This window comes from Rhodoblastus sp. 17X3, from assembly GCF_030056575.1.
In the GTDB taxonomy this organism is placed as follows: domain Bacteria; phylum Pseudomonadota; class Alphaproteobacteria; order Rhizobiales; family Beijerinckiaceae; genus Rhodoblastus.
Genome location: NZ_JASHHX010000004.1, coordinates 56,071 through 113,741 on the forward strand (window position 1 = coordinate 56,071; position 57,671 = coordinate 113,741).

The 57,671-nt window shown below is 62.1% G+C and carries 46 protein-coding genes, 2 pseudogenes and 1 riboswitch (2 of these 49 only partly in view); of the genes and pseudogenes, 37 read left to right on the forward strand and 11 right to left on the reverse strand.

Annotation, left to right across the window (positions count from 1 at the left end; translation table 11 throughout):
* Window positions 1-270 carry the beginning of a histone deacetylase family protein gene (locus QM467_RS05935; protein WP_283365389.1) on the reverse strand. Its footprint begins 660 nt before the window's first position, so the window shows 270 of its 930 coding nt (coding positions 1-270); its start codon is at window positions 268-270; its stop codon lies beyond the left edge, outside the window.
* A 391-nt stretch (window positions 271-661) separates the two neighbouring features.
* On the opposite strand from QM467_RS05935, the gene QM467_RS05940 reads away from it, so the two are divergent.
* The 7 genes from QM467_RS05940 to cobJ all read left to right on the forward strand — a co-directional run bounded on the left by QM467_RS05940 (window position 662) and on the right by cobJ (window position 9,471).
* Window positions 662-1,279, forward strand: coding sequence for a L,D-transpeptidase (locus tag QM467_RS05940; RefSeq protein ID WP_283365390.1), 618 nt, complete (start codon window positions 662-664; stop codon window positions 1,277-1,279).
* Window positions 1,280-1,453: 174 nt separating this feature from the next.
* Window positions 1,454-1,652: riboswitch (cobalamin riboswitch) on the forward strand.
* Between the two features lie 82 nt (window positions 1,653-1,734).
* Window positions 1,735-2,766 carry a cobalamin biosynthesis protein CobW gene (gene cobW, locus QM467_RS05945; RefSeq protein ID WP_283365391.1) on the forward strand — a complete coding sequence of 344 codons (1,032 nt, stop codon included), beginning with the start codon at window positions 1,735-1,737 and terminating at the stop codon, window positions 2,764-2,766.
* 4 nt (window positions 2,767-2,770) lie between these two features.
* A complete protein-coding gene (cobN, locus tag QM467_RS05950; RefSeq protein ID WP_283365392.1) occupies window positions 2,771-6,085 on the forward strand; it encodes a cobaltochelatase subunit CobN in 3,315 nt (1,104 codons plus the stop codon).
* The gene (gene cobG / locus QM467_RS05955) at window positions 6,082-7,332 is read left to right on the forward strand and encodes a precorrin-3B synthase (protein WP_283365393.1); all 1,251 of its coding nucleotides are present in this window, start codon (window positions 6,082-6,084) and stop codon (window positions 7,330-7,332) included. The genes cobN and cobG overlap by 4 nt, the downstream gene beginning before the upstream one ends.
* Window positions 7,329-7,958, forward strand: a complete 630-nt coding sequence (locus QM467_RS05960; RefSeq protein ID WP_283365394.1) for a precorrin-8X methylmutase — start codon at window positions 7,329-7,331, stop codon at window positions 7,956-7,958. Before cobG ends, QM467_RS05960 begins: the two co-directional genes overlap by 4 nt.
* Window positions 7,955-8,683: a precorrin-2 C(20)-methyltransferase gene (locus QM467_RS05965; RefSeq protein WP_283365395.1), complete on the forward strand. Its 729-nt coding sequence runs from the start codon at window positions 7,955-7,957 to the stop codon at window positions 8,681-8,683. Before QM467_RS05960 ends, QM467_RS05965 begins: the two co-directional genes overlap by 4 nt.
* A 20-nt stretch (window positions 8,684-8,703) precedes the next feature.
* A complete protein-coding gene (gene cobJ, locus QM467_RS05970; protein WP_283365396.1) occupies window positions 8,704-9,471 on the forward strand; it encodes a precorrin-3B C(17)-methyltransferase in 768 nt (255 codons plus the stop codon).
* On the opposite strand, the gene QM467_RS05975 is transcribed toward cobJ, so the two are convergent.
* Window positions 9,453-10,211 carry a cobalt-precorrin-6A reductase gene (locus tag QM467_RS05975; RefSeq protein ID WP_283365397.1) on the reverse strand — a complete coding sequence of 253 codons (759 nt, stop codon included), beginning with the start codon at window positions 10,209-10,211 and terminating at the stop codon, window positions 9,453-9,455. The genes cobJ and QM467_RS05975 overlap by 19 nt on opposite strands.
* A gap of 53 nt (window positions 10,212-10,264) precedes the next feature.
* Between QM467_RS05975 and cbiE the strand changes: the two genes are divergently transcribed.
* Genes cbiE through cobM form a run of 3 tightly spaced genes read left to right on the forward strand, consistent with a single transcriptional unit; the run spans window position 10,265 to window position 12,677 of the window.
* The gene (gene cbiE / locus QM467_RS05980) at window positions 10,265-11,491 is read left to right on the forward strand and encodes a precorrin-6y C5,15-methyltransferase (decarboxylating) subunit CbiE (RefSeq protein WP_283365398.1); all 1,227 of its coding nucleotides are present in this window, start codon (window positions 10,265-10,267) and stop codon (window positions 11,489-11,491) included.
* Entirely contained in the window at window positions 11,485-11,892 is a 408-nt protein-coding gene (locus QM467_RS05985) for a cobalamin biosynthesis protein (protein ID WP_283365399.1), read from the forward strand. Before cbiE ends, QM467_RS05985 begins: the two co-directional genes overlap by 7 nt.
* Window positions 11,889-12,677: a precorrin-4 C(11)-methyltransferase gene (cobM, locus tag QM467_RS05990; RefSeq protein ID WP_283365400.1), complete on the forward strand. Its 789-nt coding sequence runs from the start codon at window positions 11,889-11,891 to the stop codon at window positions 12,675-12,677. Before QM467_RS05985 ends, cobM begins: the two co-directional genes overlap by 4 nt.
* Window positions 12,678-12,688: 11 nt before the next feature.
* Here the strand turns inward: cobM and QM467_RS05995 are convergent, their stop codons facing one another.
* The gene (locus tag QM467_RS05995; RefSeq protein ID WP_283365401.1) at window positions 12,689-13,783 is read right to left on the reverse strand and encodes a cobalt-precorrin-5B (C(1))-methyltransferase; all 1,095 of its coding nucleotides are present in this window, start codon (window positions 13,781-13,783) and stop codon (window positions 12,689-12,691) included.
* A 59-nt stretch (window positions 13,784-13,842) separates the two neighbouring features.
* Here QM467_RS05995 and QM467_RS06000 point away from each other — a divergent pair, with 59 nt between their 5' ends.
* The 9 genes from QM467_RS06000 to QM467_RS06040 all read left to right on the forward strand — a co-directional run bounded on the left by QM467_RS06000 (window position 13,843) and on the right by QM467_RS06040 (window position 22,727).
* A complete protein-coding gene (locus QM467_RS06000; protein WP_283365532.1) occupies window positions 13,843-15,153 on the forward strand; it encodes a cobyrinate a,c-diamide synthase in 1,311 nt (436 codons plus the stop codon).
* Window positions 15,153-15,794: a 5,6-dimethylbenzimidazole synthase gene (bluB, locus tag QM467_RS06005; protein WP_283365402.1), complete on the forward strand. Its 642-nt coding sequence runs from the start codon at window positions 15,153-15,155 to the stop codon at window positions 15,792-15,794. Before QM467_RS06000 ends, bluB begins: the two co-directional genes overlap by 1 nt.
* A gap of 225 nt (window positions 15,795-16,019) precedes the next feature.
* Window positions 16,020-16,211, forward strand: a complete 192-nt coding sequence (locus tag QM467_RS06010) for a hypothetical protein (RefSeq protein ID WP_283365403.1) — start codon at window positions 16,020-16,022, stop codon at window positions 16,209-16,211.
* 139 nt (window positions 16,212-16,350) lie between these two features.
* On the forward strand, window positions 16,351-17,484 hold the full coding sequence (locus QM467_RS06015; protein ID WP_283365404.1) for a cysteine desulfurase family protein: 1,134 nt from the start codon (window positions 16,351-16,353) through the stop codon (window positions 17,482-17,484).
* 62 nt (window positions 17,485-17,546) lie between these two features.
* Window positions 17,547-19,028 carry a Fe-S cluster assembly protein SufB gene (sufB, locus tag QM467_RS06020; RefSeq protein WP_283365405.1) on the forward strand — a complete coding sequence of 494 codons (1,482 nt, stop codon included), beginning with the start codon at window positions 17,547-17,549 and terminating at the stop codon, window positions 19,026-19,028.
* Window positions 19,029-19,065: 37 nt separating this feature from the next.
* Window positions 19,066-19,815 (forward strand): Fe-S cluster assembly ATPase SufC, encoded by a 750-nt coding sequence (gene sufC / locus QM467_RS06025; RefSeq protein ID WP_283365406.1) that lies wholly within the window; start codon window positions 19,066-19,068, stop codon window positions 19,813-19,815.
* Complete coding sequence (locus QM467_RS06030; protein WP_283365407.1) at window positions 19,812-21,086, forward strand: SufB/SufD family protein; 1,275 nt, start codon at window positions 19,812-19,814, stop codon at window positions 21,084-21,086. The genes sufC and QM467_RS06030 overlap by 4 nt, the downstream gene beginning before the upstream one ends.
* Complete coding sequence (locus tag QM467_RS06035) at window positions 21,083-22,324, forward strand: cysteine desulfurase (RefSeq protein WP_283365408.1); 1,242 nt, start codon at window positions 21,083-21,085, stop codon at window positions 22,322-22,324. Before QM467_RS06030 ends, QM467_RS06035 begins: the two co-directional genes overlap by 4 nt.
* 13 nt (window positions 22,325-22,337) lie before the next feature.
* Window positions 22,338-22,727 carry an SUF system Fe-S cluster assembly protein gene (locus QM467_RS06040; RefSeq protein ID WP_283365409.1) on the forward strand — a complete coding sequence of 130 codons (390 nt, stop codon included), beginning with the start codon at window positions 22,338-22,340 and terminating at the stop codon, window positions 22,725-22,727.
* A gap of 2 nt (window positions 22,728-22,729) precedes the next feature.
* Here QM467_RS06040 and QM467_RS06045 read toward each other — a convergent pair whose 3' ends face one another.
* The 4 genes from QM467_RS06045 to QM467_RS06060 form a co-directional block, all read right to left on the reverse strand.
* Window positions 22,730-23,698 carry a beta-propeller fold lactonase family protein gene (locus QM467_RS06045; protein WP_283365410.1) on the reverse strand — a complete coding sequence of 323 codons (969 nt, stop codon included), beginning with the start codon at window positions 23,696-23,698 and terminating at the stop codon, window positions 22,730-22,732.
* On the reverse strand, window positions 23,695-24,234 hold the full coding sequence (locus QM467_RS06050; protein ID WP_283365411.1) for an SRPBCC family protein: 540 nt from the start codon (window positions 24,232-24,234) through the stop codon (window positions 23,695-23,697). Before QM467_RS06050 ends, QM467_RS06045 begins: the two co-directional genes overlap by 4 nt.
* Window positions 24,235-24,387: 153 nt before the next feature.
* Window positions 24,388-25,092, reverse strand: a complete 705-nt coding sequence (locus tag QM467_RS06055; protein WP_283365412.1) for a hypothetical protein — start codon at window positions 25,090-25,092, stop codon at window positions 24,388-24,390.
* A 5-nt stretch (window positions 25,093-25,097) separates the two neighbouring features.
* Entirely contained in the window at window positions 25,098-25,805 is a 708-nt protein-coding gene (locus QM467_RS06060) for an orotate phosphoribosyltransferase (protein WP_283365413.1), read from the reverse strand.
* A 108-nt stretch (window positions 25,806-25,913) separates the two neighbouring features.
* Between QM467_RS06060 and QM467_RS06065 the strand changes: the two are divergent.
* Window positions 25,914-26,705, forward strand: a pseudogene (locus QM467_RS06065) (AAA family ATPase); the annotation flags it as partial.
* A 183-nt stretch (window positions 26,706-26,888) separates the two neighbouring features.
* Complete coding sequence (locus QM467_RS06070; RefSeq protein ID WP_283365414.1) at window positions 26,889-28,187, forward strand: replication-associated recombination protein A; 1,299 nt, start codon at window positions 26,889-26,891, stop codon at window positions 28,185-28,187.
* 353 nt (window positions 28,188-28,540) lie between these two features.
* Here QM467_RS06070 and QM467_RS06075 read toward each other — a convergent pair whose 3' ends face one another.
* Window positions 28,541-29,017 (reverse strand): helix-turn-helix transcriptional regulator, encoded by a 477-nt coding sequence (locus tag QM467_RS06075; RefSeq protein ID WP_283365415.1) that lies wholly within the window; start codon window positions 29,015-29,017, stop codon window positions 28,541-28,543.
* A 134-nt stretch (window positions 29,018-29,151) separates the two neighbouring features.
* Here QM467_RS06075 and QM467_RS06080 point away from each other — a divergent pair, with 134 nt between their 5' ends.
* From QM467_RS06080 to QM467_RS06145, 14 genes are all read left to right on the forward strand, one after another.
* Window positions 29,152-30,660, forward strand: a complete 1,509-nt coding sequence (locus QM467_RS06080; RefSeq protein ID WP_283365416.1) for a tyrosine-type recombinase/integrase — start codon at window positions 29,152-29,154, stop codon at window positions 30,658-30,660.
* A complete protein-coding gene (locus QM467_RS06085; protein WP_283365417.1) occupies window positions 30,657-32,555 on the forward strand; it encodes a hypothetical protein in 1,899 nt (632 codons plus the stop codon). The genes QM467_RS06080 and QM467_RS06085 overlap by 4 nt, the downstream gene beginning before the upstream one ends.
* 3 nt (window positions 32,556-32,558) lie before the next feature.
* The gene (locus tag QM467_RS06090) at window positions 32,559-34,658 is read left to right on the forward strand and encodes a hypothetical protein (protein WP_283365418.1); all 2,100 of its coding nucleotides are present in this window, start codon (window positions 32,559-32,561) and stop codon (window positions 34,656-34,658) included.
* 31 nt (window positions 34,659-34,689) lie between these two features.
* The gene (locus QM467_RS06095) at window positions 34,690-35,064 is read left to right on the forward strand and encodes a hypothetical protein (protein WP_283365419.1); all 375 of its coding nucleotides are present in this window, start codon (window positions 34,690-34,692) and stop codon (window positions 35,062-35,064) included.
* Between the two features lie 310 nt (window positions 35,065-35,374).
* Window positions 35,375-35,611: a hypothetical protein gene (locus QM467_RS06100; protein ID WP_283365536.1), complete on the forward strand. Its 237-nt coding sequence runs from the start codon at window positions 35,375-35,377 to the stop codon at window positions 35,609-35,611.
* 68 nt (window positions 35,612-35,679) lie between these two features.
* Complete coding sequence (locus QM467_RS06105) at window positions 35,680-35,874, forward strand: transposase (RefSeq protein WP_283365420.1); 195 nt, start codon at window positions 35,680-35,682, stop codon at window positions 35,872-35,874.
* A gap of 172 nt (window positions 35,875-36,046) precedes the next feature.
* On the forward strand, window positions 36,047-37,117 hold the full coding sequence (locus tag QM467_RS06110; protein WP_283365421.1) for a hypothetical protein: 1,071 nt from the start codon (window positions 36,047-36,049) through the stop codon (window positions 37,115-37,117).
* Window positions 37,118-37,602: 485 nt separating this feature from the next.
* Complete coding sequence (locus QM467_RS06115; protein ID WP_283365422.1) at window positions 37,603-42,765, forward strand: DEAD/DEAH box helicase; 5,163 nt, start codon at window positions 37,603-37,605, stop codon at window positions 42,763-42,765.
* A gap of 4 nt (window positions 42,766-42,769) precedes the next feature.
* Window positions 42,770-45,535: a DEAD/DEAH box helicase gene (locus tag QM467_RS06120; RefSeq protein WP_283365423.1), complete on the forward strand. Its 2,766-nt coding sequence runs from the start codon at window positions 42,770-42,772 to the stop codon at window positions 45,533-45,535.
* Between the two features lie 3 nt (window positions 45,536-45,538).
* Window positions 45,539-49,456, forward strand: a complete 3,918-nt coding sequence (locus QM467_RS06125) for an Eco57I restriction-modification methylase domain-containing protein (RefSeq protein WP_283365424.1) — start codon at window positions 45,539-45,541, stop codon at window positions 49,454-49,456.
* A complete protein-coding gene (locus QM467_RS06130; RefSeq protein ID WP_283365425.1) occupies window positions 49,456-50,238 on the forward strand; it encodes an HNH endonuclease in 783 nt (260 codons plus the stop codon). The genes QM467_RS06125 and QM467_RS06130 overlap by 1 nt, the downstream gene beginning before the upstream one ends.
* On the forward strand, window positions 50,235-50,510 hold the full coding sequence (locus QM467_RS06135) for a hypothetical protein (protein WP_283365426.1): 276 nt from the start codon (window positions 50,235-50,237) through the stop codon (window positions 50,508-50,510). The genes QM467_RS06130 and QM467_RS06135 overlap by 4 nt, the downstream gene beginning before the upstream one ends.
* Window positions 50,511-50,530: 20 nt before the next feature.
* Window positions 50,531-51,595 carry a competence protein ComEC gene (locus QM467_RS06140; RefSeq protein WP_283365427.1) on the forward strand — a complete coding sequence of 355 codons (1,065 nt, stop codon included), beginning with the start codon at window positions 50,531-50,533 and terminating at the stop codon, window positions 51,593-51,595.
* A gap of 2 nt (window positions 51,596-51,597) precedes the next feature.
* A complete protein-coding gene (locus tag QM467_RS06145; RefSeq protein WP_283365428.1) occupies window positions 51,598-52,395 on the forward strand; it encodes a hypothetical protein in 798 nt (265 codons plus the stop codon).
* A 97-nt stretch (window positions 52,396-52,492) separates the two neighbouring features.
* Here QM467_RS06145 and QM467_RS06150 read toward each other — a convergent pair whose 3' ends face one another.
* The 3 genes from QM467_RS06150 to QM467_RS06160 form a co-directional block, all read right to left on the reverse strand.
* Window positions 52,493-54,712: a thiamine biosynthesis protein ThiF gene (locus QM467_RS06150; RefSeq protein ID WP_283365429.1), complete on the reverse strand. Its 2,220-nt coding sequence runs from the start codon at window positions 54,710-54,712 to the stop codon at window positions 52,493-52,495.
* A gap of 8 nt (window positions 54,713-54,720) precedes the next feature.
* Window positions 54,721-55,881, reverse strand: a complete 1,161-nt coding sequence (locus QM467_RS06155) for a metallohydrolase (RefSeq protein WP_283365533.1) — start codon at window positions 55,879-55,881, stop codon at window positions 54,721-54,723.
* A gap of 381 nt (window positions 55,882-56,262) precedes the next feature.
* A complete protein-coding gene (locus tag QM467_RS06160; RefSeq protein WP_283365430.1) occupies window positions 56,263-56,928 on the reverse strand; it encodes a hypothetical protein in 666 nt (221 codons plus the stop codon).
* Between the two features lie 81 nt (window positions 56,929-57,009).
* Here QM467_RS06160 and QM467_RS06165 point away from each other — a divergent pair, with 81 nt between their 5' ends.
* Together QM467_RS06165 and QM467_RS06170 are read left to right on the forward strand one after the other, a co-directional pair.
* Window positions 57,010-57,237, forward strand: coding sequence for a helix-turn-helix domain-containing protein (locus QM467_RS06165; RefSeq protein WP_283365431.1), 228 nt, complete (start codon window positions 57,010-57,012; stop codon window positions 57,235-57,237).
* 373 nt (window positions 57,238-57,610) lie between these two features.
* Window positions 57,611-57,671 (forward strand): annotated as a pseudogene (locus QM467_RS06170) (AAA family ATPase) (its annotated part continues 464 nt past the right edge of the window); the annotation flags it as partial.

Genomic DNA, 57,671 nt, shown 5'->3' on the forward strand with positions numbered 1-57,671 from the left:
CAGCGTGCCGCGGCTCATGGTCGTGTCGCTGTCGAGCCGGGCGAAGCCGTCGCGCGGCGAAGTCTGCTCGAGGGCCTGGACATAGGATTCAGGATGGACCCGCAGCGCCTGCTCGCGCGTGCCGTTGTCCGCCTGCGCCCGGATCAGCGTCATGAATTTTTCATGTTCGAGAATGCGTTCGATGACGCGGACCCGATCGGGCCTTTCCGGATGTCCGGGTCCATTGTCGTGATCGAGGCCCGCGGGATGGGTCAGCAGAAGCGTGTTCAATTCAGGCTCACAAACTAAAATCCACAAGCGTTCCCGGATCGCGCCTCGACGCCAAGGGAGCAAAGGGAGCGGACACTTCAAAAAGCGCTGGGGCGACGCCATTTAGCGCTGATTAGCGCTGAACATCGCCCTATTCCTTCCGCCTGTCCAACGAAGTTTAGGTCTTAGACCAAAAGTACGAGGCCATTTTCGCCGATGCCGAAAATGGAACGGAATGGCGTTTTCAATCGTTAGGGAAATTAAGCGCATTGTGACCATACTGTGGCCAAATCGCCACAAAGCGAGTTAATTCACGCCGTTGACGGCGCGCGGACGTGACCGGCGGGCTCTTTATGGTAATTAACTTATGAAGTGACAGCGCTGGGGCGGCGCGTTGAATTGGGGCGGACCGATGAACCTGCGGACGATTGCTTGCATTGGCTTGATTTCAGCAGCCCTGGCTGGCTGCAACATGGCCGGCACGCCCGATCCGACCCTCACGACACGGGATCGTGAATTCCTGTCGCTGGCTCCGAAGGGCAATCCGCCGGCCGAATATGGCCGCTATATCGTGGACGATCCGACCGGCCAGCCCGAGGGCACCGTCACGGTCGATACCTTCAAGAACTTTCTTTATTACTCGCTGCCCAACAAGAAGGCGATCCGCTACGGCGTCGCGACCGGCAGCGAAGCGGCCGGCTGGACGGGCGAAGCCACCATCGGCCGGCTCGCCGAATGGCCGCGCTGGATGCCCCCGGCCGACATGCTCGAGCGCTGGCCGCATCTGCGCCCGACGGCAGAAGCCGGCGGCCTGCCCGGCGGTCCCGACAATCCGCTCGGCGCCCGTGCGATGTATCTTTTCCAGGGCAACAAGGACACGATGTATCGCATCCACGGCACCAATGAGCCGGACAAGATCGGCCAGCACGTGTCTTCGGGCTGTATCCGCATGCGCGACATCGACGCCATCGACCTTTACAACCGCGTCAAGATCGGCACCAAAGTCATCGTCGCCGCCCGCGCCTATTGAGAATTTCCGCTGCGCGTCTTTCGCCGCGCTGTTTTGAACAGAAGGCCTTCCGGTCTCCCTTCGGGACCGGAAGGCCTTTTCATTTCGGGGGGTGGTCTCATCCCGCGAGGGCGCTCGCTCCCTCAATTCGGGCCGCGCCTTTCGGCGCGCGATTGACTTGCGAGGCCGCCGCGCCTAACAAGTCCACCAGACGGTCCCCTTGCGCAAAGGGGCGTGAAAGGGAATGCGGACGGGCTCACGCTCCAACCGCAGCTGCCCCCGCAACTGTGAATGGGAAGCCGAACGCCACAAAGCCACTGGTCCAGCGACCGGGAAGGCGGCGGGAGGCGCCAAACCCATGAGCCAGGAGACCTGCCGTCAAACTGACCACGCGACGGGCGGGGCGCTCTCGTCGCGATTCGGCTGTTTGGCCGGATGGCGGTTTACTCGCCGGGCGCCCTCCCGGAGCCCGAAGCATGCGCCTTTCGAAAATTCCCGTCACCATCGTCACCGGCTTTCTCGGCGCCGGCAAGACCACGCTGATCCGTCATGTCCTGACCAACGCGCGCGGGCGGCGGCTCGCGCTTGTCATCAATGAATTCGGCGATGTCGGCGTGGATGGCGAGATCCTGAAGAATTGCGGCGTCGACTCCTGTACGGAAGAGAATATCGTCGAACTCGCCAATGGCTGCCTGTGCTGCACGGTGGCCGATGATTTCCTGCCCGCCATCGAAGGCCTGCTGGCGCGCGAGCCTCGCCCCGACCACATCATCATCGAAACCTCAGGGCTGGCTTTGCCGAAGCCTTTGGTCAAGGCGTTCGACTGGCCGGATATTCGCGCGAAGCTTACGGTCGACGGCGTCATCGCGGTGGTCGATTCCGCCGCCGTCGCCGACGGGCGCTTCGCCGACGACGAGGAAAAGCTGGCCGCCCAACGCGCGCTGGACCCTTCACTCGATCACGACAATCCGCTCGAGGAGGTCTATGAGGATCAGCTGCTTTGCGCCGACCTGATCCTGCTGAACAAGGCGGACCTGCTCGACGAAGCCGCGCTGGAAAAAGTGCGCGCGGAAATCGCCGCCGCCGTGCCGCGCGCTGTGAAGATCGTGCCAACGCGCGAAGGCCGGCTCGACGTCGATGTGCTGCTCGGCCTCGCGGCGGCGGCGGAGGACGACCTCGCCGCCCGCCCCTCGCATCATGATGACGAGGAGGGGCATGACCACGATGATTTCGACTCCCTGGTCGCGCCGCTCGACTCCGTGGCCGATCCGGCTGCCCTGTCGGAAAAGCTCGCAGCCATTGCGCGCGATTATGACGTGCTGCGCATGAAGGGCTTCGTCGAAGTCAGCGGGAAGCCGATGCGCCTGCTGGTTCAGGGCGTGGGCGGCCGCTTCTCGCATCAGTTCGACCGGCCCTGGCGCGCCGGCGAGAGCCGCTTGGGGCGCCTCGTGGTGATCGGCCAGAAGGGCTTCGACCGCGCCGCCGTCGAAGCGGCTTTGTCGGCCTAAGATCATGCATCTCGTCCGCACGGATCAAAGATCGCTCGACGAGACGGCCCAGGCCGTGGATCTCGAGCAATCTCCTGCGGATATCGTCGCGCTCTCCTTCGCTGACAGCGACCTGTCCTTGCTCGCCAACGCCCATGCGGCCCGCCATCCGAGCCTTCGGCTGGCGCCGCTCGCCTTGCTGAAACATCCCTATTCGGTCGATCTCTACGTCGAGAAGGTCTGCGCCAAGGCGCGTTTCGTGCTGGTGCGGCTGCTCGGCGGGATGGATTACTGGCGCTATGGCGTCGAGGAGCTTGCCGCGGCGGCGCGCAAGCGCGGCTTCGGCTTCGTGGTCGTTCCCGGCGACCATATGGAAGACGTGCGGCTCGATGCGGCCTCGACGCTTCCGCCCGACGAATTGCGCCAGATCTGGGATTATTTTCGCGAAGGCGGCCCGGAGAACATCTCGGCCTGTCTCGACTTCATCGCGACGAAGATTTCCGGCGAAGGCGCGGCGCCGCCGCCGCATCCGGTCGCGCCTTTCGGCCTTTTTGCTCCGGGCTGTGTTCCCGCCCCGGCGGACGCGCCGAGGGCGCTGGTCCTGTTCTATCGCAGCGCGTATCTGGCCGGCGACGACGCGCCGATCCGGGCGCTCGCGGAAGCGCTTGCGCGCGAAAATTTTCGCGTCGTCAGCTGTTTCGTGTCGAGCCTGAAAGACCCGGCCGCCTGTGCGCGGCTCGCGGAACGCCTCGCGGTGGAAAAGCCCGACGTAATTCTCAACGCCACCGCCTTTTCCGCTCGTCTCGATGGCGGCGCCGTGCTCGACGCGGCGGATGCGCCGGTGTTTCAGGTCATTCTCTCCGGCGCGCAGGTCGAGCAATGGCGCGAGTCCCGGCGCGGCCTGTCCGCCGCCGATCTGGCGATGAATGTGGTGCTGCCCGAAGTTGACGGGCGAATCGTCACGCGCGCGATCTCCTTCAAGCGCGCGCAGGACCGCGCCGACGCGCTCGAATACGCCCCGGCGCGCCATGAGCCGGACGCCTCGCGCATTGGCTTTGTGGCGGCTCTCGCCGCGCGCTGGGCGCGCCTGCGCCGCCTTGGCAATGACGCGAAGAAGCTGGCTCTGATCCTGTCGGACTACCCGGCCAAGGGCGGCCGCGCGGGCTATGCCGTGGGCCTTGACACGCAGGCGAGTGCGCGCGCGATCGTGGCGCGCCTGGTCGCCGAGGGCTATGACGCGGCGGCGACGCCGGAAAAGCTGTTCGAAGCCTTGCAGTCCGCGCCCACTGCCGGGCCCTTGGCCGCGACCTTGTCGCTGCGCGCCTATCGCGCTTTTCTCGCCAGCTTGCCGCCGGATTTCGTCGCGGCGCTCGACGCCTGCTGGGGCGCCCCGGAAAGTGACAGCTCCGTCAGCGACGGCGCCTTCGTTTTCCGCTTCCTTCGCTTCGGCAAGATTGTCGTCGCGTTCCAGCCCGATCGTGGCTCGTCGGAAAATCGCAAGGCGGATTATCACAACATGGCGCTGCCGCCGCGCCATGCTTTTCTCGCCTTCTATTTCTGGCTGCGCGAACGGGAGAAGATCGACGCCCTGATCCATTGCGGCGCGCATGGCTCGCTGGAATGGCTTCCGGGCAAGAGCGTGGCGCTCGCCGAGGATTGCGCGCCTGAAATCGCGCTCGGCCCAATTCCGCTGGTCTATCCCTTCATCGTCAATAATCCGGGCGAGGCGGCGCAGGCCAAGCGCCGCTCGGCGGCGGTCATCGTCAGCCATCTCTCGCCGCCGCTGGTCAAGGCGGGCGCGCATGGCGCGCTGGCCGAACTCGAAAGCCTGTTCGACGAATACGCCCAGGCTCAAGGGCTGGACCCTCGCAGAGCGACCATGCTGGCCGAGTTGATCCTGCAGCGTGCGGAAACAGCCGGACTGCTGCGCGAATGCGGAGCAGGTGAGGGCGAGGACGCACTGATCCAACTCGACGCCTGGCTGTGCGATCTCAAGGAAATGCGGATCAATGACGGGCTGCATATCTTTGGCCAGTCGCCGCAAGGCGCGCTGCGCGAGGAGACGCTCTCCGGCTATGAGACGCGCGATCTCGCGGAAAGGCTCGACGCCTGCGGCGCGGCGGAAATGGATGCCCTGGTCCATGCGTTGAACGGCGGCTTCGTCGCGCCGAGCCCATCCGGCGCGCCGGGACGCGGGCGAAGGGACGTTCTGCCGACAGGCCGCAACCTGTTCTCGGTCGATCCGCGCGCCATTCCCACGCGCACGGCCTGGGAGATCGGCCAGAAGCTCGCGAGCGAGGTGATCGAGCGCTATCTGCAGGATCACGGCGATTGGCCGCGCCGCATCGTGCTCGACCTGTGGGGCAGCGCCTCCATGCGCACTGGCGGAGACGATCTGGCGCAGGCCTTCGCCTTGCTCGGCGCAAGGCCTCTTTGGGACGCGGCCTCCACGCGGATGAGGGGATTCGAGATCCTGCCGCTGGCGCAGCTTGGCCGCCCGCGCGTTGACGTCACCCTCCGCATTTCCGGCCTGTTCCGCGACGTGTTTCCGCAGCAGATCGAAGCCTTCGACTCCGCTGTGCGCGCTCTGGCGCAGCTCGACGAGTCCAGCGAAGAAAATCCGCTGGCCGGCGAGCCTGAACCTCGCCGCGTTTTCGGCGCGGCGCCGGGCGCTTATGGCGTCGATCTGTCGGGCGCTTTCGCCGGCGCGCAATGGCGCGACCGCGCCGAACTGGCGCAAAAATATCTCGCGGCCAATGCTCAAAGCTATGGCCGCGACGGCGCGCTGCTCGCGGGGGCGGGTGATTTCGCTGCGCGCATCCGCACCGCCGACGCCTTCGTCCATGTTCAGGATCTCGCGGGGCAGGACATTCTCAATGCCGATTCCTTCGCCACCCATGAGGGCGGCTTTGCGGCGGCGGCGGAATTTCTGGGCGCGGCGCCAAGCCTTTACCATGTCGACGCCACGCGGCCCGAGAGCGCGAAAGTGCGCAGCCTTGAAGAAGAGATTTCGCGCGTCGTCCATGCGCGCGCCACCAATCCGCGCTGGCTCCAAGGCATGATGCGCCATGGCGCCAATGGCGCGGCGGAGATCGCCGAGACGGTCGATAATCTCTTCGCCTTCGCCGCTCTGACTGACGCAGTCAAGGCGCGCCATTTCGACCTGCTGTTCGACGCCGTTTGTGGCGACGAGGCGGTGCGCACCTTTCTTGAACGGGAAAATCCGCGCGCGGCGAGGTCCATCGCGGAGAAGTTCAGCGAAGCCGAACGGCGCGGGCTTTGGCAATCGCGTCGCAATTCCACCGCCGCGATCCTCGCCGAAATGGGGGGCGATTCATGACCGCGACCTTACGCAAAGGCTGGTGTCCGGGAGCGCTCGCGCCCATGCTTAGCGGCGACGGCTATATCTTCCGCCTGCGCCTCACCAATGGAATCCTCACCTTCGAACGCGCGAAAGTCTTCGCCGATCTCGCGCGGCGTTTCGGCAATGGCGCCTTCGATCTTTCCGCGCGCGCCAATCTGCAAATGCGCGGCGTTGCGGGCGAAAAGATCGCGGACCTGCAGGAGGAGTTGCGCGCCCTTGGCCTGCTCGATTCCGACGCCCGCGCCGAAGCCGTCCGCAATGTCGTCCCGAGTCCGATGGCCGGTTTCGATCCGTCGGCGGCGCTCGACGCGCGCCCGCTGGTAGCGGCGCTGGAGGCCCTGCTGGCGCGTGAAACAGCCCTGCATGATCTGCCCGCGAAATTCGGCTTTTCCGTCGATGGTGGCGGGCTTCTGCCGTTGCAGGGCGTCGAGACGGACATCGCCTTCGCCGCTCTGCCCGGCGCGCCGCCGCGTCTCGCCCTGTCGCTCGGCGGCAGGCCGGCGGGCGAACTCGCCCCGCAAGATATTTGCGCGGTCGCCGAAAAGATCGCGCGCAATTTCCTTCGCCTGCGCGGACAAGACCGCCGCATGAGCGCCGTGGTCGCGCGGCTTGGCGTCGCGCCCTTGCTGGATGGCGACGCTGTCGTCACGCCGTCCTCCGCGCGCGACGAGGCGGCGTCTTGCGACAATTTCCTTGGCGCGCAGCCATGCGGGGGGAAATATTTCGTCGGCGCGGGCCTGTTGTTCGGGCGCATCGAGGCGGACTCGCTTGAGCCTCTGGCCGAACTGGCGCAGGCCTTCGGCGCAGCGGAATTGCGCCTGACGCCGTGGCGCGCGATTCTCGTGGTCGGGCTGGAGCGTGCGGCGGCGGTTGAGCTTGCCAAGCGGCTTGCCGGGCTCGGCTTCCTGCTCGACGCGCGGGATTCGCGGCTGGTCTTCGCAGCCTGTCCCGGCGCTCCAGCCTGTTCCTCTGCGCGTGGCGACGTGCGGGCGCTGGCGCTGGCGCTGGCGCCGCATTGGTCCGCGCAGGCCGGCCGCGTTCACATTTCCGGCTGCGAAAAAGGCTGCGCCTTCAATGCGCCGGCGCTCACGCTCGTCGCGGAGGCTGACGGCTACGCGCTCATTGATTTTGGTTTGGCGCGCGAAAGACCTTCCGCGCGTGGGCTCGACCTCGCCGCGCTACAATCGCGGCTGATTTCTCTCGCTCAAGGGACGCGGGTTTGACAGGTTACGACTACATCCGCGACGGCGCGGAAATTTACAAAAACTCCTTCGCGATCATCCGGCGCGAGGCGGATCTCGCGCGTTTCGATCCGTTCGAGGAACGTGTCGCCGTGCGCGTCATTCACGCCTGCGGCATGGTGGACATCACGCCCGATCTGTTCTTTTCGCCCGGCGCCGCCAAGGCGGGAATAGAGGCGCTCGCCGCCGGCGCGCCGATCCTGTGCGACGCCAATATGGTGGCCTTCGGCGTCACCCGCGCGCGCCTGCCAAAAAACAACGAAGTGATCTGCTCGCTCGCCGATCCGCGCGTCGCGGAACTCGCGAAAGAAATGGGCACGACGCGCACGGCGGCGGCGATGGAGCTGTGGCGCCCGCATCTCGCCGGCGCCGTGGTGGCTTTCGGCAATGCGCCTACCGCTCTGTTTCACATGTTGGAAATGCTCGACGCCGGAGCGCCTTCGCCGGCCTTGATCCTGGCCATGCCGGTCGGTTTCGTCGGCGCGGCGGAATCGAAGGACGCCGCGATAGCCGATGGCCGCGTTCCGGTCATCGCCATGCGCGGGCGCAAGGGCGGCAGCGCCATGGCGGCGGCTGCGATCAACGCGCTCGCGAGCGAAAAGGAATGAGCGTGGGCCGGCTTTATGGCGTCGGGCTCGGTCCCGGCGATCCCGAACTCCTGACGGTGAAAGCCGTGCGCGTCATCGAGAGCGCGCCGGTCATCGCATTTTTCGCCAAGGCGGGGCGGCGCGGCAATGCGCGCGGCATCGCCGACCGCTGGATTCCGGCGAGCGCACAGGAAATGCCGCTGCTCTATCCGGTGACAACGGAAATTCCGGTGAGCGACCCAGCCTATAATGAAGCGCTGCGGAATTTCTACGAAGAGGCGACGGATAGCCTCGCCGCAGAACTTGCCGCGGGGCGCGACGTCGCGATCCTGAGCGAGGGCGACCCGCTGTTCTATGGCTCCTTCATGCATCTCTACATCAGGCTGAGGGACCGTTTTCCCGTCACCATCATTCCGGGCGTCCCCGGCATGGCTGGCTGCTGGGCTGCGGCGGGCGAGGCCATGACCTGGGGCGACGACATCATGACGATTCTGCCCGGCACCCTGCCTCAGCAGGCGTTGACCGAAAGCTTGCAACGCACCGACGCTGCGGTCATCATGAAGGTCGGCAAGAATTTCGCCAAGATCCGCCAGGCCCTGCGGGACAGCGGCCATTACGATCGCGCCATCTATGTCGAGCGCGGCGCCATGGCGGGCGAGAAGATCATGAAGCTGAGCGACAAGCCGGACGATTCCGCGCCCTATTTCGCCATTGTTCTCGTCAGCGGGCGGGGGCGTCGGCCATGAGCGGCGGCGGAAATGCTAATATGAGCGGCGGCGGCAAATTATTCATCATCGGCCTTGGCCCCGGCCCTGACAAATGGCTCGCGCCCGAGGCCGGCGCGGCGCTGGCCGAGGCCGACGCGCTGATCGGCTACAAGCCCTATACGGACCGCGTGCCGGAGCGCGCGGGGCTGGAGCGTTTCCCTACCGACAATCGCGTCGAACTCGACCGCGCCCGTCACGCCTTGCAGCTCGCAAGCGCAGGCCGCAAAGTTGCCGTGGTGTCCGGCGGCGACGCCGGGGTATTCGGCATGGCGGCGGCGGTGCTGGAGGCGGTCGAGACGGGCGAAGCGGAATGGCGTGGGCTGGACCTGCGGATCGTGCCGGGAATCAGCGCCGTGCTGGCGGCGGCGGCGCGTCTCGGCGCGCCGCTCGGCCATGATTTTTGCGTGATTTCGCTGTCGGACAATCTGAAATCCTGGGAAATCATCGCTCGGCGCCTGCGCGCGGCGGCGGAAGGCGATTTCGTCATCGCGCTCTATAATCCCGCGTCAAAGGCGCGGCCCCGCCAGATTTTTGACGCTTTCGATCTGCTGCGCGGAATGAAGGGCGGACAGACGCCGGTCGCCTTCGCCCGCGCCATCGGGCGCCCCGACGAGCGCGTCATCCTGAGCGATCTCGCCTCCGCAGATCCGGGGCTGGTCGACATGGCGACTTTGGTGCTGATCGGTTCGTCGGAAACGCGGCTCATTCCGCGTCCCGGCGCCGAGCCGTGGCTTCTGACGCCGCGCAGCTATGGGGCGGGCCGATGAGCCTCGATCCAGTCCAGCACGTCGTCGAGCCGGGCGGCCTCGGCGGCGCCTTCGGCTTCAGGTCGCGCGACGAGAATGACCGGAATGTTCAGATCGCGCGCCGCGACCAGTTTGGCCGCCGTCGCGCCGCCGCCGCTGTTCTTGGAGACGAGGATTTCAATTCCCTCCGCGCGCATCAGCTCGCGCTCGCCTTCGAGCGTGAACGGGCCGCGCGCGGAAATGAATTTGTGATGCGGGAGCAAGCGCAGTTCGTCGGGCTTATCAATGGCGCGCACGAGATAATAGTGCTGCGGCGCCGCGGCGAAGGCGGCAAGCTGCAACCGGCCCTGAGTGAGAAATACGCGGCGCGGCGCGTCGCCGAGCGCGGCGACCGCGTCGGCCATTGTCGCGACTTCGCGCCATTGGTCGCCGTCGCCGGGCGCCCAAGCCGGTCGCGAAAAGACCAGCAGGGGAACGCCGCTCGCCGCGCTGGCCGCGCGGGCGTTGGCGGAAATTTTTTCCGCGAACGGGTGGGTCGCATCGATCAGCGCGTCGAAATTTTCCGCGCGCAAGAACGTCGCCAACCCGTCCGCTCCGCCGAAGCCGCCGATGCGGCAGGGGATTGGCGCCGGCGCCGGGTTCTGCGTGCGTCCTGCGAGCGAGAGCAGCGGCGAAACATCCGCACGGTCGGCGAGTGCGCGAGCCAGTTCGCTTGCTTGCGTCGTGCCGCCAAGAATCAAAATGCGGATCAAGCTGCGCAAGGGCGTGCTCCACTTCTTTATGCGCGACGGCGCGCTCCACTTGGAGAAGGCTCATGAGCGCGACGTCGCCGGCTGGACCTTGGCTCACCTTGATCGGTCTTGGCGAGGACGGGCGCGACGGCCTGTCTCCTGCCGCAAATGCGGCGCTGGCGCAAGCGGCGCTGGTCGTCGGCGGCGCGCGTCACCTGGCGCTCGCTGCGCCTTTTGCCTGCGAGACGCTTTCCTGGCCCTCGCCAATGGATGAAGCCTATCCGCAAATCCTGGCGCGGCGCGGCGAGAAGATTGTCGTGCTGGCGTCGGGCGATCCTTTTTTTTATGGCGTCGGTTCGGTCTTGGCGCGCGCCATTCCGGCTGCGGAAATGACCTGCCTGCCAGCGCCGTCCGCCTTCAGCCTGGTCGCCGCGCGTCTCGGTTGGGCGCAGCAGGATTGCGCGCTGGCGACGTTGCATGGCCGTCCGCTCGAAAGGATCATCCCCCATCTATTCGATGGCGCAAAGATCATCGCGCTTTCGTGGGATGGCGCGACGCCGGGGAAACTGGCGGCGCTGTTGACGCGGCGCGGCTTCGGCGCCTCGCGCCTGACCATTTGCGAAAGTCTCGGCGGCCCGCGTGAAAAACTGCGGGCGATTCTCGCGCGCGATTTTGCGTTGGAGGATATCGCGGCGCTGAACACCATCGCGCTCGATCTGGTCGCGGATCGTGACGCGAAAATCCTGTCGCGCGCGCCGGGCCTGCCGGACGCGTTTTTCGAACATGACGGGCAGATCACCAAGGCGGAAATCCGGGCGCTCACCCTCTCCGCGCTGGCGCCGCGCAAGGGCGAATTGCTGTGGGATATTGGCGCGGGGTCCGGCTCCGTCGCGATCGAGTTTCTGCTGGCGGATGAGAAGAATGCGGCTATCGCGATCGAGGCCAATGCGGAGCGCGCGGCGCGCATCCGGCGCAACGCTCTCGCTTTGGGAACCCCGCAGCTGCATGTGGTCGAAGGGCGCGCGCCTGAGGCCTTGAGCGATCTCGCGCGCCCGCAAAAAATCTTCATCGGCGGCGGCGTCACGGCGCCTGGCGTGCTGGACGCGGCGCTCGACGCCCTGGCGCCTGGCGGGCGGCTGGTCGCCAATGGCGTGACGCTGGAGACGCAAGCCCTGCTGATCGCGCGTCACGGCGCCCTTGGCGGCGAACTGATTTCGGCGCAGATTTCGCGCGCGGAAAGGCTCGGCGGCTTCTTCGCCTTGCGGCCCGCTTTGCCCATCCTGCAATGGACTTTCGACAAGCCATGTTGAGCGCCATCGCCATTGGAATCGGCGCCGCAACCAGCGCGCGCGCAGAGGACATTTCCGCCCTCGCGCAGGCGATGCTGGAAGAGGCGCCGCCATACGCAAAGGCGAGGATTTTCACGCTCGCGCGCAAGGCTCGGACGCCCGCTCTGCGCGATGCGGCGGCGCGCCTCGGCGTGGAAGTCGTTGCCCTTGACGAAGCAGAGTTTTCCGCGCGCCAAACGGAGTTTCTCGCCCGTGGCGCGAAAGCTTCGGCGCTCGTGCAGGAGAAGACTGGCTTCGCCAGCGTCGCGGAGGCCGCCGCCTTGATGGGCGGCGGACCCAACGCCGTCCTGATCGCGCCACGCCGCGCGCAAAACAGCGTCACCTGCGCGCTTGCCGCGCCAGCAGACGAGTTGAACATATGAAAGTGCATTTCATCGGCGCCGGTCCGGGCGCGCCCGATCTCATCACGCTGCGCGGCCGCGACCTGCTCGCGCGCTGCCCGGTCTGTCTCTATGCCGGCTCGCTGGTGCCTAGGGAACTGCTCGCGCATTGCCCGCCCGGCGCGCGCATCGTCGATACGGCGCCGATGACGCTCGATGAAATCGCCGCCGAATTCATTTCCGCGCGCGACAATGATCAGGATGTCGCACGGCTGCATTCCGGCGATCTTTCGGTGTGGAGCGCGATGGGCGAGCAGTTGCGCCGGCTCGACGCCTTGGGCATTGCATATGACGTCACGCCCGGCGTGCCGTCCTTCGCCGCGGCCGCCGCCGCCTTGCAGCGCGAATTGACCCTGCCGGAAGTCGCACAATCCTTGGTGCTCACCCGCACCTCCGGTCGCGCTTCGGCCATGCCGGAAAAGGAAAAGCTTGCCGCTTTCGCCGCCACCGGCGCGACTTTGGCGATTCATCTCTCCATCCATGTGCTTGATAAAATCGTCGCGGAGCTGCTGCCCTTCTACGGGCCGGATTGCCCGATCGCTTTGGTGTTTCGCGCGAGCTGGCCGGACGAGCGGATCGTGCAGGCGACGCTCGCGACCATCGTCGCCGCAACGCGCGAGGATCCGATGACCCGCACGGCGCTGATCCTCGTTGGCCCCGCCCTGGGCGCGAGTGATTTCCGCGAAAGCGCGCTCTATGATCCGGATTACCGGCGCCGTTATCGCGGCGGCTATGTGCGGCCGGATGGCGTGGTGGAGGAGGAATGAGCGGCGCCGCTTCAGCCGATCTTGCGAAATCCGGTCTTCGCCAGAAGGCCGCCGTCGCGGTCGAACACCACGATTTCCAACTCGCTCGGCGCGCCATGGAGCGCCTTGGCCGCCGCGGTCCAGGCGGCGTCCGCCACGGCGCGCGCGATGTCGAGGCCCGCGCTTTGGGCGATCTCGAAGGCGTGCTTGGCGGAATTGGCGGCGCGGATGGCCTCGGCCGCTTCGCCTTCGGCGAAACTCGCGAGAAAATCGAGATCGACGCCGCCGCGTTTGGAGTGCAGGTCGAACAGGCCCTGCGCCAGCTTGGTCATCTTGGCCATGCCGCCCGCGACGATCACGCGGGGCGTGGGATGTTTGCGCAGATATTTCAGCATGCCGCCGACGAAATCGCCCATGTCGATCAGGGCTTCCTCGGGCAAGCCATGGAGCGCCTTGACCGCAGCTTCGGAGGTCGAGCCGGTGGCGCCCGCGACGGTATCCAGCCCCAGCGCGCGGGCGACGTCTATGCCGCGATGGATCGAGGAAATCCAGGCCGCGCAGGAGAAGGGCGTCACGATTCCGGTCGTGCCGAGAATGGACAGGCCGCCGACGATGCCGAGCCTTCCATTGAGGGTGCGCTCGGCGATCTTAGCGCCGCCCGGCACGGATATTTCGACGTGAATATCGGTCGCGTCGCCGCCAAATCCACCTTGTTTTGCGGCTTCGGCGGAGAGCGCCTCGCGGATCATCTGGCGGGGCATGGGGTTGATCGCCGGTTCGCCGACGGGCAGCGGCAGGCCCGGCTTGGTGATCATGCCAACGCCTTCGCCCGCCGAGAAAGTCACACCCGCGCCGGGCGCGCCGCGCGAGACGCGCGCGATGATCAAGGCGCCATGGGTCACGTCGGGGTCGTCGCCGGCGTCCTTGATAATGCCCGCTCGGCAGAAATTTTCGCCGCGTTCGGTGAGGGCCAGCGCGAAGGCCGGCGTCTGGCCGCCGGGCAGCCGGATGGTCACAGGGTCGGGGAATTCGCCGCTCATCAGCGCCGCAAAAGCCGCGCGGGCGGCGGCCGCCGCGCAGGCGCCGGTAGTCCAGCCGCGTCGCAGATTGGGGGCGTTCTCGTCCATATCTCCTGCTACCGCGCCGTGGCCCGCTCGCAAAAGGATTTTTTCGCATGAGCGTCGCGATGCGCCCATCCGGCCTGCTCATCGCCGCGCCGCGCTCGGGCTCAGGCAAGACCACGCTCACGCTCGGCCTGATGCGCGCGCTGCGCCGGCGCGGCGTCAAGGTCGCCGGGGCCAAGTCCGGGCCGGATTATATCGACCCGGCCTTCCATCAGGCGGCGCTGGGGCGCGACAGCCTCAATCTCGATTCCTGGGCCATGGACGAAAGCCTGCTCGCCGCGCTCGCGGCCCGGGCCTCCGACGGCGCCGAGCTTCTGCTTGCGGAAGCCTCGATGGGCCTGTTCGACGGCGTCCCGGCGCCGCCCGGCCGCACGGGGGCCTCCGCCGACGTCGCCGCCGCTTTGGGCCTGCCGGTTCTGCTGGCGCTCGACGCTTCCGGCCAGGCGCAATCGGCTGGAGCGGTGGCCAAGGGTTGCGCGAGTTTCGACCCTCGTTTGCGGGTAAAAGGGGTCGTGCTCAACAAGATCGGCAGCCCGCGCCATTTGCGGCTGGCGCGGGAGGGCGTCGAGGCCGCGGGCCTCAAGGTTTTGGGCGCCTTGCCGAAACAGGCCGATGTCGCGCTGCCCGAGCGTCATCTCGGCCTCGTCCAGGCGGCGGAGACAGCGGAGCTTGAAGCGCGGCTCGAGTCGCTGGCGGATTTCGTTTCGGCTCATGTCGATCTTGACGCCGTGCTCGCTCTCGCCGCGCCTCTGGCGACGGAGGGGTCTCCGCGCGTGGCGCTCGCGCCGCCGGGCCAGCGCATCGCCATCGCGCGCGACGCCGCCTTTTCCTTCCTCTATCCGCACATCCTCGCCGGTTGGCGCGGGCGGGGCGCGGAGATCGTCTTTTTTTCGCCGCTGGCCGACGAGCCGCCGCCTGAGGCCGATTGCGTCTGGCTGCCTGGGGGCTATCCCGAGCTTCACGCCGGGCGACTTGCCGCGAACGGGCGGTTCCTTGCGGGCTTGCGCGATTTCGCGGGCGAGAGGCGGGTCCATGGCGAATGCGGCGGCTATATGGTTCTGGGCGAAAGCCTGACCGACGCCGCAGGCGACGTTCACCACATGGCCGGGCTCCTGTCCGTGCAAACCTCCTTCGCCCGGCGCAAGATGACGCTTGGCTATCGCGACGCGACTCTTTTGGCCGATTGCGCGCTCGGCCGGAAAGGGCAAAGATTTCGCGGCCATGAGTTCCACTACGCCAGCATCGCCACGCTCGGCGCGGACGAGCCGATGGCGGTCGCCGCCGACGCTTATGGCGGCGCGCCAGCGCCGTCGGGTTCGCGGAGGGGGCTCGTTTCGGGCAGCTTTTTCCATTGCGTCGCCGAGGTTGCATGATGGCGCAGACACCTGTCTTTGATCCGCAGTTCCGGGCCGAGCTTGCTGAATTGATGCGCTGGCGGCGCGACGTCCGGCGCTTCCGCACCGATCCCGTCCCCGAGGACCTGCTCGACTCCCTGTTCGACCTCGCGCAGATCGCGCCTTCGGTCGGCAACAGCCAGCCGTGGCGCTTCCTGCGTGTCGTGAGCGCCGACAAGCGCGCCGAAATCCGGCGCAATTTCCTGGCCTGCAACGCCGAGGCGCTTGCGGCGCAGAGCGACGAGCGCGCCGCAATTTACGCGCGTCTCAAACTGGCGGGCATCGACGCTGCGCCAGTGCAGCTTGCGGTGTTTTGCGATCACGCGACCGAACAGGGCCATGGCCTTGGCGCCCGCACCATGCCGGAAATGTTGGATTACTCGGTCGTCGGCATGATCGCGGGCCTATGGCTCTCGGCGCGGGCTGCCGGGCTTGGCCTTGGCTGGGTCTCGATCCTCGATCCAGCGCAGGTCTGCGCTGCGCTTGATACTCCGCCGTCCTATAAGTTCATCGCTTTCCTCTGCCTTGGCTGGCCGGAAGAAGAGCATGTCGATCCCGAGCTCGTGCGCAATGGCTGGCAGGAGCGCACTGACTTCGGGCGCCGCATCGTCAATGTCTGATGCGCGCGCAACGAGCCTGTTGCTAAAAGTTTAATAAAATAGTCATTTTGTTTGCTACGGTCGTTTCACTATAGTCAAGTTCATATAAAAATTGCATTTGAAACGGTTGTTTCGTTAGGTAAAAGCTAACTTTGCTCGATCAACGTTCGCGTCTAATTGTCGCACAAGCTCGGGCAATTCTGGCAGTCTTGGCGGCTGCGGCGCGTTCCTGGCGGGAGACAGGCGATGGGTCGTTTCATTCTTCAGTTTGAAGATCAGAGCAGGCCGTTGCGCGTGGAAAGAGACCTCGTGGCGTCCTTCGGCTATATCGTGCGGACGACGGCGACAATCATCGCGCTTGGCTGCGTCATCAGCGTCGGCAGCAGTTATGTCACCGGCGACCAGAAATTCCTGTTCCGCCTGATCCAATTGGTCTGATTGCGCGGATTCGGCGAGTTGTGGCGCCCGGCGATGATCGTCGAGGCGCCTTTTTCTTTTCATAGCCGTTCAATTCGGTTGTCGCGCCGCGCGGCAGGCGATAAGCCGCCTCCTCGGGAAGCTGTTCCACGTCGAGCCGATGAAACGGATCTATTTCGATTATAACGCCACGGCGCCGCTGCGTCCCCTGGCGCGCGAGGCGATGCTGAGGGCGCTCGACGCCGGCAACGCCTCGAGCGTGCATGCCGAGGGACGCGCGGCGCGCGCGGTGATCGAATCGGCCCGGGTCGCAGTCTCCGGCGCCTTGGGCGTCAGGCCCGATCATGTTCTGTTCGTTTCGGGCGCGACCGAGGCCGCCGCGACCGCCTTGCGTCCGGGCGAAAGCGATCGCCTGCTGATCGGGGCGGGGGAGCATGCCTGCGTCCAGGCGGGCCATTCGTTCCCAGCCGAGAATGTTGGCGCCGTTCGACTCGATTCGCAGGGCAGGCTCGATCTCGACGATCTTCGCGCCCGCTTGGCCGAGGCGCCGGGCCAGCGTCCGGTTCTGGCGCTTCAGGCGGTGAACAACGAGACCGGCGTGATCCAGCCTCTCGCCGAGGCGGCGGAACTGGTTCATGCGGCGGGCGGAATCGTGATTTGTGACGCGGTGCAGGGTTTTGCGCGCATTCCCTGCGCCTTCGCGGCGACCGGCGCCGATGTTCTGTTCATCTCAAGCCACAAGCTTGGCGGGCCGAAGGGCGCGGGCGCTCTGGTTTACGCCCGGCGCGACCTTGCGCCCAAGGCCGCCTTCATTCGCGGCGGCGGGCAGGAGCGGGGCCTGCGCGGCGGCACGGAAAATGTCGCCGCCATTGCAGGATTCGCCGGCGCGCTGGTCGAGGCGGAGGCGGCGCGCGAGGCGGAAGAGGCGCGGCTTGCCAGATTGCGCGACTTTTTGCAGGCTGGCGTGCTGGAAATCGCGCCCGAAGCCGCCATATTCGGAAGAGAGGCGCCGCGCGTCGGCAATAGTCTGGCTTTCGCCTTGCCGGGTCTCGCCGCGGAAACGCTGGTCGCGGCCTTCGACGTGGAAAGCGTGGCGCTGTCCTCCGGCTCGGCTTGTTCGTCGGGCAAGGTGGCGCCCTCTTATGTGCTGGCGGCCATGGGCGTTTCGCCTGATCTTGCACGCTCCGCCTTGCGTATCAGCCTCGGATGGGGCTCAACCTGGGAAGAGGGCGTGCGTTTTCTGGAAATATTGGCTAAGGTGCGCGAGAGAATGCGGCGACGGCTCAAAACCTGATCCGCTTCGGACATAGACTCAACCAGCGGGCCTTGAACCCGCGTTAGGTGAGGAGAATCAAGATGGCGGCTGTCCAGGAGACTGTCGACAAGGTCAAGACGCTTGACGTTGACGCCTATAAATACGGTTTTTTCACTGATATCGAATCCGACAAGGCCCCAAAGGGTCTGGACGAGGACATCGTCCGCTTCATTTCGGCCAAGAAGAATGAGCCGGAATGGATGACGGAATGGCGCCTCGACGCCTTCCGGCGCTGGCTGACCATGACCGAGCCCAAATGGGCGCGCGTGCATTACCCGCCGATCGATTATCAGGACCTCTATTATTACGCCGCGCCAAAAAGCGCCGAGGGGCCGAAATCGCTCGACGAGGTCGATCCCGAACTGCTGCGCACCTATGAGAAGCTTGGCATCCCGCTGCGCGAGCAGGAGCTACTGGCCGGCGTGCAGCCGGACCCCAACGCCCGCAAGGTGGCGGTCGACGCCGTGTTCGATTCCGTCTCGGTGGCCACGACCTTCAAGGCGGAGCTGGCCAAGGCCGGCGTGATCTTCTGCCCGATTTCCGAGGCGATCCAGACCCATCCGGAGCTGGTGAGGAAATATCTCGGCTCTGTCGTGCCGGTGACCGACAATTATTTCGCCACGCTCAATTCGGCGGTGTTTTCCGATGGCTCCTTCGTCTATGTGCCGCCCGGCGTGCGCTGCCCGATGGAGCTTTCGACCTATTTCCGCATCAATGAGAAGAACACCGGCCAGTTCGAGCGCACGCTCATCATCGCCGACAAGGGCTCCTACGTCTCCTATCTCGAAGGTTGCACGGCGCCGCAGCGCGACGAGAACCAGCTTCATGCGGCCGTGGTCGAACTGGTCGCGCATGACGAAGCGGAAATCAAATATTCCACTGTTCAAAATTGGTATCCCGGCGACAGCGAGGGCAAGGGCGGCATCTACAACTTCGTCACCAAGCGCGGCGATTGCCGTGGCGACCACTCCAAGATTTCATGGACCCAGGTCGAAACCGGCTCGGCCATCACCTGGAAATATCCGTCCTGCATCCTGCGCGGCGATTTTTCGCGCGGCGAGTTCTATTCCATCGCGATTTCCAACGGCAGGCAGCAGGTCGATTCCGGCACCAAGATGCTGCATCTCGGCGCCAATACGTCGAGCCGGGTGATCTCGAAGGGCATCGCCGCCGGCCATTCGCAGAACACCTATCGCGGCCAGATTTCCGCGCATCGCAAGGCGGTCAATGCGCGCAATTTCACCCAATGCGACTCGCTGCTGATCGGCAATGCCTGCGGCGCCCATACCGTGCCCTATATCGAGGCGAAGAACTCCTCCGCCATATTCGAGCATGAGGCGACGACGTCGAAAATCTCGGACGACCAGCTGTTCTATTGCATGCAGCGCGGCCTTTCCGCTGAGGAAGCGACGGCTCTTATCGTCAATGGCTTCGTGCGCGACGTGCTCCAGCAGCTTCCTATGGAGTTTGCCGTCGAGGCGCAAAAGCTCATCGCCATTTCGCTTGAGGGCAGCGTCGGCTGACGCCGGCGCCCTCGCATTCTTTTTTCAAGGTCAAGCCATGCTCGAAATCAACAATCTCCACGTTTCCATCGCCGGTAAGAAAATCATCGACGGCCTTTCCCTGACCGTCGCGGATGGCGAGGTCGCCGCGATCATGGGGCCGAACGGCTCCGGCAAATCGACTCTCTCTTACGTCATCGCCGGTCGCGCCGATTATGAAGTGACGGAAGGCTCGATCCGGCTCGACGGCGTGGACCTGCTCGACAAGACGCCTTCCGAGCGCGCGGCGCTGGGGCTGTTCCTGGTGTTCCAGTATCCGCTGGAAATTCCCGGCGTGGCGACCATGACCTTCCTCAAGGCGGCGCTCGCCGCGCAGCGCAAGGCGCGCGACGAGGCCGAGCTGTCGACGCCCGATTTCATGAAGCGCGTGCGCGCGGCTGCGAGCAAACTCAATATTCCGCAGGACATGCTCAAGCGGCCCGTCAATCTCGGCTTTTCCGGCGGCGAGAAGAAGCGCATGGAAATTCTCCAGATGGCGCTGCTGGAGCCGAAATTCGCCATTCTGGACGAAATGGATTCGGGGCTCGACATCGACGCCTTGCGGGTCTGCGCTGAGGGCGTGAACGCCTTGCGCTCGAAGGATCGCGGCCTGCTGGTCATCACCCATTACCAGCGCCTGCTCGACTATATCGCGCCGGACTCGGTGCATGTCATGTCCAAGGGCCGCATCGTCAAAAGCGGCGGGCCGGACCTGGCGCTCGAACTCGAAAAAAGCGGCTATGCCGATTACGTCGACGAGGCGGCATGATGGGCGCCCTTTTGCAAAATCCCACGCAAGCCGAGCAGGACCTTCTCGCTCGCTTCGCGCTTGAGCCGGTCGATGGCGAACGGCAGGCGGCGGCGGAGCGTTTCGCGCGCGCCGGCTTGCCGTCGCGCCGCAATGAATCGTGGCATTACACCGATCTGCGCGCGAAATTGCGCGCGGCCCCGCCCTTGGCGGCGCGCCCGGACGCCGCGGCTCTGGCCCGGGCCAAGGAAAAGCTCGCGCCGTCCGATCGGCTGAGCATCGTCACCATTGACGGTTATTTCATTCCCGAACTGTCGGGCGACGTCTCGTCGACTCCGGGCCTGAGCGTCCGCGCGCTCAAGGCTGACGAGCCCGCGTTGAAGAGCCTCTCGCTGGGCGCGGACGACGCGCTGCTCGACCTCAACGCGGCTTTCGCGCAAGGCGGCGTCGCGATTGAAATCGCCGCCGGCGCCCAAATCGAGAAAATTCTGGAGCTGGTCGCGCTCGACGGCGCTTCGGGCGCTCAGAGCCGCTTCGCGCGTCATCTCGTCGTGCTGGGCGAAGGCGCGCGCGCCTCGCTCATGGAGACGCGCGCCGAAGGCGCCGAGGGCTTCGGCGACGGCGCGCTTTTCGTCGCGCTCGGGCGCGGCGCGCAACTCGATTACGCCTGCCGTTCGCTGGAAGGCGGCGCCGTCGAGGTGCAGAATTTCGTCGCACGGCTCGGAGCAGAGGCGCAATTGCGCGCCGTCTCGCTGCTCGCCGGCGCGCCCTTCCTGCGCCGTCAGTATTTCATCTCCTGCGACGGCGCCAATGCGCAGATTCACCTGAGCGGCGCGACCCTGCTGCGCGGGCGGGAGCATGCCGACGTCACCTTGACGCTCGATCATGACGCGCCCGCCTGCCTCAGCCGCGAGACATTCAAATATGTTCTCGCCGATCAGGCGAATGGCGTGTTCCAGGGCAAGATCGTCGTTCCGCCGCATGCGCAGAAGACCGACGGCAAAATGCTGTGCCGTGCGCTGCTGCTGTCCGACGACGCCGCGATGTCGGCCAAGCCGGAGCTGGAGATTTTCGCCGACGACGTCGCTTGCGGCCATGGGGCGGCCTGCGCGAAGCTCGACGCCAGCCAGCTTTTCTATATGGAATCGCGCGGCATTCCGCGCGCCGAGGCGCAAGCCATTCTGGTCGAGGCTTTCGCCGCCGAGGCCTTCGACGATCTGAAAGACGACAGCCTGCGCGACCTGCTCAACGCCGATCTCACGCTTCTTCTCGCCGACGGAGCCTTTACATGAACCAGTCGGTGAAAATCGCCCCTTACGACGTCGAGAAGATCCGAGCGGGCTTCCCCATTCTGGCCGAGCGGCCCTATGGCAAGCCTCTGGTCTATCTCGATAACGCCGCCTCGGCGCAGAAGCCGCGCGCGGTGATCGACCGCATGGTTCATGTCTTCGAGCATGAATATTCCAACGTCCATCGCGGCCTGCATTACCTGGCCAACGCCTCGACCGACGCCTTCGAGGCGGCGCGCGAAAAAATGCGCGCCTTTCTCAACGCCGGCTCGACCGACGAAATCATCTTCACGCGCGGCGCGACGGAAGCGTTGAACCTCGTGGCGTCCTCCTACGGGCTGGCCCATATCGGCGAGGGCGACGAGATCGTGCTCTCCATCATGGAGCATCATTCCAATATCGTGCCCTGGCATTTTCTGCGCGAGCGCAAGGGCGCGGTGCTGAAATGGGTCGATGTCGAGGACGACGGCTCCTTCTCGCTGGAGAAATTCGAGGCGGCGCTGAGCGAGAAAACCAAAATCGTCGCGATCACCCATATGTCCAACGTGCTGGGCACGGTGACGCCGGTCAAGGAGATCGTCCGCCTCGCCCATGAGCGCGGCATTCCCGTCCTCGTCGACGGCTCGCAGGGCGCGGTTCATTGCGACGTGGATGTGCGAGATCTCGACGTCGATTTCTATGTCGTCACCGGCCACAAGCTTTACGGCCCGACCGGAATCGGCGCGCTTTACGGCAAGAAGGAATGGCTGTCGCGCCTCCCGCCCTTCGCCGGCGGCGGCGAAATGATCGAGACGGTCACGATGGACAATGTGACCTACGGCGTCCCGCCGCACCGTTTCGAGGCGGGCACCCCGCCCATCGTCGAGGCGATCGGCCTCGGCGCCGCGCTCGACTATATGGAGAGCATTGGCCGCGACGCCATCCACGCCCATGAGGCTGATCTGACAGCTTATGCCGCGCAGCGCCTTGGGGAACTGCCTTATCTGCGGCTGTTTGGAACCGCGCCGGGCAAGGGGGCCTTGTTCTCCTTCGAAATGGAGGGGGCGCACGCCCATGACGTCGCCACCGTGATCGACCGCTCCGGCGTGGCGGTCCGCGCTGGCACCCATTGCGCGCAGCCCTTGCTGGCGCGCTTCGGCGTCACCTCCACTTGCCGGGCCAGCTTCGCGCTCTATAACACCCGCGCCGAAATCGACGCCCTGGTTGCGGCGCTGGATCGCGCCGCCCATCTCTTTGCCTGATCGGATGCTCGCAATGAACGAACATGCCAAGCCCGAAGCCGAAGTTCAGCCCAACCGCCCCGCCATCGCGGCGCAGGACGCCATTGCGCCGGAAGAGCTCGACCGCTTCACCGACGCGATCATCGCGGCGTTGAAGACGGTTTACGACCCCGAAATCCCCGCCGATATTTACGAGCTGGGCCTGATTTATCGGGTCGATATCGACGAAAGCCACTTCGTCAAGATCGACATGACGCTCACCGCGCCCGGCTGTCCGGTGGCGGGCGAGATGCCGGTCTGGGTCGAGAACGCCGTTTCCGCCGTGCCGGGCGTCGCGGGCGTCGAGGTCAGCATGGTGTTCGACCCGCCGTGGGACCAGAGCCGCATGTCGGACGAAGCCCGAGTCGCCCTCGACATGTGGTGAATTCATCGCGCGTCGGGCGCGATGAATTGGCCGAAGGCGCGGGGGCTGGCGCCAGCCAGGATTTTTCTGGTCATCTTCAGGCCCTTCACGTCGATGACGGCGAGAACGTCGTCCATCCAGCAGGCGGCCAGAACCTCCGTTTGATCGGGCGAGACAGCCAGGCCTTCCGGAAAGCCGCAGGTGGAAATGGTCGCGAGCGGCTCGTAGCTTCGGCCGTCGAAGACCGAGACGCTGTCGTCGTGCTGGTTGGTCACGAACAGGCGAGAGCCGTCCCTGGTCGCCGCGACGGCATAGGGAAAGCTTTTCACCTTCAGCCGCCGCGTCTCGCGCCGCGTGGCCGGGTCGATGACCGAGACGTCGCCCGATTGCACATTGGCGACCAGCACGCGCGGCCCGTCGGGGCCGTTGGGATCAAAAGTCACGCCGAAGGGCGCCTTGCCCACCGCGATTTCAGCGGTGCTGCGCAGGCTCGCCAGATCGACCACCGAAATGCTGTCGCTTTCGCGATTGGCGACATAGAGCCAGCGATTGTCCGGGCTGACGGCCATGCCGGACGGCGACTGGCCGACCTTGATTTCCCCGGTCACGGCGAGCTTGTCGGTATCGATCACGCTGACGCGGTCAGCATACCAGTCTGCGACGAACAGGCGCTGGCCCGTCGCGTCGAGCGCAAGGCCGAGCGGCCCCTCGCCGGCGGCGATTTCGGCAAGAACCTGATGGGTTCCATCCGCGCGCCGGGAAACGACTGAAATGCTGTGGCCTTCCGGATTGGAGACGTAAATCCGCTCCCCGCCCGGCGCGACAGCGACGCCCGCAGGCTTCTTCCCGACTTTCACGGTTTCGACAATGTGGCCTTGGGCGAGATTGATGACGGAGACCGCGTCGGCGCCCTGGTCGGTTATGTAAGCAAGGGGCTCCGCCCGCGCCGCGCCCATCAGGGCGAGCAGGGCGAAGCCGATACGTGCGATCATTTGCCGGATTCGGCAAGGGTCTTGATATTGTCCAGACCGGCCCGATAGACCCCGCGCACGGCGGCGGCGGAGGCCTCGTCATTCAGTTCGGGCGGGGGATCGTTGAGCATATAGCCGCGATAGAAGGCGCCCTTCCATTCCACCGTCGAGCCGCCCTTGCCATTGTCGAGCACGCTGATGGTCGAGGTGTAGGTGTTCACCGGAAGGACCTTCGGATCGACCTTCGGGATTTCATATTTATAGCTGTGTTCGGCGGCGTCATATTTGTCGAGCACTTCGTCGAAGCTCGGATCGCCCGGCGCTTTCAGCACGACCTTGCGCACGGAGCCGACCTCATTGCCCTTGTCGGCGACGCTGGAAGCGACCGCCGGGTGCCACTTCGACAATCCGTCGAAGTCCTTGATGATGGCCCAGACCTGATCGACCGGCTTGGCGATCTCGACCGTTTCGACGATCTTCTGCCGGGTCGGCCCATGCGCCTGAACAGGCGCTGCGACAATGGCGATCACGGCCGCCGCGAGAGCAAATACTTTCATCCGTCCCTCATTCCAGAATGCCGGACTTGCGCCGGTTCTGAACGCGATATTGGCGGAAAGTCCTGCGGCCTGCCAGTAGAGGGGATGGGGGCCAAGGCCGTTCGAAGGTCGAATTATGCAAAATATAAGAGGATGCGCCGCGGCGCGCGCCGACTATTTGCCCGCGCGACGGTAGAGCCCGGAAAAGGACACGTTCAGGCCGCCGCATTGCATATTGTCCTGCACGAAAAGAACCTCTCCGGCGCGAGCCATGCGCAGGCGGCAGGAGGCGTCGGGCTCCTTGGGATCGGCGTCCTTGTCCGTGAAAACCGCCTGACCGCCCTTGACGAGCAGCGGTCCGGAGAATTCGCCGCTATTGACCGCGCCGCGCTTCACGCGGTCGGGATCGAGCGAGCCGAAGCTTGCGCTTCCCTCGGCCTTCAACCCGCCGCCTGCGGTTTCGATGCTGATGTTGGCCTCGATGCGCTTCCATTTGCCGGCCCAGCTCGTCGGGTCGGTCGCGGCCGGGGCCGGCTCGATGGCCGAGGCAGGAAGCCAGCCGCCTCGGCTTCCCTTGGCGGTTTCGTAATCGACGCAGACGAAATCGCCCTTCGTCACGCCGAGAACGACAAGATCGCCCGGTACGAGATAGGCCTTTTCCTGGCAATCCGCCCCCGTCGAGGGGCAGGCGTTGGCGGCGTCGCCATTCTTGCGGAAATTGACCTTTCCGGCGTCGGCCTTGATTCGGCCGACGTTCAGGGCGGGCGTGTCGGAAAAGGACGCGCCGGAGCAAAACCGGTCTTCGGACGCGGGGGCGGCAAAAGAAGCGCCTCCTATCAAGGAAAAAGCGGCGCCGAGAACGAAGGCCAGTCGCCGCATCGGGATCAAGCCTTCTTGCCGAATTCCGAGGCGCCGCCATGGGCGGCGGACCATTCCGCCGGGGCGTGCAGAAATTTTTCTACCTCGTCCAGCGTCGCGTCGGGCAAATATTTGGTGTCGCGCGCCACTTTCAGCACGTCCCACCAGGTGGTGAGCTGGTGCAGCTCGATGCCGTCCTTGCGCAACTCCGCCCGCGCCTGTGGGAAGATGTCATAAAAGAAGAACACGAAGGTATGGTCGCATTTCTGGCCGGCCTCGCGCAGCGCGGAGCAGAAATTGACCTTGGAGGCGCCGTCGGTGGCGAGGTCCTCGACCAGCAGGGTGCGGGCGCCGTCGGTCACTTCGCCCTCGATGCGGGCGTTGCGGCCAAAGCCTTTGGGCTTCTTGCGGACATATTGCATCGGCAGGCCGAGGCGGTCGGAAATCCAGGCCGCGAAGGGAATGCCCGCCGTCTCGCCGCCGGCGATGATGTCCAGGCTCTCATAGCCGATCTCGCGCTGGATGGTCTTCACCGCGAAATCGAGCAGCACGCTGCGCAGGCGCGGGAAGGCGATCAGCTTGCGCATGTCGGTATAGACCGGGCTGGCCCAGCCCGAGGTAAAGATGAAGGGCTTTTCCGAATTGAACAGGACGGCGCCGACCTCAAGCAGCATTTTGGCCGTTTCTTCGGCGATGAGCTGCTTTTCCAGCGCGGCGGGGGACAGGTCGGACATGCGGGATTCCTTTCGCGGACGGCCTGATTAGAGCCGGAAGCCCCGCGTCGTCAATCGCGGGTTCGCCACACGGCTTGCTCCTTGGCGTGAGACGCGCGAAAAAGGCGCATGACCGATCTCTTCGCCAGCGCCGGACTGGAGCGGGACGCGCCGCGTCCGCTGGCCGAGCGGCTGCGCCCGAAAAACCTGGCTGAAGTGGCGGGGCAGGACCATCTGCTCGGTCCCAATGGCGCGCTGACCCGGCTGATCGAATCAGGCTCGCTCGGGAGCCTGATCTTCTGGGGGCCGCCCGGCACGGGCAAGACCACGGTCGCGCGACTGCTGGCGCATGAGACGAAGCTCAACTTCGTCCAGGCCTCGGCGATTTTCTCCGGCGTCGGCGAGCTGAAGAAGATTTTCGATGAGGCCCGCGCGCGCCGCCGCGTGGGGCAGGGCACGCTGCTGTTCATCGACGAAATCCATCGCTTCAACCGCGCCCAGCAGGATTCCTTCCTGCCGGTGATGGAAGACGGCACCGTCACCCTGATCGGGGCCACCACCGAAAATCCGTCCTTCGAGCTGAACGCGGCATTGCTGTCGCGCGCCCGCGTGCTGACCTTTCACAGTCTCGACGTGGCGGCGATCGAGAAATTGCTGGAGCGCGCGGAGGAGGCCGAGGGCAGGCCGCTGCCGCTTGACGCCGAAGCCCGCGCCAGCCTCGCGATGATGGCGGATGGCGACGGCCGCGCCGCCCTGACCCTGGTGGAGGAAATTTTCCGCGCCGCCCGGCCTGGCGAGATGTTCGACGCCCGATCATTGAGCGAGATCGTCCAGCGCCGGGCGCCGATTTATGACAAGGGGCAGGAGGGCCATTACAATCTCATCAGCGCCCTGCACAAGACCGTGCGCGGCTCGGACCCTTTATCTCGACAGTCTGTATGTATGGACATTGGTATCACTGCGTCCCCCGTAGGACTCCAATTCCGTTGAATTCACAGGCCCGAGGCACTTCGTCGAACCTTGGTACGAGCTTTCGCAGCTGAGCCCCACGCTCTCGTATATGGTGGCGTCGGTTCCCGACAAATTAGAGCAGAGAAACGAGTCATGAGCAGGAGCTCTTTGTTTGAGGTAGATGCGAAGCGCCCGCTTGCTGACAGGCTCCGACCCGCGGTTTTGACGGCGGTTGTTGGTCAGGATCATCTGCTTGGACCCGATGGACCTATAGGGCGCATGGTTGCGATCAATACGCTGTCTTCGATGATCCTCTGGGGGCCGCCTGGAACCGGAAAGACAACCATTGCACGTCTGCTCGCATTGGCGACCGACCTGCACTTCGAGGCGATCTCCGCCATTCAGTCCGGCGTAGCCGACCTCCGTAAGGTTTTCGAGTCAGCCCGGCGACGTCAGGAAGCTGGATCGGGGACCTTGCTGTTTTGCGATGAGATCCATCGCTTCAACCGGGCGCAGCAGGACGCATTCCTGCCAGTGGTCGAGGATGGCGCCATTACCCTCGTAGGTGCGACGACCGAGAACCCCAGCTTCGAACTAAACGGCGCGCTCCTGTCGCGGTGCCGGGTTTTCGTCCTGCGCCGGCTAGACGAACCAGCGTTGGAAACCCTTCTCTCGCGGGCCGAAGAATACATGCAGCAATCGCTACCGCTGACTCCGGAAGCTCGAACTGCGATGGTAGCACTTGCTAGCGGGGACGGGCGCTACCTACTGAATATGGCTGAGCAGATGTTCACGGTCGAAGCAAGTGAGCCGCTGAACGCCGTCGGCATGGGGCGCGTTCTTCAGAGGCGCGTGGCTACTCACGACAAGGCGGGGGACGCGCATTACGATCTGCTGAGCGCGTTCCACAAAAGTCTGCGCGGTTCCAGTCCCGATTCGGCCCTTTATTATGCTGCGCGGTTGATTGTAGGTGGCGAGGCGCCGGAGGCCTTATTTCGGCGGCTGCTGTGCGCCGCCTCCGAAGATGTGGGCACTGCCGACCCGAATGCCATGTTGCAAGTGATCGGAGCGTGGGACGCGTTTGAACGAGTGGGCTGGCCTGAGGGTAAGTTGTTCATGGCTCAAGCTATTTGCTATGTTGCTACTGCCCCAAAGTCAAACGCGTGCTATACGGCATTTTCTGCGGCGCTTGACTTAGCCGAGCGCACTTCTGAGCTTCGTCCGCCCTTAAGTGCCCTAAACGCACCGACTCAAATGATGAAGGAGATGGGATACCACAAAGGTTATATTTATGATCACGATCAGCCGAACGCTTATGGCGCGAATGCATTATTTCCAGAAGCACTTGCAGAGCGTGGGGAACCAGAGTTCTATAAGCCTAACGAACGCGGGTTCGAGCGCGAGATTTTGAAGCGTCTCGCGTTCTGGGCAAAGCTCAAAGCTCAAAGCTGAAGTCGGTCGCAATTTTTTTTTACGTCGACAGCAAAGATCTTGAAGAGTGTTGTTATACTTGATGACAAAACAAGCTTATATATTGAACCTTGCCGACGCTAGGTTTGGGTTCGACCAAGCCGAAATCTTGAAGCTGCCCGAAAAGCAGCGCACCACTCTTAGCAGGAGCGCCCGCCCGCGCTTCCTATATAGCGCTGTAGGGCGGGCGCGATAGCACAATAGCTCCATGCAATTGATTGTTTACAAGTGAGTTTCCGAAGACGTGCTGATTGGGACTCGTTGTTTGCACAACCTTGCGAAACTGCGATTGTAGAGTGCGGCAATTTGCAAAAGTAGTGTTTACGAAATAGGGTTCATTTTGTTTGATCATTTTTTCGCGACGCCGTGGCCATTGACATAAGTGCGTCGAGGTCGTTTCGGATTTTGAGGGCAGTTTTTTCTATATTGGAGATCATTTGCGCTTCTATAAAAGACTTCGTGCTTTCGTCGATAGTCGGCAAAGCCATCCCAATTATCAGCTTGTTGTCTATTATGTCGACCAAAATACCTCGAGAAATTAGAGCGGCCTTGAGCGCAATGCAGGTGGTGATATCTGGCTCGCGTTTTCCTGTCTCAAGCGCGATAAGTGTGCGCCTAGAAATATTGGCGGCATCTGCCAAGTCTGCTTGGGAAAGCTGAAGTAAGCCCCGCGATGCCCTAGAAATATAGGGCATCACAGTCTTTTCCAGTACGTACTGACGCGCTTCAGAGAACTCCGGAAGCCATCGCCACCAGGTGAAGGTTGACGGAGGTATGAGGGCGTTAACGTCGGCGTCTTTCATTTTTGCCATGGATTCGCCATTGACCAAAAGGTGACGAGCGACTGCGAATCATGTACAAAAAGTGCAATCACCGTAGAGGGCCCAATGGCTTTGAGTCTGAGTTCTATCAATCAGCATACCATTTTTTTTGCGAGACAAACGACATGGAGCTGTTCTTCACCAGGGCAAACAGGCTCGAACTCGCCATCTGCGTGGATGGAGAGCCGCTTATGGTCGAGGGGCGGCCCTACGTTCTTCCCAAGGATGCAAGGGTAGCGATGGAAGACGAAGTGGTCCCCGACGGCATGCCCTTTCTTCTCGGTGATGAAGGAGATTACGACAAGGTTATCAACAAGTTCTTCCGTGATCTGCCATTCTTGGGCTGCGGCTCCGTCAATACATGGCGAGCATACGCTCGCGACATCGTTACCTTTTGTCGCTTCCTTTCTGAACGTCGGGGCGGGAAACATTTGCTCAATGCCACGGTAGAGGACGTTCGGCAATACTATCGCACTCGGCGTTTGACCGGTCTCGCAGCGGTAGCCCCCGAGACGTGGAACCGCGGAGTGACCGCACTCCAGAAGTTCTTTGAATGGGCTTTGGAAGAGAAGCGGATTATCGCCGTTCCTTTCACATACAAGACAGTTGTAATGCGGCGACCCGGTACAACTGCAACGCAGCCAGTCCAACACAACACGGCGCTTGAAAGGGTGGGAAGCGATGCCACGATCAAGTGCGTCAGCCTAGACGATTACATCGCTTTCCGGGACATCGGATTGCTGGGTTATTTGCCGGAGGGCGGCCTGGATCCGAATTTCCGCGGCCGCAATCGTCTTCGGAATGCGGCCTTCGCCGAACTCCTCGTCACCACTGGCATCCGGTTGGAAGAGGGAGGATCAATGTTGAAAGAAGAGACTCCGGACGCCGCCGAGAAAAAGTGGTTGGGTTTCCGAAGCTGCAAGATGCGCCTCGCCAAGCTCACTACCAAGGGGGATAAGGGAAGGCCCATCTGGGTTCCCAAGCGGGTGCTAAACGAGCATATCTACCCCTACATCCAGGAGGAGCGCGATAATGCGGTCTGCCGCGCGACCGATTGCGGGGCTTACGAGACCGTTCTAGATGCGCTCCACGTGTCCGCGTGGCGAAGGACCGGGTGCACCATCCAGCAAGCGGGTGGTCGAAGCCAAAAGATTCCTTACGATCAGCTTAGCCCCGGACAGCGGCGCCAGATGTTCTCGCTCGACCACAACAAGCTCGTTGAGCCGGGTTGCCTTTGGCTGACAGAAACCGGAATGCCAACCGCGCTGAACAACTTCGAGGCGGTTTTCGCCAGGGCGTGCAACAGGTGCCAGGGGTTCGGCATTGACCTGTGGATTACGCCGCATGTCCTTCGGCACACCTTCGCCGTCTACATGCTGAGCAATCTCATCAAAGGGGTCCTCGACTGCAGCGAGGGGAAGTATCCTGGAAGTGGAGAGAGCGTTTACCGGAAGGTCATCTCCGATCCGCTCCGAAGCCTCCAGAGGATGCTGGGGCATGCTAGCATCACGACCACTTACAAGTACCTCACATACATCGAAGAATCGGAAGAGCAAATCGACGCCGCAGTCGGTAGCTGGGGCGACCGCCTTGGTTCGCCGTCTGATCATATTTACTCAGAGGAAGCAGCATGACCGGGTCCGATTTCTCTCTTGGCCCCGGAGACTCAAAGGTCTCCCTGCACGATCGGCGGATGACATTTCCGGTTGTGCCGATTCCAGTAGAGAAACCCGACGCCACCTTCATCGGCACCAAGTTTACTGTCGTCTTTGAGGGAAATCGCAGCTACACCGTAAATCTGTCTGACCTTTCCAAACCGCCAATTGGAGGGTTAGTGCGGGACGCCATCCGAGTTCTGTGGGAGGAAAGCCAACCCCTCGGAGCCTATAAATCTCCTGGAGCAGTCAAGGACGCCGTGGCCATCGTGCGGTCATTCGCGCGCTTTGTAATCGAGACGGGATGCGCCGCCCGCATGACGGGACTGGCGGCTATTTCCGTCGCCGATTTCGGGGCTTTCGAGGCATGGCTACGGCAGGGGAGCCCAAAAGAAAGCCCGCGACCCTATCAACGGATGGGTGACTTTCGCCAATTTATACTTTGCGCACAACTGCGCGGCATGGCCTCGGGGGACATCGCTCACCGATTAGGCTACATCGCGGACGGTCCAACTTACAGCGAGAACCAGGGCAAGCGGGATGCTTACAGCCCGCGCGTTGCTCAACAAGTGCGCGAAGGCGCCTGGCAAGATATTGAGGCTGCGGTTAAGCGCATTACCATTGACGGGCCCAGCTTGGCTGCGGCCGGAGAAGACCCGGAACTGAAAAACTGCTGGTCGGACAGCAACGTCGCGTGGGCCATTGCGAGCCAAGGTCTGACCGTCTTGCGCGACAATATGATTTTCTCTCGCCGCGTCAGGGACATGAGCGGTGACCTGACACAATACGATCTCCTCGGGTTGTTCCACCTGGACCTAGCGGACGCGTTCGTAATATCGACGCTATTGTCACTCGAGACGGGGCTGCCGATCGAGAGCGTCGAGGGTCTCAAGGTCGACTGTCTGCAGAACGAGGCCAGGGGCTACGCTGATCTCCGGTACGTCAAGCGCCGCGGGGGCGCGATTACCGAAAAATCCAAGCGGGTCAAGGTAGAAGGCACCAAGTCGCCAGGTGCGCTCATTAAAATTGTGCTTCGCTTGACCCAGACGACGCGGAAGTTCTGTTCTGCTGAGGTTGCGCAGTGGCTGCTCGTCGGGTGCGTCGCGCGGCGTGATGCCAATGGCAGCTCCTTCCGCCACCTGAAGCCTCGTAATAGCCAGTTCGCGGACCGGTTCTGTGCCCGGCACGCGATTGTAGATGACAAGCTCGCGCCGATTAAGACAGTTGCGCGGGTCAGCATGCGCAAGACGTTCAAGGCGGCCCAATACAAAAAGGCGAACGGCCATCTCGCCGACGCCGCCGACGACCACACGAAGTCGGTGCACGCCAACCATTACGCCAACATTCCCGCGCTGGCCGATGTCCATGAGGCCACGATTGCTGCCGGACTAGAGCAGGCGCTGGCCAGCGCTATGGCGCCAACGATTCTCGCCGAAGCCGACGAGAGACGATTCACTGCTGACCCGACCGGCTTGGCAGCGGACCGAGGTCTTTCCGAGGATGATATCCGTGCGGTGGCCGATGGCGAAGGAGATGTGTGGCTGGCCACTTGTCTAGGCTACCACGATTCGCCTTTCGCGGCGCCCGGTGAGAATTGTTGCCCCTGCCCAGTCTGGGGATGTTTATCCTGTAAGAACGCCGTGATCACCACGTCCAAGTTGCCTGCCGTCATTGCGTTCTTGAACCATATCCTCCAGCGGCGCCAAGAGATGGACCTCCGCGCGTGGATTGCGCGCTTCGCGGAGGCGTACCACCGCATCACCAAGGACATTCTGCCTCGGTTTCCTGAGCGCGAAGTTGTGTTGGCCAGAGCAATTGCTGCCGCCGACGTAGAGCTCGTCTGGCTGCCTGCCGAATTCACCATGACCGTGTGATCCATGCAATACTTTGCGGCCGATCTTCAATTACTTCAATCCAAACATTGGTCCGACGACGCGCCGGTTCTGCCAGAGAACAAGTTCCTGGACGATAAGCCTGACGCTCCAAGGCCGCGATTCGGAGAGGAGCAATGGAACCTGATTGGCGCCATAGCGAGGAATAATATTTCAGATCGTCGTTGCGTCGCTGACTTCACGAATTTCTCAGACCCCGTGCGACGACTCACGGTTAAAGAACTCGCCATGCAGAGGCTCAACACACCGATCGCCTCCCTTTACAGCAAACCGGGCTGCATGGATCCAGTATCGGTTCGTGCCTTGATCATGAATCTTCGCAAGTTCTTCAGATTTATGGATAAACTAAACGTCAAAAGACTATTGGATATAACTCAAGATAATCTTAATAATTATTTAAAGATACTTAATGATTCCAGTACGAACAAAAGTACGATGCAAAAAAATATTGTTGTAATTTATTGGCTGCACGACGCGCGCGACTTTTTGTCCTTCGATTGGGTCCCGTTCAAGCCTTGGGGCGGCATCCCGCCGCATAAGGTCGTCGGCGGAAAAAAGAATAGCGAAAATAAAACTCCACGCATCCCTGAGGAAACAATGGGGCCGCTGCTACGGTGGGCCCTGTTATATGTAGAGCGGTTTTCAAACGACATCATTGACGCATCCAGAGTCTACGGGGATCAAGTAGGCGGGACAATTCTTACTGCCAAGAGGACCAGCCTGAACGAATACAGGTTGAAGCTGGAGTCATGGCTAGAGGACTGCCGCCGATCAGGAAAAAGGCTACCTGGTCATGCGGGCGATCACCCCGAGCTAAACATTCTCCGTATCGCTAAATTGTCGGGGCTGCCCAACCAAGCGGCTTATAAGCTCCGGCTTCGCCTTGAGGCGGCAATCCCGACACTCGGGATCGACAATGGAAGGATACCAGTGGCTGTTTCTGTTCTTCCAGAGACCGGAAAACCTTGGCGCGGTGACTTCACCGAGTGGGACGTTTTGAGCGAGTGCAAGGCTCTGATCACAGCCTGCTACATCGTCTGCGCTTACCTTTCGGGGATGCGGGACGGCGAGGTTCAGGACATACGGCGCGGGGCATATAGGCCGACACGAGACGAAACTGGGCAGATCATACGTCACAAGGTCGTCAGCCGGCGGTCCAAAGGCCGCGCTATAAAGCGGACCTGGGTAATCATTGAACCAGTGGCAAAAGCCATAGAAGTCATGGAGCAGCTGACGCAAACCATGCTGCCATCCGTAAGACGAAGCAACTTTCTGTTCGTGCAAATTCGCCCGAAGTCTTCCAACCCCACTCTTAAGGCGATGATCAATGTCTACATCGGGAAGTTCATCAAGACTATCAATAGCCAAACTCAGCCGCGTCTCGTTAAGCTTGGAATCCCCGCCATCTCGGTAGGCACTTCGGATGATCCTATCAAGATCACCACCCGAATGTTCCGACGCACCGTGGCGTGGCACATCGCCAACCGCCCGTTTGGCGTGGTGGCGGGAATGATCCAGTATGGGCACGCCTGCGAGATTACGTTCGAAGGTTACGCAGGCAGCTCAGAGAGCGGCTTTCGTGCCGAGGTTGAAGCCGAACGGGAAACCGCACGACGCATCGACATCCTCGAAATCTACGAGGACTATAAGCGAGGCGTAAAGCCTGCAGGCCCGATGTCAACGGAACTTGAGGCGGAGTTCAAAAACATCAGAGAGCAGCTCGGTGACTTTCGAGGGAAGATTGTAGACGATCGACGCCGCATGAAGATGCTAGAGCATCTGCGCATCCGCCTCTTCCCCGGCATGATGGCGGACTGCTTTTTTGAACCGAAGGACGCGGCCTGCTTGAGTCATCTCAAGGAGAAAGACCGCAAGCAACCGGTTGCAGGCATATGTGACCCGAACTGCCGCAATGCCTGCTGGCTGAAGAAGCACTTATCCGTTTGGGAGGGGAGCCTTGCCGATGTGCAGCGGCTGGCCGCCCGAAACCGCATCTCCCCCATCCAGAGAAAGATTCTGCGGGACAAGGCCAAGGAGTACAGGGCGGGTATCACCAGCATCCGGGAGGCTTGCCATGCCGGTTAACAGGGAGAATGCGGAGGCGCTTCGGGCCGCCATGACCACTATGCTAGCCATGGCGGAAGAGGACGGGTTCCGTTCCCTGACCTGGAACAACGTTTGCGCTACGGCGGGAGTGCCAAGGGCCACCGCGTCTCGGGCCATAGACATTATCGCGGAGTGGAAGGCCTCTGTCGCTGCCTTAAGGAGTCAAGCGGCATCCCCGAAGGAGCGCGGGCCAACGTCCTCCATCGAGCACAAAGCGGCGCGGGATGCCGTGATCATTGCGGCGCTCCGGCAGACGGTGCGAACAATGGGGGACCATATCCAAGCGCTGACGCTCGCGCTGGCCAAGAAAGACGCGTTGATTGCTACCCTCAAGGGCGAAAGCGGCCGCGACATCGTCATCATGCCGGTCGACAGGCGCTCATGACCGCGTCGTTAAGCCCAAACTTCGTGGCCGTAATCGACCTTTCCTTGAGGCTAAGGACCGGGCGTGGCAGGCGTCGCCGGCGAAACACTGCAAGGCGGCGTCCGAGTGGCAACTGGCATTTCAGCGACAGCTCGTCGACCGTGAAATTCGCTGAGGGTGGCAGATATTTTGGGGTTTGCGCCGATTTTGCGTATTCGTTTTCGCAAGGTTTTTCGTCGTGATCGCACAAAAGCTTGCGAATTCGCGCGCTGGCGCGCGCGAAGCCTTTCCCCGGCGGCCGCGGCCGCCAAGCGCGCTCATCGGACAGTGGATGCTCCCGACGCGCTCGCGCGCTGTCGGGAAACTATTGGCGCAAAAGCCTGAAGACACCGACAAGCTCTACGCCTTGCACTCGCCCGAGGTCGAGTGCATCGGCAAGGGCATGGCCGTCACCAACGCCCGCGCCGCCGGCGGCCAGTTCGTGCTCGGCGCCCTGGCCCGTCCCGGCAACCCTTATGACGGCCATACCCTTGCCGACCAGATCGCCCAGGTCGGATCACGGGCGTAAAAATCAAGCGCGTCTACGTCGACCGCGGCTATCGCGGCCACAAGCATTCTGGCCCCGCCTAGGTCTATGTGTCGCATACGAGAGGCATCGCTTCGCCGACGATTCGACGAGAGCTCAGACGCCGCAACGCCATCGAGCCAGTGATCGGCCATCTCAAAAGCGACGGGCTGCTTGAGCGCAATCATCTGAAGGGCGCAAAAGGCGACGCGATCAACGCCATCCTGTGCGCTGCCGGGCACAATCTCCGCCTGCTGCTGGCCTAGCTCAGGACTTTGCGCCTCGCCATCATCGTCCTCGTCGTGAGTCTAAACGCCGACGAGCCATCCCCACGTCACGTTCTCCCGGTGGCCTGACGTCGAAAAACGCAAAGCTCTTCAAGCCGCAGAACAGCACGATTGTCCGATCGTGGTGGGCATTTATTGCGGACCGTTTTTCATGGGTCTTGGCGAAGGCCGCGCGCATCAGATATCCGCCCGAGGCCTTGCAAAATACCACGCCGACAGCGACGACGGCCGCGCCCTTTTTGGCATGTGCTCGCTTCGGCCCGTTTCGCCGGGAATCCTTAGCTTGACAGTTTCCCCGCCATGGCTTTGCGTCGCACCGATTTCACTCGTCGAGGCTGGTCGCATGACACTGGTTGCTGCATGGATGGATTGGACCGACCAAAAATCGCCACGGTTGCTTTGCCAGTCAGACAGCCGGCTCTCCAACACGGCGACGAAAGACAAGATCACGGATCGGACTTCCAAGCTGTTTCGCCTGCCGCTCAACCTCCATCGAATGTCCGACCAAGACTTCGCGACCGCCGGCGGCTTGCGGGCGCCTTATTTTTCGTCATCGGTAGGGATGGGCTATTCGGGGGATACGATTCTCGCGCTCGACGTCATAAATGTCCTATCTCAGACGTTGCCGAATCTTGCGAGGCAAGACGAGCGGGAGGAACTATTGAACTGGGAGGAGATCGTCCAGCACGCACACGTCGTGATAGACGGAATCGTCAAAGGTTACGAAGGCATCGTCGACATCCAGACAGAAATTCTGATTTTCGGTGCGCGCCCGGCGGCGGCGGACTTCCGCAAGCTGGGCGCCCACCACTTCATAATCAAATCCGGACGGATAATTGCAACGGACGTCGATCTTTACAACGACAATTGCTTCGCCATCGGCTCCGCAGCCCCGCAATTCAGGGCCGAAGCCAAGGTGCCGGTCGCACTTTGGAGGCAGTATCGAGACGCGAAAAACCTTTACGAAAGGGCGACACCTGAGCAACATGACGGCCGCGAAATCGATCTTTGGAGCGCCCGGAGGGACATTTGCGACCATTACAAGAACGCCTTTTCGAGCGTAGTGAACTCTACCAATCGGACTGTCGGCGGTTCGATACAGATGATCGAGACCACCCCCGATTTCATGGTGGCGCGGAAGCGTAAATTGGGCGACCTGTTCGACCTTCCTGGAATCCACCAGGTCGGAGATTTCTCCGTCGCAGTTGTGACCGAGTTGTAAGCCAAATGGTGCGCATGGCCGCTCGAAATCGCGAAAAAGCAAAGGCCGCTCAGGATTGCTCCCTCGCGACCTTTGAGCCCGTAGCAAGCTAGGGGTGGGTGATGCTCATGTTATGGCGCAGCTGCCGAAAAATTAAAGGCGAAGCCGCCAGCGCAACCGTTTTTTGACGGGTGTTTCGCAGCGCCAGACTCCGCACAATAGGCTCACTTTATGTTCGAACGGCCGGGCTGCCGCGCGCGAGATGCGAAAAACCATCGCGCCGACCAGGACCAAAAACCCGACAAAAAAGCAATTATTCAGCTGTAGAACTTGGCGCAACCTGCCCGCAAAAGGCAAGCCACCAGCGGTAAGAACGAAATGAAAACAAGTTGCTTGCGCCGCGCCCGCAGGAATGGCTATGACTCACGTAAGAACGAAAGCGAAATTGATATTCAAGAAAATGGCCGGTCAAAAACAAAAGATTGCCCCCGGACGAGGAATTGCTGATGAAGGCTTTCGAATTTGACCACCAACTGATCGACACATACGCTCGATTTTCCCGGTCCTTCAGCACTATCCGGTCCCCCGACATCGCCGAAGAAATCAATCGCCAGTATGACGCTGGCCGATTCTGGCCGGACGCTTTGCTCTCGCTCAACCCGCGATTCCTGCCAGGACCGACCATCGACGACCTCGTCGCCTCCGGCGATCTCGACGAAGCCACCGGGAAAATCTTCCGATTCGGCGCCGATCCGCTGCGTTTTCACCGCCACCAGGGACAAGCGATCGCGAAGGCCCGCGCCGGGCAGAGTTATGTCGTCACCACCGGCACCGGTTCGGGCAAGTCGCTCTGCTTCTTCGTTCCGATCGTCGACGCCATCTTGCGCGCCCGCAAGGCGGGACGGCCACGGCGGACAAGCGCCATCATCGTCTATCCGATGAACGCGCTCGCCAACAGCCAGATCAAGGAGATAGAGAAATTCATCTCCCAGTCCGGCCTGGCTGATGACATCAAGCCCGTCGTGCGGCGCTACACCGGCCAGGAAAGCCAGGAGGAGAGGCAACGCATCGCCGCCAATCCGCCCGATATCCTGCTGACCAACTTCATGATGGCCGAACTGCTGCTAACCCGTCAGGACGACCTCGACGCCAAGGTCGTCGATAACGCCAGCGGCCTCGAGTTCCTCGTGCTCGACGAACTCCACACCTACCGCGGCCGTCAGGGCGCCGATGTGGCAATCCTCGTCCGTCGGCTCCGCAACCGCTGCGCGCTCGACAAACCCCTGATTTGCATTGGCACATCAGCGACGATGGCCAGCGAAGGCTCGGATACGCGCCGGGCCCAGGCCGTCGCCGACGTGGCTTCTCGCCTATTCGGCGCAGCGATCGGTCCAGACGCGGTCATCGACGAATCGCTCGACCGGGCGACCGACGACCGGCTCACTCTCTCCGACATACGTCCCAAGCTCGCCCAAGCTCTGACCAGTGATCTCCCCGACGACTTGTCTGACGCCGTACTGAAGCGGCATCCACTCGCGATTTGGGCGGAGCTGGCGATTGGTCTCGACGACGGCCAGACCCTCAAACGCAAGAAGCCCATTCCGTTCGAGGTAGCCGTCCAGCTGCTCTCCGACGACAGCGGCGTCGCCGTCGACATCTGTCGGACCAGCTTCGAACAATTTCTGACGCGCGTCAGCCTGCCGGAAACAGAAAGAGGCGGCCTGGGCGCGGCGGCGTTCATTGCTTTCAAGCTGCACCGGTTTATTTCCGGCGCCGGCGAAATCTACACGACTTTGGCCGCCCGCCCGCGCCGCGTCCTGTTCGACGGCCAGCTCGAGGATCCTGAAGCGCCCGGTAATCGGCTCTATCCGACCCGCTTCTGCCGTGAATGCGGACAAGAGGTCCATGTCGTCACCAAGCTCCAGGACGACGACGGCGTGCGCTTTCTGCCGCGCAGCATCGACGACACTCCCATTGATGGCGACGAGAGCGAAGTCGCGGGCTACTTGACGCCGACGGCAAATGGCGATCCGAACTACGTCTTCGACGGCACGATCGACAATTATCCCGAAGACTGGCGCGAGGAACGCGGCGGAATCGAACGTCTGCGCAGCAACCGAAAGGGCCGCGAGCCGGTCATGATGACGGTCGCCACCGACGGACGGTACGACACGTCAGGGCGGCCGTTCTGGTTCATCCCCGGCAAGTTCGGCTTCTGCCCCTGTTGCCAGCACCAGCCGGTGTCCGGGATGCGCGAACGCAGCAAGCTCGCCGGCCTGTCCGGCGAAGGCAGAAGCTCGGCGACAACCCTGCTCGTTTCGACCGCCCTCGAATGGATGAACAGACCGGAAAGCGGCGTTCCACAACAAAAGCGCAAGCTGCTCGGCTTCACCGACAACCGCCAGGACGCTGCATTGCAGGCCGGCCATTTCAACGATTATCTTTTCGTCAGCCTTTTGCGCGGCGCGATCTTGCGCGCGGTCCTCGACGCCGGCGAAAGCGGCATGACCGAGGACGAATTCGGACTGCGCGTCGTCAGGGCGCTCGGCTTCACCGCCGCCAACAAGGAGGCCCGCATCCACTGGATGCTGGACCACGAGGCCGGCGCCGTCGTGCGTGAGGACGCGCAGCGCGCATTGCAGAAGGTCATCGCCCATCGGGTATGGACCGACCTGCGCCGTGGCTGGCGGTTCACCAATCCGAGCCTGTCGGTGCTCAAGCTCATCGATGTCGAATTCATAGGACTCGACGACATCGCCGGCGACCTCGAAAGCCTCGTGGCGATCCTGCCCGATTTCGCCAATCTCGACCTCGACAAGCGCAAGAAGACGCTCAAGGATATTCTAAGCGCCATGCTCGAAGGCCTCGCTGTCGGCACCGAAGCGCTCGACCTGACTGTGCTCGACACCGTCGCCCAGAAATCCCGCAACCTGCTACGTGCCCCGTGGGCCATCGACCAAAAGGAAAATCCACGCAGCCGGACCAACCTGCACCTACAAGCACCCACCGTCGGTTTGCGCGAGGAGCAGACCATCCTGCGCGGCGGCCACAATTCGCGCATCGCCCGCCTCGTCAACCGCAAGAGTATTCTCGGCGTCAAACTCAAGAGGGATGACTACCTCGCCTTCATGACAGGCCTGCTCCAACTCTTCGCGCGCGAAGGCCTTGTCACGGCAGTCGACGTCGAGGCCGACCAGCAAGGCTGGCGGCTGTCGCCGTCCGCCGTGCGCATTGTGCCCGGCGAGGCCGTGCGCAACGGTGGCGCGCAGGGCAACCGTTATTTCCATGAGCTCTACAACGCCATTGCCGAAGACCTAAAACAGGGGCGCAGCTCTTTCTGGGGGCTCGAAGGCCGCGAACACACGGCGCAAGTGTCGCAAAAACAGCGCGAATGGCGCGAATGGCGCTTCCGCTTTGAAGACGACGACCGTAAGAACCTCAAGGACAACATCGCCGAGATCAAAGCAGCGGGCGAATCCGACCAGTTCCTGCCAGCGCTGTTTTGCTCGCCGACCATGGAGCTCGGCGTCGACATCTCAGCGCTCAACGCGGTCTATTTACGCAATGTGCCGCCGACGCCAGCCAACTATGCGCAACGGGCGGGTCGCGCCGGCCGCTCGGGCCAGGCGGCGTCGATCATCACCTATTGCGCCGCCCAGTCGCCGCACGACCAGTATTTCTTCGAGCGGCGCAACGAGATGGTGGTTGGCGTCGTGCGGCCTCCCGCGCTCGACATCACCAACGAAGAGCTCGTCCGTTCACACCTTCACGCCGTCTGGCTCGCCGAGGCGAAACTCGCGCTATCGCCAGACATTCCTGAGATTCTCGACCTCAAGCAGCCCGATTTCCCGCTCAAGCAGAAGGTCGTCGAAATCATCGACCAACCGTACCTGGCGACGCGGGCGGTCGCACCCATGCAGCGCGTGCTGGACCAAATCCTGGCGTCGGTCGGAGGTCGTCCGCCGGCATGGCTGGCCGACCGCACTGACTTCGTGCGCGAGGTCGCGACTGCGGCGCCCAAAGAGTTCGACCGCGCCTTCGATCGCTGGCGCGAACTTTACAACTCTGCGCGCACCCAGCTGACGACAGCCAACGCCCAGTCTGAGATCACCGGTCTTTCGGGAGCGGACCGCCGCAAGATCAAGGCCGCGCAGATGCAGGCGAGCGACCAGATCGCGATCCTCGAGCAGGGCAAGGCGACCAGCGGTTCGGACTTCTACTCATACCGCTATCTCGCAACCGAGGGCTTCCTGCCGGGCTACAATTTCCCGAGGTTGCCGCTCTACGCCTTCATCCCGGGCGAAGGCAGGCAGGGCGCTTTCCTGCAGCGCGCGCGATTCCTTGCGATCGCGGAGTTTGGGCCCCGCAGTCTGATCTACCACGAGGGCCGCGCCTATCGCGTCATGAAGGCCAAGCTCCCGCCGGAAGTGCGAACCGGCGATGGTTCCGAACTCGCGACCAAGGATATCTATATTTGTCCGAACTGCGGCGCGTGCCATGAAGGCAGCGTCGAGCGCTGCCATGCCTGCAATGGCCCCATGGCTGGCGAAGATCCTGTCAAAGGCACGCTGCGCATCGACAACGTCGAGGCCGCCCCCACCGAGCGGATCACCGCCAACGACGAGGAGCGTGTGCGCCAGGGCTTCGAGATCCAGACAGTCTTCGCTTGGCCGAGAAAGAATGGTCGCGTCCAGGTCACGGAGGGCGACTTCCGATGCGATGACGTGTCCATCTTGGCGCTGCAATATGCGAACAGCGCAGAGATCAGCCGCATCAACAAAGGCCTGAAGCGCCGGAAGAACCAGACCGTCTATGGCTTCAACATCGACTCGCGCACTGGCTACTGGGCGAAATCGGACGACGAAGATCCTGACGTAGACCTGCCGCCCGACGTCGAGCGGCCGGTTCGCATCGTGCCGATCGTGCGCGACCGCAAGAACGCCCTTCACATCCGGTTCAGGGAGCCCGAAGCCTACGAACCGTCGACGATCGCCACCGTGCAGCACGCACTGATGCGCGGCATCGAAGTCGTCTACCAGCTTGAAGAGGGTGAGATCCTGGGAGAGCCTTTGCCCTCGCGAGGCGACCGTCGCGCCATCCTGACCTATGAGGCGACCGAAGGAGGCGCCGGCGTTCTCAACCGGCTCGTCGAAGACCCAGACGCAATCGGCAAGATTGCACGCGAAGCCCTCAAATTGATGCACTTCGACAAGGTCGACGAGGCGATCGCCGCCGGCGACGCCAGCCTTTTGGTTGACCACGAACACGAAGCTTGCGTGCGCGGCTGCTACCGCTGCCTGCTCTCCTATTTCAACCAGCCCGATCACGAATTGATCGACCGCATCAGCCCCGAGGCCAAACAACTGCTCGTCGATTTGGCGCGCGGCCAAGTCGTGCTGGCGGCGCCAGGCCCGCGGCCGGAATCGCCCGACGGCTGGCGGGCCGCCTTCAACGATGCGGGCATTCCCGACCCCGATGCCGACGCCGTCCAATTCGCGGATCAATCCATGGATTACGTCTGGCGCAGCCATTTCGTGGCGGCCTGTAAGGCGCCGATCGGCGACACGGCGCGCAACATCGCCGAGAGCAAAGGTTGGACGGTTTTCGAATTGCCCGCGAACCCGTCTGAAAACATCCCCGCGGCAATGATTCTGAGCCTGACGGAATGACCCAATGACCATGAACTTTTCGCCCGGCGATCTCGTCCGCGCCCGCGGCCGCGAGTGGGTGGCGCTGCCATCCCCGCGCGAGGGCGTTCTCGCCCTTCGCCCTCTTTCAGGCAGCGAAAACGACACCATTGTCCTCGATCCGGCGCTCGAACTCCTGCCCGTCGAGCCGGCGCGGTTCGACCTGCCGGCGGACGCTGCGCCGACGGTGCAGGCGAAAGCCGCGCTGCTCGCCGACGCCATGCGACTGACGCTGCGGCGCGGCGCCGGACCATTCCGATCGGCGGCGCAACTTGCCTTCGAGCCGAGGACATATCAGCTCGTGCCACTCTTGATGGCGTTGCGGATGCAGGCGCCACGGATTCTGATCGCCGACGACGTCGGCGTCGGCAAGACGATCGAGGCGGGGTTGATCCTGCGCGAACTCATGGATCGCGGAGAACTCGACGCGTTTTCGGTACTATGCCCGCCGCATCTCGTCGAGCAATGGGTCGGCGAACTCAAGTCCCGCTTCGGCATCGAAGCAGTCGGCGTCACGTCGGGAACAGCTGCGCGTCTTGAACGGGGCCTGCCAATCGCCCAGACGCTGTTCGACGCCTATCCGTTCACCGTTGTCAGCCTCGACTACATCAAGGCCGACAAGCGGCGTGAAGGATTCGCCCGCGCTTGCCCCGACCTCGTCGTAGTCGACGAGGCCCACGCCTGCGTCGGCACGCATAAGGGCAAGCAGCAGCGCTTCGAGCTCCTGTCCGGCCTCGCCGCCGATCCCGAACGGCGGATGATCCTGCTGACCGCGACGCCGCACTCCGGTGATGAGGACGCTTTCAGCCGCCTGTTGTCTCTGATCGATCCGGATTTCGCATCGCTGAACTTCGACGACGCCAGGTTTCGAGAGCGGCTGGCGCGGCATTTCGTGCAGCGCAGGCGCATCGACATCACCTCAGGCGACTGGGGCGAGGATCAAGCCTTCCCGAAACACGAGACAGCAGACTTTTCCTACCGGCTTTCGCGACCACATCTCGATTTCCAGGAAGCCGTCATCGACTATTGCCTCGGCGTCGTGTCGAAGGCGGGCTCCGGCTTGCGCGAACGCCGCCTGGCGTTCTGGGGCACTCTCGCGCTGATGCGCTGTGTCGGCTCATCGCCAGCCGCAGCGTTGAGCGCGTTGCGCAACCGGGCATCGAACGAGAGCGATCGCCTCGAGACGCAGATTTACGACGAGGATGGCGACGACGAAGACGCCGTTGACCTCGAACCCGGCGCGGTTTTCAACCTCGATCCGGCGCTGCAGGCGCTGATCGACCGCGCAGAAGGGCTGCTCAAGAGCCCCGATCCCAAGCTTACCGCCCTGATCGATGCCTTGACGCCGCTTATCAAAAATGGCGCTAACCCGGTCGTCTTCTGCCGTTATCTCGCCACGGCCGAATATGTGCGCAACGCCCTGCGCAAGGCGTTTCCGAAGCTCACCGTCGAGGCGGTGACCGGCGTGCTGACGCCCGACGAGCGCCGCGACCGCGTCGCCGACATGGCGCCAGCCGACGACGCCAAGGAAACCCAACGCCTTCTCGTCGCCACCGACTGCCTGTCGGAAGGCATCAACCTGCAACTGCTGTTCGACACCGTCGTCCACTACGACCTGTCTTGGAACCCGACCCGCCATCAACAGCGGGAAGGGCGCGTCGACCGCTTCGGCCAGCCGGCCAAGGTGGTCCGCTCGATCATGATGTTCTCCCCCGATAGCGCCATCGACGGCGCCGTGCTCGAAGTCATCCTCAACAAAGCGAAGAAAATCCGCGAGGCGACCGGCATCACTGTTCCCTTGCCGGACGACCGCGGGCCGCTCACCGACGCATTGATGGCGGCGGTGATGCTGCGCCGCGGCGGCGTGCAGCAACTCGCCCTCGACCTGCGCCTCGAAGACGGCGCCAAGGCGATGGACGCGCGCTGGCGCGACGCCATGGAAAACGAGAAGAAATCCCGCGCCCGCTTCGCCCAGAATGCGATGAAACCGCAGGAGGTCGTGCCGGAATGGCAGAAGGTCAAGACCTTCCTCGGCTCACCGGCTGACGCGAAAGTCTTCGTCGAGCGCGCCATGTCGCGCTTCGGCGTGCCGGTCGAACACAAGAAATCTCTGCTCCTCGCTCATGTCCACGCGCTCCAAACGGGCTTACGGGAACGATTAGAGCAGGGCGGCCTCGCTGGCACGGTTCGTCTCGCTTTAGCCGAGCCGGCTCCATCCGGCGCAACGCTGTTGACCCGCACCCACCCGCTGACCGCGACCCTTGCGGAAGCCCTGGTCGAAGCCTCGCTCGAACCGGAAAGCCTGACCAATCTCGGCGTTGGCCGCGTTGGCGCCTGGCCGACGCCGGCGGTGCAGCAGCTGACCCGTCTGGCGCTGTTGCGCATCCGCTTCAAACTGACCATCCACGCTCGCAAGGAGCGCCTGCTGCTCGCGGAAGAAGCGGCGCTGGTCGCAATCCAGGGTCAATCGATTGTTGCTGACGGCGAAGCGGCGCGCGGCCTCATCAACACGCCCGCTGCCGCAGATCTCGCGCCGGTGGCCCGCGACCGGTTCATCGGTAAGGCCAAGGATGACTTGCAGAACCTGCTCGACGGCCCGTTGGCTCAATTCGTCAAGACGCGGGCGGAGCAGCTCATGCGCGACCATGCGCGCCTGCGCGCCGCGGCAGGCTCCTCGTCGCGCGTCACCGTCGATGCCGTCATGCCGCCCGATGTCATCGGGCTCTTCGTCTTGATTCCGAGCGAGGTCTGAGTCATGGCCCGCAAACCCGTCACCGACATGTCGGCGTGGCCGTCGCTTACATTGGAAGGAAGCCTGATCGCGCCTGCCATGGTCGCGCAGATTTCCCAGCCCAAGGAGGACGGCGACACGCGCGAAGGCTACGGCGTCCGCAAGGGCCTGACCATCCGTGACGAGATCTCAACCGCCTTCCGTGTCGGCCAATCGCACTATGACGCCTTCGCCAAGCTCGACAATCCGTCACTTGAAGCGACGAAGCGCTTCGTCCGCGACTTCCTGAAGGAGACCTTCGGTTTCGACGATCTCGCGCCACACGCCGGCGCGGTCGCATTCGTTGCCGGCGAGCGCGCGCCGGTCGTGGTCGCGCCGCGCAGCGATGACAAGCTCGACCGCCGCAGCCCAACGCTATCGATCGAACGGTCGCTGTCGCCGGCCTTCGCGCTGCAAGACTACCTCAACGACCACGACAACGCGTTGTGGGGCCTCGTCACCAATGGCGCAACGATCCGGCTGATGCGGGACAACGCCTCGCTGACGCGGCCGGCCTATATCGAAGCCGATCTTGCCCAAATCTTCGCCAATGAGGACGCCGCCTCCTTCGCGGCCCTGTGGCTGCTTATCCACCGCAGCCGTTTCGGCGTCGCCGGCGCCCCGGCGTCCGACTGCGCGCTGGAACGCTGGCGCGATGCAGGCGCCCGAGAGGGCGAGGCCGCCCGCGACCGCCTTGCCGATCAGGTTCGGGAAGCGCTCAAAATTCTGGGTTCAGGCTTTCTCGAAGCCAATCCGGATCTCTCATCAAAACTGAAATCCGGCGAGCTCGACCTGACCGAATGGTTCAACGAACTGCTTCGTCTGGTTTATCGCCTGATCTTCCTCATGGTGGCCGAGGATCGAAACCTCCTCCATCCGGAAAAGGCCAAGCCGGAAGCGCGCAAGCTTTACGCAGACGGCTACGGCTTCGCCACGCTCCGCGCCCAGTGTTTCCGCGCTGCAACCTGGGACCGGCACCACGACCGCTATGAAGGGATTAAGGTCGTCTTCCGCGCCTTGACCCATGGCCAGGACGCACTCGCCCTTCCCGCTCTTGGCGGTCTTTTCAGGGAAGACAAATTACCACACCTCGAAACTGCGCGCCTGCGCAACAAGGCCTTCATGGCGGCGCTCTACCACCTGTCGTGGCTTTCCGAGAAAGCCGGCATGGTTCCGGTCAACTGGCGCGCGATGAAAACCGAGGAATTGGGATCAGTCTACGAATCCCTCCTCGAACTGCAGCCGCAGCTCGGCAATGACGGCAAGACGCTCGTCTTTGCCTCAGAAGCAGCCGAGCAGAAGGGCAACCAGCGCAAGACGACAGGTTCCTATTATACGCCGGACAGTCTGGTTCAGGCTCTGCTCGACACCGCGCTCGATCCCGTCCTCGACAAGATCGAAGCCGAGGCCGCCGAACCGGCAAAGGCCCTGCTGAAACTCGCTGTCATCGACCCGGCCTGCGGCTCGGGCCATTTCTTGCTCGGGGCTGCCAGCCGCATCGCTGCCCGTCTGGCCCGAATCCGCGCCGAGGGCGCGCCCTCCCTCGCCGATTTCCGCCATGCGCTACGCGACGTCGCCCGCAATTGTATCTATGGCGTCGATCGCAATCCAATGGCGGTGGAGTTGACGAAGGTCGCGCTCTGGATCGAGACTGTCGATCCAGGCCTTCCTCTGGGCTTTTTTGACGCGCAGATCCGCTGCGGCGACGCGCTGCTCGGCGTTTTCGATCTCAAGGTTTTGCAGGAAGGAATCCCTGACGCCGCCTACAAGCCGCTGGCCGGCGACGACAAGGACACCGCGAAATATTACCTGCAAACCAACCGTGCCGCGACATCAGGCCAGGGTGGTTTTGATTTCGGCGCAGGCCAGGCCGCCATGCCGGAAATCCAGCCGTTGGCCCTGGATTTCTCAGCCTTTCACGATCTTCCTGAGGATAGCGTCGACCAGATCACCGCCAAGGCCGCGCGCTTCAAGGACCTGCGCAAACAATCATCCTTCGTCCGCGCCAAAGCCGCAGCGGACCTCTATATCGCGGCCTTTCTGTTGCCGAAAATCGGGGGCGCGCCGTCAGGAGCCACGGCCCGCAGCATACCCACGACTGAAGAGCTCTGGATGGCGCTCAATCAGGGCAAAATCCGGAACGCGATGTTGGATGCTCCCAAAGCGGCACGCCATGCTCGGGCCTTCCACTGGCCGCTCGAATTTCTGGATGTGATGCAGCGCGGCGGGTTTGATGTCGTTCTTGGAAATCCGCCATGGGAACGGATCAAGCTGCAGGAACAGGAGTTCTTTGCGGCCCGCAGCCCGGAGATCGCCAACGCACCAAACAAGGCCGCTCGCGATCGGCTAATCAAATTGCTGGCCGCCGCACCCGAGGGCAGCGCCGAACGAGGCTTACATAACAACTTTACTTCCGCCAAGCGAGACGCAGAAGCGGCCAGCGAGTTTGTCCGCTTAGCGATGGAAGATGGCGGACGCTTTGCGATGACAGGCCGAGGCGATGTCAACACATACGCGCTGTTCGCCGAGTTATTCCTGACGCTTGCATCGGATCGCGGCCGTGCCGGTGTGATCGTGCCGGCCGGCATCGCAACAGATGCGACGACAGCAGCGTTTTTCGGAGAACTGATCTCAAGAGGGCGTCTGGCGAGCTTGCTTTCGCTTGAGAATGAAGAATTCGTCTTTCCCAACGTTCACCACGCATTTCGATTTGCGCTTCTGACGCTTCAAGCCTCGAACTCAAATGCGAGGCCTGAATTTGTTTTTTTTGCGCGACAACCTGGTCAACTATTTGATGTTGATCGACGATTTTCTTTGTCACCGGCAGACATCGTTCGTATCAATCCCAACACCAAGACTGCGCCGGTCTTCCGCTCACGCGCTGACGCCGAGCTCGCGACCAAGATCTACGGCCGAGTCCCGGTGTTGATCGACGAGAGTAAGGGGCCGAACGGCAATGCTTGGGGAATGTCGTTCGCGCGCCTGTTCGATATGTCAAATGACAGCAATCTATTTCGCACCGCCAAGCAACTTGAGGAGGAAGGCTTCGCCCGCGAAGGAGTGGATTGGACGCATGACGCCGAGCATTTCGTGCCGCTTTATGAGGCAAAGATGATTCATCAATTCGACCATCGCTGGGCTACCTTCGATGCCAGCGAGAGCCGTGATGCGACCTTCGATGAGAAGGCTCGCGCCAATTTTGAAGCGGAGCCGCGCTACTGGGTGCCTAAGAACGAAGTAGTAGGCCGCTTGACCGAAAAAGGTTGGTCCGGCGGCTGGCTTATTGGCTGGCGACGGATTTCCGGTATCGAGAAAATCAGAACCGTGATCGCCTCCGCCACCCCAGCAGTCGGGATGGGTGACAGCATCTTCCTCATGTTACCTACCAAGGAGAAAAGCCCCAATTTAAGTGCAGCGCTCTTGGGCTGTCTCTCGTCCATGACGTTCGACTTCACCGCGCGCACAAAAATGGGGGGAACAAACCTTAACTATTTTATCATGGAGCAGCTTCCAGTCCTCCCGCCGTCTGCTTATAGCGAATACGCTCTCGCCTACATCACGCCGCGAGTATTGGAACTAACATATACTAGCCATTCGATGGAGCAGTTCGCGCGCGACCTGGGTTATGATGGCCCGCCTTTCGTCTGGGACGAGGACCGCCGTGCACTACTGCGCGCCGATCTCGACGCCTTCTATGCCGGTGCCTACCGCCTGACGCGCGACGAACTGCGCTACATCCTCGACCCCGCCGATGTGATGGGCCCCGACTATCCGTCCGAGACTTTTCGTGTGCTGAAGGACAAGGAAAATAAGCAATACGGCGAATACCGCACCCGCCGCCTCGTTCTCGCCGCCTGGGACCGGATGGAGGCGAACGGCGAATTCGCGGCGATGGGGATGTGATGATCGAGACCCCTCAATCCTTCATCGTCCGCCAAGAATGCGACAAGGCCACGTTCCAGAACGGCTACCGCAAACCCCAAGGCGAAACGGCGGGCTGGGTGGCCTATGGTTCGACGACAGCGCACGGCACGATCCATCTCGCCGCCAGCGGCCCGAACGGCCCGTGGTTCCTGGCGCTCGACCACGCCGGCGTCATACAGGAATTGAACCTGTCCAAATTGGACATGCCCGGCCCCGGCCTCGCCCGCTATGCCTTCGACACCCTCGGCGCGCTCTATAAGATTCTGCCTCGGATCTACAGGTTGGCGGTCAGCCTCCCTGATGCGCCACTTCTCGCCTTCCAGGCGAAGGTCAAGGACCTGCCGAAAACCACCGAGGCCGAGCGATTGATCGTCCAGCGAGTCGGACAGGACATTTTCCGCGCGGCGCTAGACAATTATTGGGGCGGCGCCTGCGCCATCACGGGCATCACCGACCGCGCCCTCCTTCGCGCCAGCCACATCAAACGCTGGGCGGATTGCAAGACGGACGAAGAGCGCCTCGACGTCCACAACGGCATCCTTCTCGCCGCCCATTACGATGCCGCTTTCGACGCCGCGCTGATCACCTTCGCGAAGGATGCAAAGCTGCTCTATTCGCTGCACCTCAGTTCAGACGCGGTCGCGCTGCTGACACCGCCAGCCGCGATTATGTTCAGACTTTCCGACGAACATCAGCGATACCTCGACCATCATCGCATACGGTTTGCCGCGCTGAACGACGCTGCGAAGGCCGAAAAATGAACGAGCAACTCATTACATTTCTCAAGGCCGCGCTGGAGTGCAGCGTGTACGTCAGCCCACTCGATCCCGGCCTGACAGGCGAAGAACTTATGCTCCCGGAGCGCGACGCGATCGAGGCGGTGATCGCCTTCGTGCCGAAGCACTTCGGCGCGGTTCAAATCTTGCATTTTAATTTTGGCCGATCATCAAAAAGGAGCAGCCGTCGGAACCGTGATCGTATCAACATGATAGACGCGGACATTCGGGCGCATTATCCGGGTGTCGCTCGGTGATTTTTCGAAGAGGTGGGGGGATGATCGGTGAAGTCGATTTCTTGCCGGCAGGAGAAAGTAATGCCGACGCGATCTGCGTCCGTTATGGGGATCAACAGAGTGGCTGGTATTTGCATGTAATCGACGGCGGCTACAAGGACACAGCCGATACGATCATCAACCATATCGACGAGCATTACGGCCGTGACTGGCATATCAACCATATGGTGCTCACGCACGCCGACAATGATCATGCGACCGGGCTGATCGGCGTGATGGAACGGAAGCGCGTACTCAATCTGTGGATGAACCGCCCCTGGCTGTATGTTGATGAGGTTAGCAGCCATTTTCATGGCAACTTTAATCGCGCTGGGTTAATCGGCGCGATGAAGGCCCGCCACGAATATCTCGTGCGGCTCGAAGAACTTGCGACCGAACAAGGAACTGTCATCCGAGAGGTTTTTCAGGGCGCGAAGATCGGTCCATTCACGGTTCTGGCTCCGTCGCGGGAACGCTATCTACGGCTAATCCCAGACCTTGACAAAACGCCGCAGAAATATTCCGAGCAAGCCGTTTTCACCAATACGTGGAGCAAGCTCATGGAGGCGGTGAAAGAGTGGATCGATGAGCATTGGCACATCGAGACTCTATCAAACAGCCCAGAGCCCGTCTCCGCTTCTAACGAGACGAGCGTTGTGCAGCTAGGAGATTTCAATGGCGAAAAACTGCTTCTGACTGGCGACGCCGGCCCGCAGGCGCTTAATGAAGCGGCGGACTATGCTCAAAGCCTTGGCCTGCTTAATGAGTTTCCAAAATATGTCCAAGTGCCGCATCACGGCAGCAGGAAGAATGTAACGCCGGCGGTGCTGGATCGCTGGCTCGGTCCGAAGATGCAGCTCGGGGAGCGGTACGGTCACGCGTTCTGCTCGGTGGGTTCCGAACAAGAAGATTATCCGCGGGGTCAAGTCAACAATGCCTTCATCCGGCGAGGCTACCCAGTGTGGGTCACTAAAGGACAAAGCGTGTGCCAGTCATTCGGTATGGGAATGAGGTCCGGTTTTGTCCCCGCGGATCCGTTGCCGTGGTCGGACAGGGTGAAGGTATAACAATGAATTTTCCCAATATCGATCTGAAGATGTTCGACCACTATAGCCGCAACGCCCGTATCTATCCCGCTGTGATAGGGGCAGCACCCGCCATTGCAGCTTTGATGATCTTGTTCACATGGCGGGGAGTCTCGCTAACCAGCAGTGTTGCATCCGCCGGTCTGCTGGTGGTCCTTTACGCGATGTCGGACTTGGCTCGGCAATGGGGCAAGCGACTGGAACCCAAACTCTACGCGCGCCTCGGCGGCATGCCTTCGGTTCGGATGCTGCGTCGGAATGACGACACATTCGACGAAGGATCAAAGGAGCGCTACCGTGTTTTTCTTGCTGGGAAACTCGGTCGACCCGTTCCGACTGCGGAAGAGGAAGCGCACAATCAACAGGTAGCCGACGCGTTCTACGCGGCTGCCGGCAGTTGGTTGCGGGAAAACACGCGCGACACCAAAAAGTTCAGCATTTTGTTCAACGAGAACGTGACTTACGGCTTCCGGCGCAATCTGCTTGGACTAAGGTGGCCGGCTGCGGCCCTAAATTTCATTGTTTGCGCAATTTGCATTGCACTACTCTGGCCAGTCACTTGGCCTTTGAATATGGCCGACGATCTCACCGTTCGGGTCGTCATCGTGTTGCTCGTTGCGCTAATCCACGGTCTATATTTGGTGCTGGTGGTGACGTGGCGTGCGGCGGGAGATGCAGCTAATTCGTATGGCAGGCAACTCATACTCACCTCGGAAGCATTTCTCACCAAACCGGGTCCGGCTCAGCCAAAGCGGGCCAGGAAGGCGGCCACATCGAACTAACTGATTTGGCCCGAGAACCATTCTCCATCCGGCTTAGGGAATAATCTCAATGCTCGCGCAGGCACTGGCCTGACGTATCGGCGAGCGCGACGGTAGTCTACTCGGCGACGACGCATGTGTAGCCATCCGGTAGGGCGATGAGCATGAGGACCGGGAAACATTGCCTGAGGGAGAGGATGAGCGCCGTCGCTTTGTCTTGCAACGATGGGCCGCTGGTAACGAGGTGGTTATGCCAAGTTCCGAGAACATAAAGAGTTCCGCCAGAATTTGCATAGAGCCTCTTGGTCTGCGCCTTCAGGCCGGCAGTTCCGAGCACGAATTGGTGTTGTGAAAACATGCTGTCCGGTGGCGCCGGAATGAGGTCCACGACTTGGAACGAGTTGTTGATATGCGAGAAGCGGCCGACAATCACGCCGCCGGTTTCGCTTTGCGGTTTTGCCGCGATGTCGGAGCGAATGGCCTCATCGACGAGAGGGCTGATGCGGACGCCGATCCCTGTTTCGTCGTCAGATATAATCGTCCATGGCCGAATGTCACAGCGCATCCAGCTTTGCGACAGTCCGTCGGCGTGAAGGTTGCCGATTGCAATCTCGCCGTTGCTGGGCGTCGCACCGAGTCGTTGCGCAACGACGCAGCTCAACCCGGCGGTCAGCGCGCTGAGGCGATCGTCCGGCATCGGAAACGTCGCCGCGCTGCAGCCCTGTCCGATCAGGATTTCCTGGGCTTGCGCCGAAAAGACCTCGCGTCGAAGATTTTCGTCCGCTGCGATCATGCGGTAAGATTCGGCGGCGAGATCGCTCAGATTGGGATTGCCATTCGGCCCTTCGAACGCCGCATAGGCTACCGTGCCGGCGGCGAGCAAATGAGTCTCTCCCAGTTGAGGGCGCGCTTCCCAGGGCAAGCAGGAAAGTACTTCGCGCACGATCGTCGACGCCGTGGTGTTCAAGACCAGTTTAGTCGATTCGGACGCAAGTCGCTGTCTGCCTTGCTCTTCCGCTGAAATGGCCAAGACATCTTCATCGAGGAATGTGGCGCCCTGTCTTAAGCGCTGGATCTCGCCAGCGAGCATTTCTGCTTTTTGCCCAGCGAAGCCCAACCATTCGTTGTCATCAGGTGTAAGAGCATGGCGCGCGTAATTATGCGGCGACATGAAGCTGTGATCGACCACTCGCGCTGGCCCGCTTCCCTGGCGAGCCAGATGTATTGCGATCTTCGAGCCAACGCTACCACAGCCAACTAGCGTCCAGTCTGTACGCGCGGCATATTCGGGCGCTCCGGACGTTCGCCTCAAAATCTGTTCCGACAGTTGCTCACGCAGCGCGCATGGCCGAACTATCGCGCGGTCTGCTCGTTCAATGCTGGTCAATGTGCTCAGGTCGATGACGTAGGAACACAATTCGATGGGCGAGCCTGTGCCAATGACTGGGTATGGGCGCGGCGTCATCAAGGTGACGAGAAAGGGAATCTTTCCAAATCCTGCCTGGTCGGCTTGAAATGCGATCTGATTGATCTTGGCGTTTAGATGGCCGGAGCAGCCATAGAGCCCGGCGCGTTCGATCAGTTCGCCGACATTTGTCACCGTTTCAGGAAGGTAGGTGTCAACGATCGGCGGCTTTCCCGTTTCTTCTGCTGGCGCCCAAATCAATAAGCCGACCGAAACGCCGCGGAACGCGTTCGGTGTTATTTGTTGCAGGCCGTAGGGGCGGACGTTGAGATCGACAATCTCCAATGATCGATGGTCGATCCGAAAATGGCCGTTGTCGCTGTCCGCGACATAGAGGAATCCTGTTTTTACGGCCAGGCAGCCGCCCCCCGGCGTCATCAGATTGCGGATCGCAGTTCCGTCGACGACGGCGATATCCATGACCGCGTCGCGGCGCACGGGCTCCCAGCCATTTTCCGCATTGTTCAGGGCTAGCATCGCGGCTCTGTCGAGCCATTCGGCAAGCTGGTCTATCAGGCCTTCGATCCCGCGCGACTGCAGCAGCTCGCTGGCGCTGCCGGCGATCAGGCACGGCTGCGGTGGCATGTGCGCCGGACCCGGATTGATGTGCGGATGGGAGCGATTGAAATCGGGTCGTAGCGTAATCACCGGCGCGTGCAGCGGATAGGACGCCGGAAAATGAAGGGTCACGGACTCTGTCGCGCGCACGCCGTTGAGGCTCTCGCCTTTTGTCCGCCATGCGGCCGGCAATTCGGTCCACATATCGACTTCGGCGACGACCGAACCGTCATCGTGTTCGGCCGTCACCCGGCAATCCAGGACCGCCGGATGCAAGCCGACGAGGCGAAGGCCTCGATTGATGGCGAGCTTCATTTATCCGATCAGCCGTGACCGAGGGCTTCGGTCCCGACGCCGGTGCTCAGACCTGCGACCGCGGCTGCCCTCTTGCGCCCGGCTTTGGGTCCGTATTGGCTGACGGTGATTTCGAACGGTTCGTCGCCCGGATCATCCGCGAGGCAACGAAATTCGCCGGCCACCTTCTTGACAATGTTCTTGTATTCGCGTTCGGCGCGGATACAGGGCGGATCAATTTCGTCGTCTTCGATTTCGCAGCTGCTTGATAAGATCATCGCGCCCGCTTCGGCTTGCGCCAATGCACTGCGCGCCTTTTTCGAAACTTCGGCTTTCTCGCCCTTTTCGGACCAGCTGTCCCACGACAGGCTATGCCATGAGCAGTGATGCGGCGCCAACAGGACATCATATTTGAGGTCGTCGTCAGTGTAGGTATCGCGCACCTTTTCCCAGATCGCGACTTCGGCGTCGCCGCCGAGCAGGTAGCGCGCCGCAACCTTGGAGCCGACGAGCAGCGACAATTGCATCACCACGCTCGAGTCGTTTTTCGAGAGTTTTTCGTCCTCTTCGTCGTCGGCGGCTAGCATCGGCCCGAGAAGAAGGGATTCGAACGAGGTGTCGGCATTGCCGCAAATTTTCGAAAAGCGCGAGCCCGCTTTCATCACGATAGCGCCGAGCTTGTCCGTTTTGCCGTCAATATCTTCGCCGAGGATGAGGATGCGATCGCCGTCTTCGAAGGCTCCCTTCGTCTCGAAAACTTTGACCCGTCGACGCGCTTCGCTAATCCAGGCTTTGGCGTCGTCGCAGAGCGGCGACTTCTTCTCAGCGCGCCGGAAGATGAGCGGCGACGACCACATTTCACGGATGACGATCTTGTCGTCTTTTTCGCTCCAATCCTTCAGCGATCCGAGATGGAAGTGGTTGCGCAAGCCGGAACAGTGGTCTTGGTCTGGGTGGGTCAGAAGGAAGGCATCGACAAATTTCCGCTTGGCGGCGTCACGGTCGAGCCGCTCGCGCAATTGGGCGCCAACGTCTGGCGTTTCGTCATCGGAATCATCGGCCGCTGATCGAATTTTGATGTCGACAAGCAGGCGCTTGCCGCTTTCGAATTCAATTAATGTCATGTCGCCGTTGCCGACTTTAAAATGAGTAGTTTTAACAGGCATTCGCACCTCCAAATGAACTGCCACGCACAAGGTGGGTGTTCCTCATTTGTACGCAAGGGGGCGAACTAAATAATTCTTAAAAATTGGCGTGGCTTTTGCCGGTGAATCCGCGAAAAGGCGCTGCCGACAGAGCCGGCGCAGAGCAGGTCATGCTAGAACTCAATGTTGACGCCCTAAGGATGGGAGTATTCGCGTCTTCTACGAGTCGACTCAGGTGATCATGGCGCGCATCCATGCACGTCTCGGCAGTCGCGCGTACCCGTGACTTCCCAATTGAGCGGATGGAGGGCGTTTACGGTACCATACCGAAACGCCGGCGGCGAAAGCTGCCAACACGCCGCGTCATTGCTTGGCCGGCTCGATTGCCGACCCGTCCCTGCCTGAACAGCGTTCTTCACGGGCGAATCATTCATCTCCATGAATAGTATGTGCAAGGCAGCGAACTTTTTGCGAATCCCGAATTTGACGGAGCGCGCCTTCTTCGCCGCACATCTCACAAATCCCCGTCGAACATGCTTCCGCCAAGTCCGCGACGCGCTGCAACTGAGCAGCCACGTGCGCCCTTAGGCCGATAGATTCGACCTGGATCTTTAATCGCCCATTGATTTCAATGACTTGCGCGATACCGAGCTTAAAACCATGCATGGAGGCAAGCGCAAACATCTTTTCGAGCGAGCGACAAATCAAAGGATTCCAACCTTCGCCGCAGGTGATCGCGAAAGGGTGCGCGAGGTAGGAGGACCATGTCGCCGCTATCTGGGCGGGGTTATTCCCCACCGGAGTAGCGCCACGGCGCACAGATTTTGGGGGCAAAGATTGATCGGCCAGGTGCCCTTCGAATTGGTCGAAATTGAACTGTCTCGCGAACTCGTCTTCCCACACGGGCGACCAAAGTCCCAATGCCGCGCGCGAGGCGGACCATTGCCGCAGATCTGCGACACGCAGACGCTCTGCAATCTCGTCCAATTTTTGGTTGATGCGGGCCAAATTCGCACTTACGTCAAACAGGATGTCCGAATTTCGTCCGGCGAGATTCAATAACCGGTCAATTTTCTTTTCGCTCGCGTACATTATCGCCCCGACGCTTCATCAAAGACGAATATCCCTTATAGTTAATAGATTGTCGAGTGTCCAAATGCGCTTCCTAACGGTATGGAAACGCCCCGAAAACGCGCAGGTAGAGATATTTTGGCGAGGAACCTCCGCCGTCTGAGAAGGGAACGGGGTGTCACGCAAGAAGCGCTAGCCCACCAAGTAAACCTCACGCAAACTTATTTATCCGAGGTCGAGGCTGGAAAACGCAACATTTCCATCGACAACATAGAGATACTAGCTGACGCCTTTGGCCTTTCGCTCAGTGCGCTGCTTGAAGAAGGCTGAGCGCTGCTAAGGCTCGGGAAATATTGGCGCCGGTCGAGCAGATTATACAACCGTATCTGGAGACGGCTGCTTATAATGGGGTCAGAAAACAGGTGCGAGAACGACTAGATCAGCCGATCCGCGCTCGGACGTTATGATGCGTTGCGCATGTATTTATACATCGCAATGGCATCGCACCACTACGCGGCGCCTTAAGCGTAGTTCGACCCCGTTGCTTTGTATCCCTCTGGCGCGACGCGCCTTGCGCGAATTAGGGTCCTAAAGAAATGCTCCGCAGCTAGATCGGCTTTAGGAGCGAGGATATACGGCCATCTCAAAGGAGCGGACTTCCCATGCACGCTTACGCAGCGATACATCGAAGCTGTCAAGATAAGACCCCGACGCGGCGCTCTATTATCTCGCGCGCATGTTCGACGCTGGCGAAGACCCTCTGT

Bases quoted from the DNA above. Each gene is read 5' to 3' on its own strand.
- QM467_RS06145 (WP_283365428.1), top strand. From the start codon at position 51,598: ATGAATTTTCCCAATATCGATCTGAAGATGTTCGACCACTATAGCCGC.
- QM467_RS06060 (WP_283365413.1), bottom strand. From the start codon at position 25,805: ATGTCCGACCTGTCCCCCGCCGCGCTGGAAAAGCAGCTCATCGCCGAA.
- QM467_RS05995 (WP_283365401.1), bottom strand. From the start codon at position 13,783: ATGGACGAGAACGCCCCCAATCTGCGACGCGGCTGGACTACCGGCGCC.
- QM467_RS06120 (WP_283365423.1), top strand. From the start codon at position 42,770: ATGACCATGAACTTTTCGCCCGGCGATCTCGTCCGCGCCCGCGGCCGC.
- QM467_RS06085 (WP_283365417.1), top strand. From the start codon at position 30,657: ATGACCGGGTCCGATTTCTCTCTTGGCCCCGGAGACTCAAAGGTCTCC.
- QM467_RS06015 (WP_283365404.1), top strand. From the start codon at position 16,351: ATGAAACGGATCTATTTCGATTATAACGCCACGGCGCCGCTGCGTCCC.
- QM467_RS05965 (WP_283365395.1), top strand. From the start codon at position 7,955: ATGAGCGTGGGCCGGCTTTATGGCGTCGGGCTCGGTCCCGGCGATCCC.
- QM467_RS06090 (WP_283365418.1), top strand. From the start codon at position 32,559: ATGCAATACTTTGCGGCCGATCTTCAATTACTTCAATCCAAACATTGG.
- QM467_RS06070 (WP_283365414.1), top strand. From the start codon at position 26,889: ATGAGCAGGAGCTCTTTGTTTGAGGTAGATGCGAAGCGCCCGCTTGCT.
- QM467_RS06125 (WP_283365424.1), top strand. From the start codon at position 45,539: ATGGCCCGCAAACCCGTCACCGACATGTCGGCGTGGCCGTCGCTTACA.
- cobN (WP_283365392.1), top strand. From the start codon at position 2,771: ATGCATCTCGTCCGCACGGATCAAAGATCGCTCGACGAGACGGCCCAG.
- QM467_RS06130 (WP_283365425.1), top strand. From the start codon at position 49,456: ATGATCGAGACCCCTCAATCCTTCATCGTCCGCCAAGAATGCGACAAG.
- QM467_RS06030 (WP_283365407.1), top strand. From the start codon at position 19,812: ATGATGGGCGCCCTTTTGCAAAATCCCACGCAAGCCGAGCAGGACCTT.
- QM467_RS05985 (WP_283365399.1), top strand. From the start codon at position 11,485: ATGTTGAGCGCCATCGCCATTGGAATCGGCGCCGCAACCAGCGCGCGC.
- QM467_RS06000 (WP_283365532.1), top strand. From the start codon at position 13,843: ATGCGCCCATCCGGCCTGCTCATCGCCGCGCCGCGCTCGGGCTCAGGC.
- cobM (WP_283365400.1), top strand. From the start codon at position 11,889: ATGAAAGTGCATTTCATCGGCGCCGGTCCGGGCGCGCCCGATCTCATC.
- QM467_RS06095 (WP_283365419.1), top strand. From the start codon at position 34,690: ATGACCACTATGCTAGCCATGGCGGAAGAGGACGGGTTCCGTTCCCTG.
- QM467_RS06080 (WP_283365416.1), top strand. From the start codon at position 29,152: ATGGAGCTGTTCTTCACCAGGGCAAACAGGCTCGAACTCGCCATCTGC.
- QM467_RS06050 (WP_283365411.1), bottom strand. From the start codon at position 24,234: ATGAAAGTATTTGCTCTCGCGGCGGCCGTGATCGCCATTGTCGCAGCG.
- bluB (WP_283365402.1), top strand. From the start codon at position 15,153: ATGGCGCAGACACCTGTCTTTGATCCGCAGTTCCGGGCCGAGCTTGCT.
- QM467_RS06035 (WP_283365408.1), top strand. From the start codon at position 21,083: ATGAACCAGTCGGTGAAAATCGCCCCTTACGACGTCGAGAAGATCCGA.
- QM467_RS06150 (WP_283365429.1), bottom strand. From the start codon at position 54,712: ATGAAGCTCGCCATCAATCGAGGCCTTCGCCTCGTCGGCTTGCATCCG.
- QM467_RS06055 (WP_283365412.1), bottom strand. From the start codon at position 25,092: ATGCGGCGACTGGCCTTCGTTCTCGGCGCCGCTTTTTCCTTGATAGGA.
- QM467_RS06165 (WP_283365431.1), top strand. From the start codon at position 57,010: ATGGAAACGCCCCGAAAACGCGCAGGTAGAGATATTTTGGCGAGGAAC.
- QM467_RS06075 (WP_283365415.1), bottom strand. From the start codon at position 29,017: ATGGCAAAAATGAAAGACGCCGACGTTAACGCCCTCATACCTCCGTCA.
- cobJ (WP_283365396.1), top strand. From the start codon at position 8,704: ATGAGCGGCGGCGGCAAATTATTCATCATCGGCCTTGGCCCCGGCCCT.
- cbiE (WP_283365398.1), top strand. From the start codon at position 10,265: ATGAGCGCGACGTCGCCGGCTGGACCTTGGCTCACCTTGATCGGTCTT.
- QM467_RS06140 (WP_283365427.1), top strand. From the start codon at position 50,531: ATGATCGGTGAAGTCGATTTCTTGCCGGCAGGAGAAAGTAATGCCGAC.
- QM467_RS06160 (WP_283365430.1), bottom strand. From the start codon at position 56,928: ATGTACGCGAGCGAAAAGAAAATTGACCGGTTATTGAATCTCGCCGGA.
- sufB (WP_283365405.1), top strand. From the start codon at position 17,547: ATGGCGGCTGTCCAGGAGACTGTCGACAAGGTCAAGACGCTTGACGTT.
- QM467_RS06040 (WP_283365409.1), top strand. From the start codon at position 22,338: ATGAACGAACATGCCAAGCCCGAAGCCGAAGTTCAGCCCAACCGCCCC.
- QM467_RS06010 (WP_283365403.1), top strand. From the start codon at position 16,020: ATGGGTCGTTTCATTCTTCAGTTTGAAGATCAGAGCAGGCCGTTGCGC.
- QM467_RS06110 (WP_283365421.1), top strand. From the start codon at position 36,047: ATGGGTCTTGGCGAAGGCCGCGCGCATCAGATATCCGCCCGAGGCCTT.
- QM467_RS05940 (WP_283365390.1), top strand. From the start codon at position 662: ATGAACCTGCGGACGATTGCTTGCATTGGCTTGATTTCAGCAGCCCTG.
- QM467_RS06045 (WP_283365410.1), bottom strand. From the start codon at position 23,698: ATGATCGCACGTATCGGCTTCGCCCTGCTCGCCCTGATGGGCGCGGCG.
- cobW (WP_283365391.1), top strand. From the start codon at position 1,735: ATGCGCCTTTCGAAAATTCCCGTCACCATCGTCACCGGCTTTCTCGGC.
- QM467_RS06115 (WP_283365422.1), top strand. From the start codon at position 37,603: ATGAAGGCTTTCGAATTTGACCACCAACTGATCGACACATACGCTCGA.
- QM467_RS06135 (WP_283365426.1), top strand. From the start codon at position 50,235: ATGAACGAGCAACTCATTACATTTCTCAAGGCCGCGCTGGAGTGCAGC.
- sufC (WP_283365406.1), top strand. From the start codon at position 19,066: ATGCTCGAAATCAACAATCTCCACGTTTCCATCGCCGGTAAGAAAATC.
- cobG (WP_283365393.1), top strand. From the start codon at position 6,082: ATGACCGCGACCTTACGCAAAGGCTGGTGTCCGGGAGCGCTCGCGCCC.
- QM467_RS06100 (WP_283365536.1), top strand. From the start codon at position 35,375: ATGCTCCCGACGCGCTCGCGCGCTGTCGGGAAACTATTGGCGCAAAAG.